The sequence below is a fragment of the Butyribacter sp. genome, assembly GCF_056818865.1.
The window spans coordinates 57,672-115,342 of the sequence record NZ_DBLYGC010000006.1 but is presented as its reverse complement, the minus strand read 5'-3'; the positions used below and the strand labels follow the sequence as shown (position 1 = coordinate 115,342).

Sequence of the window (57,671 nt, the reverse complement as noted above, 5' to 3'; positions counted from 1 at the left end):
GTCATCACATCAGGATTAAATCTGATAATCATATCTCTCGCCTGATACGGGTCTGCCGCCATGGCAACAACTTCTATATCAGGGTCTTCATCAAGAAATTCTGACAGCATTCTTCTAAACACCAGCGAATCATCAACCACCAGAACTTTTATCGCCATATCTTAATCCCCCATTCATTTTTAAACTTAGTAAACATCATTCTAAACTTTCCTGTATATAGACGGCTGTACATACCTGAAACCCGACTTTACTTTGTCTATACTCTCCGTGGTTCCGATAAACAAATACCCCCCGTTTTCCATATGGTCATATATATTTCTCAACAAAAATTTCTTTGTCTCATCCTCAAAATATATCATAACATTTCTCAGAAAAACCACCTGGAATTTTCCCTTAAAAGTTATGTTATCCATAAGGTTAAAATTCTTAAATACAATCTGTTTTCTGAGTTCGTTGCTTACTTTAAAACGCTCTGCATCTATTCTTTTAAAATATTGTCTTTTCCATCTTTCGGGCAGATTTTGAATCTGTTCCTCAAGATAAATTCCAGCACTCGCTTTTTTCAATACTTCCATCGAAATATCTGTCGCAAGAAGCTGAGTGTCCCACCCGGGCTCCATGCCAAAATAATCTCTTAAAACCATAGCTATAGTGTACGGTTCTTCACCGGTCGAAGCTGCTGCCGACCATACCCTCACATCTTTGGTTGCCGCTTTGGTCTGCCGTATCCACGGCAGTACATAACGATTCATATACTCAAAGTGCATAAATTCACGCATAAAAAATGTATGATTTGTCGTGAGTATATTTACCATATCCATTGCCTGTGTTCCATCCGGCGAATCAACAATTTCTTTGATAAATTCACCATAGCTTGCATAACCGTTTTTTAACAGATGATTTTCCAGTCTTCCCTCTATCAATACACGCTTATGCCCCAGTTCAATACCATAACGGTTACGCATATATGATACTATCCAGTTAAATTCTTTTTCTGTAAGTTTCATTTTTTCTTTCCATAGTGCATATAAAATTTTACAATGTCACAAGCACATAATCTGTTCTTCCGTCGTCTTCTATATTCATAACCAAATAAGTAGGTCTGAACCCATCCTGTCTTGGTCTTGAAATACTGCCCGGATTTAGTACAACTATATTTGATTTTGTATCTATTACAGGTTTATGTGAATGACCAAACATAACTATATCTGCGCCATTTTCTTTTGCTATGTCTTTCATTGTCGGTATTCCAAGCTCACCACCATATCTGTTTCCGTGTGTTATGAAGGCTTTATGTTCTCCTATCTCAATAAGCCTGGCTCCCTGAAGTTCATTGCCGTAATCGCAATTGCCTTTTACCATCTCAACAGGACACTCTACGAGACTTCTTATGGAATCGGGACTGCATTCCATGTCACCCAGATGAATCATCATATCCATAGTGCCCCTCATGTTTTTTACTGCCTGTATAAGATTTCTGTTGTTTCCATGAGAATCACTGACGATAAGTATTTTCACAGACATCTATAAAACATCCTCCAATTTTTTATACATTGCTTTAAGAGCTCTTCCCCTGTGACTTATCTCATTCTTCTGTTCAGGTGGAAGTTCAGCGGTTGTGCATCCCCTTTCAGGCAGATAAAAAATAGGGTCGTACCCAAAACCGTTTTCGCCTTTCTCCTCATAACCGATGCGTCCCTCGATAGTTCCTCTTGTTGTAAATGTCTCTCCGTCAGGCATAACACAGGCTATGACACACACAAATCTCGCACTTCTTTCTTCACCTTTGGCATCTTTGAGCAATTCTATAATATGATTGTTTTTGATTGTGTACGGTGTATCCTCTCCCATATATCTTGCCGAATAAACCCCGGGTGCCTTGTCAAGATAATCAACCTCAAGTCCCGAATCATCAGCAATCACAATATTTTTTGTAATGTCTGCTATTGTCTTTGCTTTTATAACTGCATTTTCCTCAAAAGTTTTGCCATCCTCAACAATCTCTATGTCCTGCAGCCCCTCATCTTTAAGCGATACAAATTCTATATCATCACGTTTGATAATTTCTCTTATCTCTTTCATTTTATTCTGATTGCCTGTTGCTACTATAATTTTTGTCATGCCTTTCTTTTCCTCCTGTCAATCTCTTTAAGTGAGCTTAATATTCCTCTGTAAACTCCATCTGCTATTTCATACTGTCCCTTTGCGGAACTTATATAATTCATATCTTTTCTGCTCGACATATATCCTGTTTCAACAATAACCGCCGGCATAGATGTATGACGCAGCACAAATAAATCTTCTCTTCTTATAATCTTTCTTGCCTTATTTGAGGTTGACTTTGATACACTGCCCAATAAAATGCATGAAAATCTGCGGTTTGTCATATATCTGCTGTCACCTTTTCTTTTGGCATAAAGCGTCTCTATACCAAAAGCCTTTGAATGTATGTTGTCTGATGCATTGCAATGTATACTTACAAACAAAGCCGCCTTTTTCCCATTCGCAATGGTAACACGCCTTTTTTTAGTAACATATCTGTCATAAAGTCTTGTATATATGACATTTATATCTGTCTGGTCAAGCATTCTCTTTAACTTTTTAACTATGGCAAGATTACAGTTTTTTTCTTTGAACCTTCCATTATTTGAGCTCGCCCCCTCATCTCTTCCACCGTGACCCGCATCTATAACTATCGTATATTTTCCAAATCCCTCTGCTTTGTAAGCAGCCTCATTAAATAATGCATTTTTCTTTGTACTGTCCTGCTTTTTCTTTTCTTCCTGTACAATACTTTCTTTCCCTATATCAGCATTAATATCATCGCTGCTTTGTGAAAGCTTTGCCGTATAAATACAACTCGTAATTATCAATAGTATAAGAAGAATACAGCTTTCGACAGTAATCTTGTATTTTCCATTATTGCTCATATACTTTAAAGTATATCTCATTATAAATATGCTTGCAAGAAAAAAGCCGATTTTACTTCTTTTAATGCTGATATAAATTTTTTTATGTATTTTATGTATGCTTTTTACATTGCTTGTATTTTTTCTACATATTATAATGTTGTCATCAAAATTTAATGGAGGATTTAAATGATAAAAAGAATTGATTTATCCGGATTATGGAACTTTGAACTTGACCCGGACAAAAAGGGAATTGAGGGAAGACTCTTTGACAGGCAGAAAAACGATACAATTAATCTTCCCGGAACTACATCCATAGCCCACAAAGGAAAATACAATGACAAAAAAGAAACCGGTTTTCTTACCGACCCATATCTTTTTGAAGGCTATGCATGGTACTCAAAAGATGTACATATAGACAAAGAAGACCTTGAAAAAAATATATTCCTTTTCCTCGAAAGGACAAGACTAACTAAAATATGGATCGATGATACTTTCGCAGGTGAATTTGACAGTCTTACAACACCACATAATTATGATATTACACGTTTTGTCCGCAATACGAATTTCAGAATAACCGTTCTTGTCTCAAACGTGGATTATCCTACAAAGGGCGGTCACCTCACATCACCGGACACACAGACAAACTGGAACGGAATAATCGGTGATATTTCACTCCGCATATTTGATGATTCATATATCGCAGATATTAAAACCTACCCTGATATAGATAAAAAATCAGTAAAAGTTGTCTTAAAAACAGTCAACAATACACAGACAGATAAAAAGTTTACTTTAGATGTCAATGCATTTCTTACTGACATAAACGGTGATACAGGTGTATCTGCACCACCGGCATCATTTGATATAACCTTTATCTCAGGAACAGGCAATGCTGAATTTGAATATTTTCTCGGAGACGATGCCGCTTTATGGAGTGAATATACCCCTGTTGTATACCGTCTTGAAATCGGTATAAACGGCACAGAAGAAAAATCAAGCACTACTTTTGGTCTTAGAAAATTTTCCACTACCGAGACTAAATTCCTTATAAACGGAGAGCCGACATTTCTGCGTGGAAAACACGACGGACTTGTATTCCCTATGACAGGTGCTGTCCCTGCTACAGTTGACGAATGGATCCGTGTTATGAAGATTTCAAAGTCATACGGCATGAACCATTACCGTTACCATACCTGCTGCCCGCCGGAAGCAGCATTTATTGCCGCTGACCTTCTCGGTATATATATGGAGCCACAGCTTCCGTTCTGGGGAACTCTTACTGCACCCGGTGACGAAAATCACAACGAAACAGAGCAGAATTATCTTATCGAAGAGGGATTCCGCATGTTAGATACTTTCGGAAACCACGCTTCATATTGTATGATGTCTCTCGGCAACGAACTTTGGGGAAGTAAAGAACGCATGGCAGAAATAATAACCGGATACCGGTGTATTGATGACCGCCATCTCTACACCCAAGGGTCAAACAATTTCCAGCATACTCCTGTGCTGCTCCCGGAAGATGACTTTTTTGTAGGCGTACGTTTCAGCAAGAACAGACTTATACGCGGCTCTTACGGTATGTGTGATGCTCCTCTCGGACATATTCAGTGGGACGAACCATCCACAATGCATAATTATGATGAAGATATTGTTCCAAGTGACACCAACGACGCAAACGCTGCAGGCGAGGGCGAAGAGATAGAGATACAATACGGAACCGGAGTTAAAAAAGTCAAAGCTGCAAGTGCCGACGGCCCGCTTATCCCACATATTCCTGTTGTGACACATGAAATCGGCCAGTATGCAGTATATCCTAATTTTAGAGAGATAGACAAATACAAAGGTGTACTTAAAGCACGTAACTTTGAAGTATTCCGTGACAATCTCGAAAAGAAGGGCATGCTCAATCAGGCTGACGACTTCTTCTACACAAGTGGAATGCTTTCTGTACAGTGTTATAAGGAGGAACTTGAAGCAGCTGCAAGAAGTAATCTCGTAGCCGGTTATCAGATTCTTGACCTTCAGGATTTTCCGGGTCAGGGAACAGCTCTTGTCGGAATACTCGATGCCTTCATGGACAGCAAGGGGCACGTTACACCTGAGGAATGGGCAGGTTTTTGCTCAGATGCCATACTCTTAGCACAGTTTAAAAAGTATGTATACACGTCAGGCGAAGAATTTACGGCTGATATGGCTATCAGATACTACAATCCTGAAAAACTTGTTGATAAAAAACTCCACTGGGAGCTTATTGCAAGAGACGTAAATACATCGGATGCAACCGGATTTGCCGTAAACGGTGAGACTACAGTAGTAAAATCAGGTGACGTGGTTATCCCTGACGGCACAAGAGAACTCGCTGAACTCGGAAGTATCTCATTTACTTTCCCTGAAAGCACAAAAACCGTCATATATGACCTTGTACTTACTGTCAATGGTACAGCTTACAAAAACAAATATGAGCTTTACTGTTATCCTGCAAACGATGATGTCATTTCACTTGAAAATATAGCCAGTCTTGGCGAAGGTGACAATCAGGTATTTATAACAAATGTATTTTCAAGTGCAAAATCACTTCTAAATCAGGGCAAAAAAGTATTATTTATGCCGAATGAAGTCACTGAAAGCCTTGAAGGTTTTTACTGCACTGATTTCTGGTGCTATCCAATGTTCAGGGATATTTGTGAATGGATGAAAAAGCCTGTTGCTGTCGGAACAATGGGACTTCTTATAGATACAAAACATCCTGCTTTAAAAGATTTCCCGACACACAAATATGCAACACCTCAGTGGTACCAGATTGTATCACACAGCAGATGTGCAATTCTCGATGATGTGACAGATAAAGATTACAGACCTATCGTACAGATGGTTGACAACTTTGAAAGAAATCATAAACTCGGTATTCTTTTTGAAGGAAAAGCCGGAAATGGAAAACTCATGGTATGTACTTCAAAACTCGGAGAAATTTCTGAAAGAACAGAAGTAAAACAATTTGTAAAATCACTTGTCACTTACCTTACATCAGATGAGTTTGCTCCTGAAAACGAACTGGATATAGCTAAAATTGAAAAGATTTTTTAAAGCCCGGAAAATTGATTTTATTAAAAGCCCACTCGAACGCAACAAACTCGGATGGAACAAATAAATGTGAAACAGCCACAGATTATCACGATTTTAACGTATTCTCTGTGGCTGTTTTTTATATTTGGGATTTTGCCTTGCATCATATAAATATTTACTTCACAAACCTGTTCAGACATCCTGCTACCTCAAATCTGCGGGGTTTGCTCATGTTAGGAACACTTCCCCTGCTTGTAAGTGCAGAAACTCCCTCTGTTTCTATGAGATTTTGAACATCATCGATAAGCGTCTTTATCGAAATCTCTTTTCCCCCATACTTTCTTATCAGATATTCAAGTGTTTTTGAAATAGCAAGCATCTGTTCGGCATCCGTTATCTGTTCAAGATACCTGAGGTCTACATTTGTTTTATTATACAAAAACCCATCAGTTCCCATGACTTTGATTTTTGTCCTGTCATCCGCTTTTGGAAGTTTTACTCTCCTATTCTCATCAATTTTTATCTTTGTATCATCAGCTTTTATTTTTAACGGATATTCTGCTGCCATCTTTTTAGCTCTCTCAGTAATTTCTTTAGGGACGTATTTTTCCATCTGGATTACAGTGTCTGCAACATGGAAAAAGGCTCCACAACTTCCTGCTACAAGAATTGTCGATACACCTTTCTCACGATAAAGCGGAACCGCTCTCTTTATAAAAGGCACTATCGGCTCATCATCCGCCGATATGACACGCTCCATAAGTTCATCACGTATCATAAAGTTTGTTGCACTTGTATCTTCATCTATAAGAAGTAATTTACTTCCTGCTTCTAAAGCTTCAATTGTATTTGCAGCCTGTGAGGTTGAGCCGCTCGCATCAAGTGTTGAAAATTTTTCTGTATCCTTGCCGTTGGGCAGGTTTCTTATAAACAAACTTATATCCTCATTCGCAACACTTCTTCCATCCTCGGCACGAAGTTTCACTCCCGTTTCATCAGTTACCACATATTCTCTGCCATCTCCCACAATATGTGAATATACCGCTTTCTCAAGTGTCTGAAGAAGTGTCGATTTGCCATGATAGCCACCACCCACTATAAGCGTAATTCCTTTTTTTATTCCCATTCCTGTTATTTTTCCCTTATGTGGAAGTTCGAATGTCACACTCATCGATTCCGGTGACTTAAACAAAACAGCATTCTTCATAGGTTTCTCTGAAATGCCGCTTTCTCTTGGAAGTATTGAACCATCTGCTACAAACGCTGCAAGATTATTTTCTTTAGTTAATTCTCTCAGGACTCTCTGGTCGTCAACAAGTTCTATCTGGTCTTTCAACTTTTCTTTGTCCGCAAAAAGTTTAAATATTCCTGAGTTCTCAACTGCTTTTGGCAATAACCCAAACAATATTTTTTCCAGTTCTCCCGCATCAATAGAACGTCCTCTTGCCGGAAAGCCTACTACAAATCTAAATAAAACATCACCTGTCTTTTCATCAACATGGCACGCACTTCTTTCCATTATCTCCTGTCCCGGCTGGCTTGCCGATACCATTCCACTTTTTCCTGAACCTTTTGCCTTAAAACTGATTTTTGAAACTTCCCTGCTGAATTTTCTTAAAATAAAATCTTCTAATGCAATTCTTCTGTGATAAACATCATAATAGTTTTTCGGAAAATCTGCCGTCTTTCCCTTAATTCTGACACTCAAAGCAGACGGTGACGCAAACGGGTCTCCCTGTACATGTTCTATATTTAATGTATACTTAACAAAATCATAACTTCCTTTTAAATCTTTATAAGCAGGATACCCTTTATGGTCAATTCTTTTTAATTCATTTTTTAATTTATTCATCCGATTTTCCCTCTTTTTCCTTTTTTCACTATTTTCATATTTTTTACCAATACCTCTGCCCCCTATAACATCCGTTGGGCAAAACAGCTGCTGTCCTAAGGCTTCATTATATATTTTTATATTGCTTCAAAATATGGTTATACATTGTTCTTACTGCCGGTGCCATAAAACCCGGATTCATTGTTGCAATCCCTATAATGCGGTATGCATCAGGTTCTATTTGATAATAGTCAACTTCATACGGAATATCTCTCATAACAAGTTCCGGCATAATACAAATTCCAAATCCATTCGACACAAGTGCTACGGTTGAAAGGTCATCCACAACATGATAATTCGACTGCACATTTAATGAATTTTCCTTTAAAAAATTTTGAATATCTGCATCCGTTGACTCCCTCTGCGTTACAAACTGATGATTTCTAAGCTCTGCAATATGCATTATCTCATTTGTGTCTTTGGCAAAAAATCCCTTAGGCACAACACATACAAGTGGGTCTTTGTAAAGCGGCTCTATCGGAATATCACCCGCACTTGACATAGACAAAAATCCTATATCTACTACACCATTCTTGAGCCAATATGTTACATCATCATATGTCCCCTGAAATACTTCAATCGTAATATCAGGATATTCCTTCTCAAAAGAATTCATAATATCAGGTAACCAGCTTGTACATACACTTGAAAAACAGCCTACTTTTACTTTTCCTTTTTTTAATCCGTTAAACTCTGCAATAGCCTGCCATAAACTTTCATCACTGTTTAAAACAGCATTTACATAAGGCAGCAGATTTTCTCCGTAGTTTGTAAGTGTTACGCCCGCTTTGCTTCTGTTTAATACACTGAATCCCAATTCATTTTCCATCGATGAGATAGCGTGACTTATTGCTGACGGTGTAAGGCCTAATATATCGGCAGCCTTTCTGAAACTGCCGTGGTCTGCAACTGTCTTAAACACCTGATAAGTTAGTAGTGTCATATTTTTGTTCCTTTCATACCATGTCTTTTTTACTATAGTTCTTATAACAATAACTTTGCTTCTCTCAATACAAGCGCATGATTCTTTCCCCATATTGATGCAAACTGCGAAGTTGGAAGTGGGCAGCCGATAACACCTATTTCTAAAGTTATTGAAGGCGATTTGATTTTTTCCATTATATAATCTCTCATACTGCCGACACTAGGGCTGCCTGAACCATAGCTGTCTCCGCTTGTATATCCTGTTATGCTCCTTGCAAGTCTGTACATCTTAAGGGTATTTTTCTTAACATTTCCTTTTCCGCCTGAACCAAATACTATGGAACCCATAGCATGATAATTTACTACACCTTTTAATGTTTTTGTTTTCTTTAATTCTTTTAATAATTTAGATATTGCTTTTGTCTCAGGTTCACTTGCAGCAGATGGTCCCGAAAATCCTTCACTTCCTCTTTTTCCACCATAATTAGCTCTGAAATGTGAATTAGAATTTCTGTTAAGGTCTACACCTCTTGCATTTGCTTTCCATGTAGATGTATGAGATGCTCCCGGCATTTTGTATAAAGCCTTGCGGAGTTTTTTATCTCTTATCTTTGAAATACCAAATTGTGAAATTGTAACACCATCCGGATTTGCCATCGGAATATAATGTATTGCCATTTTATTTAAAACACCTTTTACATTTACTCCGCTTACTTTTCCGTTATAATTTTTAAGATAATGCTCTATCTGAGCCATGCAAAGCTGTGCCGTCATATATTCTCTCGCATGAATATTACTTATAACTACCATTGTTTTCTTTGCATTTGGATTTCCAATAATTACATCATAAATATTTCTTTTATCATTTGATTTTCCTATAACTTTTACATTCACATAATTTGAATATGAGTTTTTAAGTAATTTAATATCTTTGCTCATTTCATTAAAACTGTATTTCTGATGTCTTGTATTAACAAAATCCGCAATCCTGAAATTTCCTGCATCAGAACTTGTAGTATATGTATTTTCCGGACTTGTACTGACAGCCTTAACATAATATTTATATTTTTTTCCTTTAGCAACACTCTTATCAACAAAACTTAATTTATCGGTTTTTGAAAGAACACTGTATTTGCCATTATTTATCTTCCTGTATACAACGTACCTGTCTGCACCGACAGCTTTGCTCCAGTTTAACTTTACTTTTTTACTGCTCAATCTTGTAAATCTGATGCTGTTTTTTTCCGGAATACATACGCTTAATTTGCTTGTCTTTGCCATCGGCTGACCGTCTTTGTCAAACGCCGCAACACAAAATGTGTATTTTGTACCTCTGTTTACCTGCATGTTCGTCTGAGTCTCTGATACATCTTTACTCTCATATTCCGTACTGTTATCTTTCGCATAAAATACCGTATAGTAAGCAGCGTCTTCATATGCATCCCATTTCAAATCAATATTTTTGTCACCGCTTTGTTTTACGGATAAAGAGATACTATCCAAATCCGGATTGTCAATCACCGAACCGGATGAAACCCTTGCCTGATTTTTTTTATCCACGTTTACATTTATCTCTACTGCCAATGCTTTCTTTGCATGTCCGTCCACCGCATATGATGAACACCCTACTGCCATCGATGCTGCAATAAGCAATGCTGTTATCTTTCTTTTACTCTTGTTCATTTTTATCCTCTTTTCTGTGCACGTTATTTATTTTTATCTTACCTATTCATCTGTCCCTATCAATACCTTTTTGCCCTCAAATGCAAATCCATAATGCCGGATATTTTCTTTTTTTACTCCTGCATTTATCAATTCCGTGTCATATTTCTTTTCCTCTATCTGTGCTAATGCTGATGACACTGTTTCTTCGAGTGTTTTTTCTTTATTACTGTTCATAACTTTAAACTCCAATATCATTGCCGGCAGATTACCTGTCTTTACATTTCGTGGTATCATCATTACATCGTATCTTCCAAAACCGCTTTCTTTATTTGATTTTATTATATAATCATCTCTTTTTTCAACCATAAGCCCAAGTACAAAACCATGGTAAAAGTTCTCAGGTCTTACTCTTGAGTTCTCTCTCCCTGCTACATCAAAACTACTGAAAGTCTCTAATGCAATATCATTCATATATTGGTTCATTGCATCAACATCACCCAATATTAACGCTTTCAAAAAATCTTTTTTTTCTGAATACACTTCAGAAAACCACTCTTTTATCATTGCTCTGAACATACTCTTAGTTTCATTGTTTGTAATTGCAAGCTTGTATATTTCGACTATTTCATCAGATATATAAACATCTATTGATACTGCTTTCAAATACCCACTTGCAAGTAACAGGCTCCATATCGAATTTTCATTTTTTTCAAGCTGGTTATATATTATCTGTTCGTCTATCTTTTTTTCTATAGTTTTGCCATCAATCAGCTTTTCCATTGTTTCTTTTATGCCTGCTGAACCTGTTTTTATAAGTTTACTTATAAGGTCATTTGAGCTTGTGTCTGCCCAATAATTTTTTAATTCCTTATATTTTAAGAAATTAATTATTGACCATGGATTATAAATATCTTTTATTCCACCAAACACAAAGCCATCATACCATTCTTTTACATCACACTTTTTATCAGATAAACCATATTCATCAAGTGCATGAAAAACCTCTTCTTCCGTAAAACCAAACGCTGTAGCATAATCTTTTGAACTTGTAGTAATGACCACCAGATTATTCAAGTCTGAAAACATACTTTCTTTAGACACCCTCGTTATTCCTGTCATCATTGCTCTCTCAAGATACATATTTGACTTAAATGTCGCATTAAAAAAGCTTCTTGTAAATGAGACAAGTTCCTCCCAATATCCGTTTACATATGCTTCCTGCATCGGTGTATCATATTCGTCAAGAAGAATAATAACATTTTTTCCATAATATCTGCTAAGATAATTTGACAGACTTGCTATTGCCTCCTGTGCAGTCACATCGTCCATGCCATATGTTATATTTTTAAGATTAGTTTTTTCTTCCTCCGCTAATCCATCCCAATCTTTCAAAAAAATATATTTCTGGATTTCATCGCATATAATTCTCTTAATTCCTGCTACGGCGTCTTCATACGTATTCTGTTTTATCTTTGCAAAGCTCAGAAAAATAACAGGATATGTTCCCTGAATTTCACGATATTTTTCTTCCTTCCAAATGTCTAATCCTTCAAACAAATCTCCCCTGTCCTTGTACTCATTTGAAAAAAAACATTTAAGCATATCCATGTTTAGCGTTTTGCCAAAACGGCGTGGTCTTGTTATCAGTGTTACATCATCCTGATTTTCCCACCATTCTTTTATAAACATTGTTTTGTCTATATAAAAACCGTCATTTTCTATTATCCTGTCATACCTTTGTTTTCCGATTCCTATAACTTTTGGCATTTATATTATCTCCTCCTCATTTAATTACCGACACTTTACTCTATTCATCAGTACCTATCAATACCTTTTTGCCCTCAAATGCAAATCCATAATGCCTGATATTTTCTTTTTTTACTCCTGCATTTATCAATTCCGTGTCATATTTCTTTTCCTCTATCTGTGCTAATGCTGATGACACTGTTTCTTCGAGTGTTTTTTCTTCGTCATTCTCATGAACCTTAAATTCCAATACAATCGCTTTTTCGCTTTTATCCAATGGAATTATCATAACATCATATCTGCCAAAACCACTTTCGCGATTTGATTTTACTTCATATCTGTCACTCAGCTCCACAATAAGTCCTAAAACAAAACCATGATAAAAACGTTCCGGTTCCAATGTTTCTGATGGATTTTTTCCAGTATCAAAATAACTGAATGTTGCCAACGCTACTTTGTTCATATAATAATTCATTCCTTTTAAATCATTATTTAAAAGTGATTTAATAAAATCATTATATCTAGCATCCGGATTTTCAAACCATCCTGCAAACATATTTGCAAACATACTTACTGTTTCCAGATTTGTTATGCTAATATGATACCACGGTTTTAAAAGCAAACCTTTGTATTCTATATCATCAATTTTAAGATAACCACTTGCTACAAGAAGACTCCATATTGCATTTTTACTTTTATCAAGCTGATTAAAAACTATCTGGTCATCAAATGTAACTTCTATACTTTCTCTTTTTAACAATAATTCCATCAATTCCTTAATTTCCGGAACTGATTTTTTTATCAAATGATTTATCAGTGAATTTGAACTCGTATCTGCCCAATAGGTATCTATTTTTTTATTTTCCAAGAAATTTATTATTGACCACGGATTATAAATGTCTCTTTGACTACCAAACGTAAAACCATCATACCATTCTTTTACTATTTGTTTCTTATCCGACAAATTAAAATCATCTAATGCCAAAAAGACTTCCTCTTCTGAAAAACCAAATGTATCTGAATATTCATCACTTTCAACTGTTATCACTTTTAAATTATTTAAATCAGAAAAAATACTTTCTTTAGATACCCTCGTTATACCTGTTATGACTGCCCTCTCCAAATACAAATTAGATTTAAATGTCGCATTGAAAAAGCTTCTTGTAAATGAAACAAGTTCCTCCAAATATCCGTTTACATATGCTTCCTGCATCGGTGTGTCATATTCGTCAAGAAGAATAATAACATTTTTTCCATAATATCTGCTAAGATAATTTGACAGACTTGCTATTGCCTCCTGTGCAGTTACATCATCCATGCCATATGTTATGTTTTTAAGATTATTTTTTTCTGCATCCGCTAAGCCATCCCAATCTTTGAGAAAAATATATTTTTGAATTTCATCGCATATAATTCTCTTAATTCCTGCTATGGCATCTTTATACGTATTCTGTTTTATCTTAGCAAAACTCAGAAATATAACCGGATATGTTCCCTGAATTTCACGATATTTTTCTTCCTTCCAAATGTCTAATCCTTCAAACAAGTCTCCCCTGTCCTTGTACTCATTTGAAAAAAAACATTTAAGCATATCCATGTTTAGCGTCTTACCAAATCGGCGCGGTCTTGTTATCAGTGTTACATCATCCTGATTTTCCCACCATTCTTTTATAAACATTGTTTTGTCTATATAAAATAAATTGTTTTCTATTATCCTGTCATACCTTTGTTTTCCGATTCCTATAACTTTTGGCATCTGCACACCTCCATTAAATTTCCCCCACAACTACTTTGCACTTTTTCTTACAAAAACTAATTCCGTAAATCATAATGTCATGTCTATCGTCATTTTTCAAATACTCATCATATCTTCTATCTCTAATCTGAGCGATTGCTTTTTCACAAGCTTTATCCATACCTGAAAATGTTTTTGCATGCTTAAGTTCAACAATAATACCTGCATCAATGTCCTCTGTCTCAACTATAATGTCCGCAAAGCCATCCCCGGCTTCAACATTTGATTTTACAAGCCAGTCGGAGTTTCCCGCCAAAAGTCCTACCAAAAATGTATGGTAAGAACTTTCCTTTTCCTCGTCCCTTGCTTTTGTGTCAAAAACACTGATGGAATTGCTAAGTGTTTTGTTCAGATAATTCTCAACCGCCTTTGTATCACCCGTATCAAATGCTTTCCAAAACTTTTTTAACTGCTCTGTGTTGCTCATCACTGTTTTCTTAAACCATTCCTGTATCTGGAGTTTGTAAACCTCTCTTACTTCCTTATTTGGTATGACAAGTTTATATTCACCTCTTTCAGTCATTCCTGACTGTGTCAAATATCCGGTTGTAAATAATACGCTCCACAAATTGTCGATACTATTATCTATCTCATCATATGTTAATTCAAGACTAATCGATTTCTCAATTGTTTCCCCTGAAACCAGACGCTCAATTTCATCCCTTGTCGTTTTATTTGCTTTATCAATAAATCGTTTGACAAGTCCGTTTCCACTTGTATTTATCCAATATGACTGCGGTTTTGCATTTGGCTCCCCACAAAGTCTGTCCACATGATTTATAACATCCCACGGGCAATACACATCAACATCCCCAAAATGATATCCATCATACCACTCTTTTGTCTCTGACATATGTTCTTCCATGCCATATGATTTTAAAAGCTTTTGTACTTCCGCATCAGTAAAACCAAACTGCTCATCAAAACGCGTATCAGTAATTGAAAGCACTTTAAAATTATTTAGTCCAGTAAAAATACTTTCTTTTGAAACACGTAGACATCCTGTCAAAACAGCAAATTTCAAAAAATCGTTAGTTTTAAGCGCATCACCAAACACCGCTCGTATAAGTGATACCATTTCCATATAATAGCCATTTTGAAAAGCCTTATCTAAGGGCACATCATATTCATCTATAATTATTATAGTCTTTTTGCCATAATGTTTGTAAAGAAATTCAGATAACGTTTTTAATGATGACGCAAGAATATCTGTATCCATTGAATATCTGCCATTATCTAAACGAATAAGTGCCTTATATCTTTCCTTTTCATTGACAGTTAATTTATCACTGTCTTCTAAGAAATAAAATCTTTCCGCTTCCCTGCCAATAATTTCAACAAATCTATATAATGCTGTTTCAAATGTAATCCCCTCAACATTTTTAAGTGAAATAAATATAACCGGAAATTTTCCCATATATTCTTCGCAAATCTTTTTATTCTTTTTTATATATAGTCCGTCAAATAATGATTCATCCGTTCCAATTTCAAAAAAATAACGCAGCATACTCATATTTAAAGTTTTTCCAAATCGTCTTGGTCTGGTGAAAAGATTTACTTCTCCCCAACTGTCAAGAAGCTGCTCCAACAATTTTGTCTTATCAATATAGTAAAACTTATCATGTCTTATTTTTTTAAAATCATCCACTCCAACCGGCAGTTTTAAATTTTTTCCCATCATTTATTCCTCCATAAATCCCTATATATAAATTCCCACAACATACAAAGTTAATGTTTTATATAAGACAAAAATTTCTATGCTTTTACACATTATATTAACACATAAAATCTAGTCATATTTTAACATTTCATAAAGGTTGGGTCAAAAGGTATTTTGCCCCAATTCCATAACCACTTTACACTACTCTTTAAAACACAGACAGGAGTATGTCACCATTTCAACATACTCCTGCCATGATTTATATATTTAATTTAACGCCTTACCATACTACAAAATGCAGCCATCGTATAAAAACCTGCTTTTATTTTTTCATACTATCTTGCACACTTATATTGAAGGTCTTCCCATCTCCTGTCTACCTCTGCCTGGAACTGGGCTATCAAATCTTCATTTCCTTTTTTGAAAAGATGTTTAAATCTTCCCTGCTCTCTCAAGAAGTCTTCTATAGGAAGTTTTTTCTTTGGTTCATACGAAAGTATCCACTTGCCGTGGTCTACTTCAAAGAGTGGCCAATAGCATGTTTCTACGGCAAGTTTACAGATTTTCATTATCTCTGATGCATCATATCTCCATCCTCTTGGACATGGTGTCATGATATTGAGGAAACTTGCTCCCTCCGTATAGATTGCTTTTTCCGCTTTTCTGTGAATATCTTTAAAATCCTGTAATAATGTTGTCTGTGCAACATACGGAACATCATGGTCTGCGATAATGCTTGCCAGATCTTTACGATTCTGCATTTTACCGTTTGACTGCTTTCCTACAGGTGTTGTTGTTGTATCTGCATACATTGGTGTTGCTGACGAACGCTGGATACCTGTGTTCATATATGCACCGTTATCGTAACATACATATACCATATCGTGTCCTCTCTCCATTGCTCCGGAGAGTGACTGGAATCCAATATCATATGTTCCGCCGTCACCGCCAAATGTGATAAATTTAAATGTTTCGTCCTTAGGAAGTTTTCCTCTCTTTTTGAGTGCCTTGTACGCTGTCTCAACACCGCTGAGTGTTGCTCCTGCATTTTCAAACGCATTGTGTATATAACTGTCTTCCCATGCCGTATATGGATACATGAATGAAGATACCTCAAGACATCCTGTTGCATTTCCTATAACTGCATGATCTCCTTCATGAAGTCCACGAAGTACGGCACGAACTGCTATTGTCGCACCACATCCTGCACACATACGATGTCCCGGTGCAAGACGCTCTGGTTTATTCATCATTGTTTTTAAACTGTAATCGCTCATTATGGCCTCCTATTATTTGCGTAATCCGATATATTGATACTGCTCTACTTTCTTTCCGTTCTCTACTGCTTCTTCAAGTTCTGCAAATATATCATATACTTCATTTACCGTGAAATCCCTTCCTGCAAGACCATAAATATAATTTACGGCTTCAATCATTACCTTACTTCTGTAAAGTCCTGCTGTTACTTCACTTCCAAGAGGTCCACCGTTTCCGTTGTAACTTTCACAGCGGTCCATAATTGCTACTGCCTTACATCCTTTAAGTACCTCGGCAATCTCTTCTGCCGGGAACGGACGGAATACTCTGAGTTTTAATACTCCGACTTTCTTTCCCTGCTCACGAAGATGGTCAACTGCCTCTTTTGCTGTTCCTGCTGCGGAACCCATTATAAGCATAATATAATCGGCATCTTCTGTTTTATATTCTTCAAAAAGACCATACTCTCTGCCTGAAATTTCTTTGAATTTCTTTGCGACCTCGAGAATAACTTCTTTTGCATTCTCCAATGCTGTCTCCTGATTTTTCTTTGCTTCCATAGCATAATTTGTCACTGAATAAGGACCTACTGCTATAGGCTTACCCGGATTTAAAAGAAATTCCTCAGGCTCATATTCTCCAACAAACTCTTTTACAAGTTTGTCTTCCATCAGTTCAATATTTTCAACTGCATGGCTTGTGATAAAACCATCCTGACAAATCATTATAGGCAGATGTACCCTTTTATCTTCTGCAATAGGATATGCCTGAATAAAATTGTCGTATGCTTCCTGATTGTTTTCTGCATATATCTGAATCCATCCTGTATCTCTTGCACCCATACCGTCTGAATGGTCACAGTTAATATTTATAGGACCTGAAAGTGTACGGTTTACAAGTGTAAGTGCAAGCGGAAGTCTATTTGATGCCGCAAGAAGAAGTTCTTCCCACATAAGTGCAAGTCCTGCTGATGATGTTGCAGTAAGACTTCTTGCTCCTGCTGCCTCTGCTCCTATTGCCGCACTCATTGATGAATGTTCACTCTCTACAGGAATAAACTCTGTATCCATCTCTCCGTTTGCAATATATGTAGATACCATCTGTGGTATTTCTGTTGAAGGTGTAATCGGAAATGCCGGCATAACATCCGGGTTTACCTGACGAATAGCATATGATACTGCCTCGTTTCCTGACATACGTTCTTTAATAGCCATTATTCCACTCCCTCCTTCATCTCAATTGCTCCAAACGGACAGACTTTTACACAAATTCCACAGCCCTTGCAATGGTCATAATCAAAGTCAAGTCTTTTTCCGTCAACTACCGGAATACTTACATCCGGACAGACAGGTGCACAGAGTAAGCACTGTTTACATAAATCTTCCTTAAATATAGGTGTATTTGTTCTCCACTCTCCGGTATTAAAAAGCTTAGAAGTTCCTCCGGCAAATACCATAAGACCTTCTGTCAGCTCATCGACAGGAGTTGTCTCATTTATCTTTGTTATATCGGTTCTCATTTTTTTCTCCAATCATTTTATATATAATAATGAAATAATTATGCCTTTTGAAAAGTTGTGCCCTGCACTTTTAATGCAGAGCACCGTACGAAAAATCAGTTTGGCTACTGTTTTTCAAGCGCCACCTCACGTGGCTTAGGACAACTTATTTTTGGCATTTATTTCTTGTCAGCTTTTAATCTAATCTAACATTATTTTTGATATTGTGGTCACAGATTGCTCTATTGCTATCTGCTTTTGACCCTTGCATCATTTTTTTTACACTATGCACTCATGCTCATGTCTTTATCAATATCTTCTGCAAGTGTATCGAATGTCATTTCAAGTGCTTCCATATTACCGTCAATAACTTCCGGTTTCTTAGCAAATTTATGCTGATATGAAGCTCTCATTTCTCTGATAAATGTATCTCTTGGCATAACATTGCTTACTGCTACAACTGCTGCAAGCATTGGTGAGTTAGGAAAATTCTTTCCAAGTGTCTTTACTGAGATATGTCTGGCATCTACAGTATAAACTCTTCCCTCATATCCCTTGAGTTTATCTTTAATTTCATCTCTTGACTTTGGTGTATTGATAACAATTGCACCGTCTTTTTTAAGACCTGCTGTGACATCTACAGAATCAAGAAGTGTCTCATCAACAACAACCACATAATCCGGTGTGTATATATTTGAATGAATACGGATTTTATCTTCACTAATTCGATTGTAGGCTGTAATAGGTGCTCCCATACGCTCAGGACCATACTCAGGAAATCCCTGAACATACTGTCCTGTCTTAAATGCAACATCTGCAAGAAGTAAAGCTGCTGTCTTTGCTCCCTGACCACCACGACCATGCCATCTTATTTCGATTCCGTTATTCATGTTAATCCTCCATTTTTTCTTTAGATGAATTTGTTTCACCTTAATAATGTTTTTTTCTCAACTGCAAGTACCATTATAACCCCATAAAAAAAAAAGTAAATACCTTCCATTCAATTTTTTTCATTTTATTGATGAAAGATATTCACTTAAAATATTTTTAGTTTTTTATATTTTAAAACAATACGCCTGCACTGCCATGAATTTTTGGATAATCCGCTATAACTTTTTGTTCTGTTACAAATCTTCTTTTAAAATCATCTCATATATAACCTTTGCGACACCATCCTCGTCATTAGAAACAGTTATATAATCCGCAGCCGCTTTTACCTCTTCCTGCGCATTCGCCATTGCAACACCGACACCTGCATATTTTATCATTGATATGTCATTAAATCCGTCACCACAGGCTATCATATTTTCTCTTGAACTGCCAATAATTTCACAAAGATGTTCTAAAGAAGCCGCCTTGTCAATTCCATTTGGTGTAATCTCAATAAAAAACGGCTCCGAACGCGAAACATTTATCCTGTCGCCAAATTTTTCTATAAATGCCTGCTCTTTCTCAGGAGCAACTTCCGGTTCTGCCGTACCCAGACACTTGTTAAGTGGAAAATCTATATACTCTGCAATATTCTTTTTATATGAAACAGGCAGATGGTTTATCCTTGCCTCAAGGTCGATATACTTGTCAGGTCTGTCCGCCGCTATTATTCCTGTTTTATCATAGGAAATAAAGCCGATATTTAATTCCTCCGCCAATTTAAAAAGTTCAGGAACAATATCTTTTGGAAGTGTCTGCTGATAAATCACCTCTCCACTGCCACAATCGGTAATCTGCCCCCCATTAAATGACGCAATAAAGCCGCCAAATTTTTCAAGTTTAAGCTTCTTTGCAATAGGCAGAGCCCCTGGCGTCGGTCTTCCCGTCGCAATCACAACCTTATGTCCATGTTCCTGCATCCTGAAAACAGCCTCCAGCGTCTTATCCGTAATTTCCTTCTGCGAATTTGTTAACGTTCCGTCTAAATCAAGAACAAGAACCTTTTTATCTTTTCCTATTTTGTTACTCATTATTTATTACTCCTTTACGCAAATTGACTATTATAAAGATTATAATAAAATCCCTTTCTCTCAAGCAGTTCATCATGATTTCCCTGCTCTATTATATTTCCATCTTTCATAACAAGGATAATATCCGCATTCTGTATTGTTGAAAGCCTGTGTGCAACTATGAAGCTTGTTCTTCCCTCCATAAGCTTTCCGAATGCATTCTGAATTTTTATCTCAGTTCTGGTATCTATAGAAGATGTTGCCTCGTCAAGTATAAGCATAGGCGGTTTCAAAAGCATTACTCTTGTTATACAAAGAAGCTGTTTCTGACCCTGTGACAAAGTATCTCTGTCTTCTTTTATTACAGTATCATATCCGTTTGGAAGTCTCTTAATAAAACTGTGCGCATGCGTTGCCTTTGCCGCCTCTATCACTTCCTCTTTTGTTGCATCAGGTTTTCCCATAACAATATTTTCAAATATTGTACCGTCTTTAAGCCATGTCTCCTGAAGCACCATTCCTATATTTTTTCTAAGACTCGCTCTTGTAAGATGTCTTATGTCTGTTCCGTCTACTTTTATACTTCCCTGATTTACATCATAAAATCTCATCAAAAGATTGATAAGTGTTGTCTTTCCGCATCCTGTAGGGCCTACTATCGCAACTCTCTGTCCCGGTTTTACATTAAGATTAAAGTCTGTGATAAGTTTCTTTTCCTCAACATATGAGAAATACACGCTTGAAAGTTCCACTTCTCCTTTTACGTCTGAGAGTTCCACGGCGTCACTGTCTTCCGGTATCTGCGGTTCTTCATCAATAAGTTCAAGAACTCTCGCCGCACATGCAATGGCATTCTGAAGTTCTGTTACAACGCCCGAAATCTCATTGAACGGTTTCGTATACTGATTTGCATAACCTAAAAAGCATGAAAGCATTCCAACTGAAAGGTATCCGTTCAATGCAAAAAACGCTCCTGTTACTCCTACTCCGGCATATACGATATTGTTTACAAATCTTGTCGCAGGATTTGTTATTGAAGAAAAGAATGTTGCCTGAAGCGAATATTTCTGAAGTCTCTTATTTATATCATCAAATTTTTCAAGTGCCTCTTTTTCGTGTCCGTATGCCTGGACAACTTTCTGGTTTCCAACCATTTCATCAATAAGTGCCGTCTGTTCACCCCTTGTCGCTGACTGCAGCTTAAACATTGTATATGTCCTTTTAGCAATGAAGCTTGCCACAAAAAACGATAACGGTGTCACTATTACAACAACAAGTGTTATACAGACATTGAGACTTAACATAAATACGAGTGTACCAAGTATCGTAAGTACTCCTGTAAAAGCCTGTGTAAATCCCATTAAAAGTCCATCTGCGAACTGGTCGGCATCGGCAATTACCCTGCTCACCACATCACCCGACGGATGTCCGTCTATATATTTTAACGGAAGTATCTGTATTTTCTCAAATGCATCTTTTCTAATATCCCTTACGACATTGTAAGTAATTTTATTATTGCAGATATTCATAAGCCACTGTGCAAGTGCGGTAAACGCTATTATTACAATCATCTTTTTTAAGATAACCATAAGACCTGCAAATTTGACAGAACTTTTTCCAAGCATCAGGTCAACCGCATCACCTGTAAGTATTGGAAGATAAAGCGTAAGTACAACGGTAACTGCTGCCAATATAAGCGAAAAAGCTATATACATATTATACTTTTTTGTATATTTTAATACACGTTTTATTGTTTCCCACTGTGTCCTTTTCTTTTCCATTATGCTGTCACCTCCCCTTCTGCTTTCTTATCCTTAAACTGTGACATATATATTTCATTATAGACTTCACACGTTTTTAAAAGTTCATCATGCGTTCCCTTGCCGACTATCTTTCCATCATCCAGTACAAGTATCATATCCGCATGCTGAATTGATGATGTTCTCTGAGATACAATAAATGTTGTCGGCCTATATCCGAGCTGTTTAAGGGATTTTCTAAGTTTTGCGTCAGTTGCAAAATCAAGTGCAGATGCACTGTCATCCAATATAAGAACCTTCGGCTTTCTTACCAATGCCCTTGCAATCGTAAATCTCTGTTTCTGACCTCCTGAAAGATTTCGTCCATTCTGCTCAAGCATATAGTCAAGACCACCTTCTTTGCCTGCAACTACTTCTGCTGCCTGTGCATTTTCAAGAGCAAAATTTATCTCTTCATCAGATGCCTGGTCGTTGCCCCACTTCATATTGTCTCTTATGCTTCCCTTAAACAATACAGCTTTCTGCATTACTATTCCGACAAGATTTCTTACCTCTCTCACTTTGTAATCTTTTACATTCTTTCCGTCAATATTTACACTTCCAGAAGTTGCGTCATAAAATCTCGGTATAAGATTTACAAGCGAAGATTTTCCTGAACCTGTTCCTCCAATGATACCGATTGTAGCACCTGCCGGTGCCGTAAATGATATATTTGAAAGTGATTTGTCACCTGCTTCTTTATATGTCAAATCTACATTGTCAAAGACAACCTCTGCACCTTGGAAATCATTTTCATGCTCACTTACCGGTGCATTCTCTGTATCTTTTAGACTATTTCCAGTTTCTCCTGTCTGAACATTCTCTGCATCTCTGAGTCCATCTTCAATTTCGCCCGTCTGTGCATCATCCGTGATAGATGGCTTCATCTCAAATACACTCTGGATACGCTTTCCGCATGCAACAGCCTTTGTCGAAACTACAATAGTGTTCGCAAGTTTTATAAGCTCAACAAGAATCTGCGACATATAATTTACAAGTGCTATAACCATTCCCTGTGTAAGCCTGCCGCCATCGACCCTTATAGCTCCAACATAGAGAAGCACTACAAGAGCTGCATTCAAAAGAACATATGTCATCGGATTTGTGAGCGCCGCTATTTTTCCGACAAGAAGCTGCATATTTGTAAGTGTCTGATTTTCATTATTAAAATCAACCTTTTCTGCTTCTTCCTTATCAAAAGCTCTTATTACACGCACACCTGTAAGATTCTGTCTTGTTCTTCCAAGAATCTTGTCAAGACATGCCTGAACTTTTCTGTAAAGCGGCATGCTTATAACCATTATTCCAAGAACAACAATTGCAAGAAGCGGAATAACGACAGCAAATACTATAGCCGCCTTCACATCAACCGTAAATGCCATAACCGCCGCCCCAAATACAATAAACGGCGAGCGTAAAAACAGTCTTAACGCCAGATTGACACCTGACTGCATCTGATTTATGTCACTTGTCATTCTTGTAATCAGCGTTGAGATACCAACCGTATCCATCTCCGTAAAAGAAAGTGACTCGATATGTTTAAAAAGTCCGTGTCTCAAGTTTGTTGCAAAGCCAACAGCAGCTTTTGCCGCAAAATACTGTGCCGTAATAGAACTTAAAAGTCCAACAGCAGCTAAAATCACAAGAATCCCACCATATACAAGAATAAAATGTGAATCATTTTTTGCAATTCCATCATCTATTATCTTTGCCATGACAATTGGTACCGTAAGATCAAAACAAGCCTCTAACAGTTTGAATAAAGGACCAAGCACACACTCTTTTTGGTAGTCCTTTATATACTTCGATAGTACTTTCATGTTGTCCTCCATTTTTTTAATTTATTCTAAAACATTTTCTGTTTTATATGTCACATAACCCTCATAATAGTAGCTGTTATCTATTCCTTTCATATAAACATCTCTGTCATTTATTTTATCCGTAAGTGCATTTTTTAATATATATTTTATTTCGATGTCTTTTATAGGACTTCTCTCCATCGCAAGAAGATAATCGTCTTTGTCAACTTTACTCCAGTCAACAACCTGCCCAATCTCAGATTTTAATATATTATCCAGCCATATCCTGGTGCTTCGTCCATTTCCCTCCCTGAACGGATGCGCTATATTCATCTCAACATACTTTTCAATTATTTCATCAAAACTGTTCTGAGGCATTTTTTCAATATTTCTTAATGCTTCATTCAGATACATAATCGGAACAAATCTAAAATTGCCTTTTGCAAGATTTACATCCCTTATTTTTCCCGCAAAATCATAAATGTCCTCAAACAAATATTTATGAATAGAAACCAATGCTTCAAAAGAGCCCGGTTTCAATTCGTCAAAGAAATCTGATTCAAACATCATTGCCGCTTTCTTTTTGCTTATTTTTTCTTCCTGTCTGGCAAGTTCTGCTGAATCAATGATACCTAATTTATTGTTTAATGCCATAAAAAGCCACCTTTCACTTAAATAGATAAAACACAATATTATAGGGAACTTTTTTCAAATTAACAAAGTTCCCCATACGTGTGTTATATTTTGTACTAATGTCAATGATACATTACACTAGATTTTCTCGGTGGCTTTGGCCCCATATATTGATAAAAATATGTTTTCATCATTCCGTTATATATCTTACGGTTTTTATCCGCTTTTTTGCCGATATATTTTTCCGCCTGCTCATACGCAGTGATAAGATACATCGACCATGAGTCAAGACTTCTGTAAACATTTCCTATTTCTTTATAAAGCGCCGGCATCTCGTCAGGCTCGTCAAGTCTCCTGCCATACGGAGGATTTGTTATGATAAATCCGTATTTTTTGCGATGGCTTGTCTGACTTAACGGTCTCCTCTGAAAATGTACAAGATGGTCAACTTCCGCATTTCTCGCATTTTCCATAGCTGCTTTTATTGCACCGTCACTTATATCATATCCCTGTATGTCCATCTCAATATCTCTGATAATCATATCCTCAGCTTCGTTGATGGCATCATACCATTCCTTTTTAGGTATAATATGCGTCCAATCTTCTGAGATAAACGAGCGGTTCATTCCCGGTGCTATATTCGCCCCTATCATTGCCGCCTCTATCGGAAAAGTACCGCTGCCGCAAAACGGGTCAAGAAAGATTCGGTCTTTATTCCAAGGTGTGAGCATTATAAGTGCTGCCGCAAGAGTTTCCGTGATAGGTGCTTTCACCGTCGCAAGACGATAACCTCTTTTGTGAAGTGAATCACCTGACGTATCAAGTCCAACTACCACCTCATCTTTCATAAGGGTAACTCTCACCGGAAATGAAGCCCCGTCTTCCTGGAACCAGCTCACATTATATTTTGATTTGAGTCTGTCAACCATAGCCTTTTTCATAATCGACTGAATATCTGACGGACTGAACAGCTTACTTTTTATTGATGTTGCCTTTGTGACCCAGAACCTGCCGTTCTCAGGAATGTAATCTTCCCAAGGCAGTGCTTTTGTTCCCTCAAAAAGCTCATCGAATGTCGTAGCCTTGAAACTGCCTATTTTAAGCAAAATTCTTTCTGTCGTCCTCAAAAAGATATTGGCACGACAAATTGCATCCGAATCACCTGTGAAAGTCACTTTCCCATCTTCAACTTTCACTATTTCATAGCCGAGACGTATTATTTCCTTTTTTAAAACTGCCTCCAGTCCGAAATGGCATGGTGCGATAAATTCATATTTTCCCATGATTTTGATTTTCTCCCTTTATTAAAAAATATCATCATCCGAAATTGAATAAAGATAATCAACAATCTGCTTTATCGACTCAACTGTTTCTCTCTGATAAACTGTTTCTTTTTCCAATTCATGAGATACATTATTTACTTCAAATGAAGTGTCAAGCAATTGATTAAAAATATTTTCAACTCCCTGAAATGCTTCTTCCTTCTTTTCTTCCTCCCCTGACTTAAGTACCGCAAGAAGTTCTCTCGCATCACTTAACAATGTTACAATACGGTCTGTTATATTGATTGAATCGAATGACATCTGTTCCAGATTCATCATTGTATTTTCCATTCTCTCCAAGACAACTTCCGTAGTATTTTCGGTCTCTTTTAACCCCATCTATATTACCTCCAACAATTCATATATGCTCTTAACTCCTACAAGCTTCATCCCTTTTAATTGCTCGCTGTCAATATTTAAACTGTCACAATTTACTTTTGGCATAATGCACCTGTCAAATCCAAGCTTAGCAGCCTCAATAACTCTCTGCTCTGCCTGATTTACGGCTCTGACCTCACCTACAAGTCCTACCTCACCAAAACATATCGTTTTGCTGTCGATAGCAATATTTTTATAACTCGAAAGCACCGCCAGAACGATACCCATGTCTAGTGCCGGTTCGTTTATCCTCATGCCGCCGGCAACATTTATGTATGCATCACAATCGCCAAGATGCAATCCTATTCTTTTTTCTATAACTGCCATTAGAAGATTTACTCTGTTATAATCAGTACCCGCTGATGTTCTTCTCGGCATATTAAAATTGGTACGGCATACAAGTGCCTGTACCTCAACAAGTATCGGTCTGGTTCCCTCTATCGAACATGCCACGACCGAACCGGCTTCATTTTCGGGCTTACCCTGAAGCATATATTCTGAGGGATTCGCTACCTCCCTGAGACCGTCTGAGCGCATCTCAAAAACGCCAATCTCATTTGTGGAACCGAATCTGTTCTTTACACCTCTTAGAAATCTAAATGATGCACCGCCGTCTCCCTCAAAATAAAGTACGGTATCTACCATGTGTTCAAGCACTCTCGGTCCTGCCACAACGCCTTCCTTTGTCACATGACCGACTATAAAGACAGATATATGAAGCCCCTTTGCAATTCTCATAAGAATACTGGTTGCCTCTCTTACCTGGCTTACACTTCCCGGTGCTGAACCTACATCTTCCCTGTACATGGTCTGTATTGAATCTATAATCACAACATCCGGCATCATTTTACTGATGCTTTCCGATATAATATCCAAATCTGTTTCGCACAAAATAGACAAATCCTTTTTAAAACTTCCAAGTCTTTGTGCTCTCATCTTAATCTGTCTGAGAGATTCCTCTCCTGAGACATACAAAACATTTTTCCCCTCATTAGAAAGGTTCCGGCACATCTGAAGTAAAAGCGTTGACTTTCCTATACCCGGATCTCCACCAACAAGTATAAGCGAACCAACTACAATTCCTCCGCCTAATACCCTGTCCATCTCTGAAATTTGTGTACTTATTCTGTTTTCATCATCTGTGGTAACTTTAGACAGCAATGTCGGAACTGCTTCTTTTTTATTAGCAGAGACGGTACCGGAAGTCACTCCCGGTACCGCCTTTGCAACGGGTTCTTCAACAAATGAATCCCATTCGTGGCATGCCGGACACTGACCGAGCCACTTTGATGATTCATATCCACACTGCTTACAGAAAAAAACCGTTTTATTTTTAGATTTTGCCATATTTTTCCTCATTCTTACACAACTTCTTTGCACATGGCATGTTTGTGCAAAGCACAAATCTTATAAATGAAAATTCTGCTCTTCACATTTATTAAAGTTATTAATATTTAACAATCTGAATATCAGTTTTCTTTTCAGGCTCTATCTCTATACTGATACTTATCTTTCCTGCAAGATTTGTCTTCATTTTACCGATATTTGTTCCATCAACAAATACTTTATACTCTGTATCCGGCTCAAGTTCAACCGTTATAGAACAATCTTCCCATCCTTCTACCTGAAAGTTCATCTCATTCTCAGTAGTTTTCATCTCGGTAACAGTAGTTCCCGGTACTGACTCATAAACAAACATTCCGTTTTTTTCAAGCTTCGTGATTTCTTTAAAAGTTTTTACTTTGTATAAATCTCCCTCGTATTCAAAATCAGATAACTTCTGCTTAGTGTCAAACTCATAATTTCCAAAGCTTAATGTTCCGTCACTTTCTTTGCGAATCAATTCCTTTATAACAGCCATGATTTCTCCTCCTATGTTTTTTAATTTGACGAAGTATTTTTCTGCTGCCGGTTGTATTTTTTACTAAAAGCAGCCGAATTCTGCCCTCTTATTCAGTACTCATAAGTGGGACTTTTATTTATCTTTAGAATATCACATATTGTCACATTTTGCAAAAAATAAGTAAAATTTTTCTGCATTTTTCAGCAATTTTTTTACTGTTCTTTTTACTTTACAGCTATTGTAATTTTCTTCGCATCTTTATCGTAATCAACCACAACATCATCCCCTGCTTTTATCTCGTCTGAAAGAAGCTTATCTGCAAGAAGATCCTCTATCTGCGTCTGTATTGCTCTCCTTATCGGTCTTGCTCCATAGTTTTTGTCAAAACCGCTCTCTGCTATATGCTCTATTGCCGATTCGGAAACATCAAGTTTTATATGCATCTGCGCATTTGTTCTCTTGTCAAGGCTCTTCAAAAAGATTTTTACTATCTCTTTCAAATCATCCTTAGTAAGCATATGGAATACCAGAACTTCATCAATTCTGTTGATAAACTCCGGTTTAAAAATTCTCTTAACTTCTTCCATAACACTGTCTTTCATCTTATTGTAATCGGCTTCTTCACTTTCATCCGTTCCAAAGCCAAGATGTTTAGGTGCAACTATTCTCTGCGCACCGGCGTTGGATGTCATTATGATAATGGTATTCTTAAAGCTAATCTTTCTTCCCTGTGCATCTGTCACATGACCGTCCTCAAGAATCTGAAGCAGAATGTTAAATACATCAGGATGTGCCTTTTCAATCTCATCAAAAAGTATAACGGAATACGGATGTCTCCTTACCTTTTCACTGAGCTGGCCGCCCTCTTCATATCCGACATATCCCGGAGGTGAACCAATCATTTTTGAAACGCTGTGTTTCTCCATGTACTCGGACATATCAACTCTGATAATCTCATTTTCCTTGCCAAATACAGCTTCGGCAAGTGCCTTTGAAAGTTCTGTTTTTCCTACTCCTGTAGGTCCTAAAAATAGAAATGAACCTATAGGTCTGTCAGGGTCTTTAAGTCCTACCCTGCCTCTTCGTACTGCCTTTGAAACTGCCTCTACCGCTTCTTTTTGTCCAACTACTCTCTCATGTAAAATCTGTTCAAGCTTCTTAAGTCTTTCAGTTTCTGCCTCCTGAAGCTTCTGAACCGGAATTTTTGTCCAATCTGCGATAACTGCCGCAATGTCATTGTCATCAACACATATGCTCTGTTTCTTCCGCTCGTTTTCAATTTTTTTGTGTATGCTGTCAATCTTTTCAGCAGCTTCTGCCTGTCTCTTTTTTAATTCTCCTGCAAGCTTGTAATCTTCACTGCGTATGGCATCTTCCTTTTCTTTTTCCCACTTTAATATATTTTCCTCAAGTTCTCTGAGTTCAGGTGTAGCAAGATACTTGCTTAAACTTACTCTCGCACATGCCTCGTCAATCACATCGATGGCCTTATCGGGAAGAAATCTGTCATTGACATAACGCTCTGACATTTTGACTGCTGATACTACAGCACTGTCACTTATCTCTACACCGTGATGCTCCTCATATCGCTCTTTGAGTCCGTATAATATAGCAATTGTTTCCTCGGTGTCAGGTTCATTTACATCAACCGGCTGAAAACGACGCTCCAATGCCGCATCTTTTTCTATATATTTGCGGTACTCTTCTAAAGTTGTAGCACCTATAAGCTGCAACTCGCCTCTGGCAAGTGAAGGCTTTAATATGTTGGCAGCATCCAATGCGCCCTCTGCCCCACCTGCGCCAATGATTGTGTGTATCTCATCAATAAAAAGAAGAACATTTCCTGACTGTGTAACCTCTTTTATTGCCCTTTTTATTCTCTCTTCAAACTCACCTCTGTATTTTGAACCTGCAACCATACCTGAAAGGTCAAGTGTGAGAACTTTCTTATCCTTTATAATATCAGGTACATCACCAACGGCTATCTTTTGTGCAAGCCCTTCAACTACAGCTGTCTTACCTACTCCCGGTTCTCCAACAAGACATGGATTGTTCTTTGTCCTTCTGCTTAATATTTCTATAAGTCTTGTAATCTCACGGTCTCTTCCTATAACTGGGTCAAGTCTGCCCTCTTTAGCATACTCTGTGAGATTTCTGCTGTACTGGTCAAGAACAGGAGTCGCAGATTTTCCTCTTCTGCCCTTCTGCATCATATATTCATTTTTGGCACTGTTGACATCCTGACCTGTTGCCGTAAGTAAATCCACATAAAGCTTTTGAACATTTATTCCTCTTGTATTAAGCAGTCTTACCCCAAGACAGTCTGTCTCTTTCAATAATGCTATAAGCAGATGCTCTGTTCCTGCCTGGCTTGCGCCAAGTCTCTCGGCTTCACTTATGCTGTTCTCAATAATTTTCTTTGCTCTCGGTGTATACTGAGGTCTGTCTGCCACCGCTACATTTCCGTCAGCCTCAAGCATTTCCTCTATAAGAATGCTCAGTTTTTCTTCCTCAACGCCGTTTTCGCGCATTACTTCAGATGCAACACCCTTAGTCTTTACAAGAGCAATAAGCAGATGCTCTGTTCCAACATAATTGTGTCCGAATGATTTTGCAACATTTAACGAATTATCAAGTGCTTTTGACGCACTTTTCGTAAACTTGTTTCGCATATATTCAAAAATCCTCCATTTTATTTAATCTCTTTTCCAATAATGAGTGACATTGCTTTCCTCTTCTTCAAACAAATTCTCCTGAACCGGATTTTCATTTTCTTTTACATCTTCACTCTCAACTGTCTCTTTGTATGAAAATTCATGTTCTGCCACTTCTTTTTCTATCTCGGTCTGCCCGACTTTTTCAGGTACTTTCCCACTATTACCAAAATCATCATACATATCTATAATATTATTATTTTCACGATAATGCAAATAGATTGTGAGCATACCAATCAACATAAGCAGACATATTATTACCATTATTGCAACAACATACTTCATGGTTTTTATTTTAGTCTCATATATCGAGTCGGAACCTACGACTGTATTTCCCATCGAACCTTTATACCAGGATTTTACCTTATCATATTGCATAAAACTGTCGTTTTCTGTATCGTACAGATAAAACTGCGGCTCCTGCCTTCCTTTTTTACAATAAATCAATACATATGTATGATCAATATCATTTTCAGTTGCATATGCCGTTATAACATGACCGCTCAAAACAATCTCGGTTTTCCCGAATCCGGCAGGTATGATTTTTTCATCTTTTACTTCGGTAACTACATACTCATCATAGCAATGAATTGTCGTGACGCTGTTTTGGTATGTAGCTGTAACACTCTTATCTGTTTTCTTATCCGATATATCATCTGTCTTATTTTTATTATTGTTTTTCTTTGTTTTCTTCTTAGGCTTTGCAGTAGCTGCTGCCGTCGGAACTACAGTTGCCTGTGGACTTTCCACATCCGGAGTTTCAGGAGGTTGCCGCATGTCTTTCTTATCTCCGTCTTTTGGCGGCTGTGGCTTTGCAGTAGATTTAACGTCAGGCTTTTTTGCTGCCTTTGCAGTCTTTTTTACCATAATATTTAATGTATCGGATGATACCGACATCTTTGACGAATCCTCCGAACTGTAAACCGCACACGGCTGTTTAAGTTCTATCGAGGTAGAACCTGTCTTTCTTGCAACAAATTTCACCGAATACTTTAATGTATTTACTCCGCTTTCTCTTCCCGTGTCTGATATTTGGAATTTATCATCATTTCCGTTTGCAACACTTCCACCCGTAATATATTGAAGGACTCTGCTGTCATATGTAAAGTATCCTTCAAAACCACTCATTGTATCAGAAGAATTCACCGTAATAATCACATATACAATATCACCTTTTACAACCTGTTTTTCTGATGACTGAATTGATACTTCGGCACTTGATGCACTCGCATTATAGCTTTTTATGCTCCATAAAAGCACAAATGTAAAAAGCATACATGTATATTTTAATACCTTTTTTAAATAGAAATCACTTTGCAATTATCTTCCTCCCTTTACAAGGTACAACATCATTTTCTGGTAACGACAATTTTATATTTTCTGGTATTTCCGCTTTCAGATTTGACTTTTACATAAAATGTGTTTTCTCCAACTACCAGATTTTTAACTCCTGTTCCTGTCAGGGTTGAATACTTACTTACCTTTGTCGCACAAATTTTTACACTTGCAACGCTGTTGTTCACGGTAAGAGTATAAGTTTTTGTACCATTATCGCCAAGTACAAATTTGGAATCAAATGCATAACCTTTTATATAGAGTGTCTTTAAATAGTTATTTGGATTTTTTCCGCCTGAAGGCACATCACAAGGTTTATCCGGCATTTTTTCATACACGGGTATCGAAAATACCATCGGCATTTTTTTGTCTATTGCACCGTAAGCTGCTACTGTCTTAGTTGCTTCATTGTTAGGCGCCTCTATATTTCCCATATACTGATGATTATATCTGTTTTTTGAAGTTACATTAAATTTTTCAAGATATAATGTATTCTGTCCTATATTTATATAATTTTTTCCGATATACTGCGCACCGCCTACTATCGACTTGTATCTGTTATTCCATGGGCGAAGATATGTACTTCCTGTTTTTGCCCATTTTAGTCCGTTCGCAACGGCACCTCCCGCAACAACACTGTTATTTGCACCGATATTGTAGAAATTATATATACCCTTATATCCCGCTACCGTACCTGATACGGAATTACTCATTTTTGTAGAGCTTACAACAACTTCCTGTTTTACCCTTGATGCAAGATGGTACGGGCTGACTTTTGATTTTTTTGCTGCCGTCATAAATGTCTTTGAATATTTGACACTGACACTCTTTCCGTTGCTCGTATATTTATATTTCTTATTGTGCATCGGTGTATTATTTAAAATATTTTCAACACCGCTCTTTGTCTGACTGTCACTTTGATACTCAAGACTTTCAAACTGAAAAATCCCTCTCTCATCAAGGAAATTTCTCGGGTCCATATAATATTTGACTGCCTTTTTTGATGCCGTAACCCATGTACTTCCATCGTAAGGTATGTACTTGTCAGTTTTCCAGTTATATGCTTTTGACGCTGTAGACTTCCATGCATATGATTTATTTACACTAAGCAGATTTAATCCTACTTTCGATTCATTTTTTATGACATCCGACCATTTAAGCCCTGTCTTATACGGCTTAAAATGCCAATACGGATATTTTTCATGAAGATTGGCAAGCTCTGTTATATAATCATCCGGAAAGCCTGCTTTCTTCAAACTTTTTTTAAATTCTGCTGTCGTTTCAGGTTCACTTGACGGTGTCTGTGTCTCCTCCGGTTCTTTCGTCGGTTCTTCTGTTTTCTCCGGCTTTGTTGTCTTTGTAGGTGTCTCCGTCTGTGAAGGTGTTGCAGTTGCCTTTGAAACAGCGTTTTCATCTCGTACCAGCTGAAAATAAACACTGTCTGCTTGAACATAACCTTTATATGTAGTTTTTGCCGAGATAACCTTTATATAAAAATATTTTTTTTCATTAAAAAATTTCTGTGATGTTATGACAAACTGCGCTCCTTTTTGTATGAGCACTAATTTTCCCGATGAATTTAAAACAGCAGTCCTTTTTGAAGGATTCGCATATAAAGTCAGTGCCGTACTGCTTTTTGACATTCCCGGAAGTCCCGTTCCGTATGTAATATCCACCGAATCAGCTTCTATATATCCCTTATAAGTTGTGCCGTCATATTTAAATGAAGCATAATACCATCTTTTTTTCTCTGCATATTTTTCAGAATATACCCTTACTTTCCTTTTTACAGGTAGTTTTATCTTTTCTTTATCATGCTTTATATACACTTTCGCAGTATTCATGTTTTTTCTGACATATACTTCAGATACAATATATCCTGCTATGGAAGAATATGTTTTTCCTGTCTTGAATTTAAGATATTTCCTGTTTACATAACCGCTTAAATTCTTACTGTTCTGTTTAAATTTTATGTGGTACCAGCTGCCGTTTTTTCCCACGACCGTAACTCTCTGCCCGTCAGACAAAACAACTCCAGTGCCACCATATTTGAGTTTAGAATAATATGTTCCGGGACCTGTCCTGACGTTAAGATACCCTTTTACACTTACTACACCTATACCCTCTGCATGCAATTTTTCATGTCTTGCTGTCATGCCGAACATAAAAATAACAGAAAATATCATAATCACTGCAAATACATATTTTTTCTTCTTGAAAGACATTTAAACATTATCTCCTTTATTCACATTTTGGTATATTATGTATTAGGTTAAAAAGGTATTTTGCCCCTAACTGATGCCACAGACTGCTCCATTGCACCATATTATAATACATCAATGTGTCATTTCGTTGCTTATCAGTTCATAAATGTTTTCAGCTGCTCTGTATCAAATTTATAATGTGAACCACAGAACTGGCAGTTTACTTCAATCGGTTTACCGTCGTCTATCATCTCCTGCAAATCTTTCTTTCCGATACTTGCTATTGCTTTAGATACCCTCTCAACAGAACAGTTGCATTTATACTGTGTAGGTATTGTCTCAAGAATTTCTACATCCATGCCATCAAGCACATAACCTAAAATATCCTCAGGAGTCATGCCTTTGTCGAGCATATCTGTAACTGAATGAACCTCACCGAGTCGCGCCTCAAGTTTATCTATAACTTCATCATCCGTATCCGGCATAACCTGAATAATAAAACCACCCGCCTGACGCACATGATTGTCCTTATCCATAAGTACACCGAGACCAACCGAAGACGGTACCTGCTCAGATGTTGCAAAATAATATGTCAAATCTTCCGCTATCTCTCCTGATACAAGATGTGTCTGTCCGTTGTACGGTTCTCTGAGTCCAATGTCCTTTATAACATTTAAAAATCCCGGGCCAAGTGCACCTGAAACGTCAAGTTTTCCCTGTGCATTTGGAGGAAGTATTACATTTGGATTGTTTACATATCCCTTTACATCCGCATTTGAATCTGCTGTAACCGTAATTCCGCCTATAGGACCGCCACACTCAATCTGAAGTGTAAGCACATCCTTTTCACCCTTCATCATGCTTCCCATCATTGAAGCAGCAGTGAGCAGTCTGCCTATTGCAGCTGTTGCAACCGGACTTGTATTATGAATCTCTCTTGCCTTCTCAACAATATCCCTGCTTGTAACCGCAAATGCTCTAAGCTGATGGTCTGCAGCTGTTGCTCTAACTATATAATCTTTATATTCACTCATTGTTATTCTCCGTTTCTTTTCTGTTTTATTTTAGATTTTATTTTGTTTGCAAAATATTTTATTTTCAATTTTTTTCCGGTCTCTGTGCCACAAAATAAATTCTCTCACTGTCATCTTTTGCCGCATTTTCGGTAAAAGCATCATAGACCTCAAGACATGTAAGACCCGCCTTTTCAAGACAATCCTTTACTAATTTAATATCATATGCCCTCTGATGATGTATCTCTTCCGACCTCTCAAAAAGGTCATTTTCATCATCAATAAGACTGTATATCGTAAGAAGATATTCATTGATACCGGTATCTTTGTGGAATTCGTTTTCCCAGATAAAACTTGCATCCTCTCTGTTTTCCGCTATAGTCCTGCTGCCAAGTATATCATTATAAAAATGTCTTGTTTTCATATCAAAAATAAAAACACCGTTATAATCAAGGAATATTTTTATCTTCTCAAATACTTTAAGCAGCTCTTTCTCGTCCGTGATATAATTCATTCCGTCACAAACACATACCATAGCTGCGGCTGTTCCGTAAAGGTCAAGTTCACGCATATCCTGATTTAAAAACAGAATATTGTCATCCGTATATTTCTGTCTCGCCACATCCAGCATTTCATATGATATATCTATTCCAATCATGTCGTACCCGTCATCTGCAAGCAGCTTTGTCATCGTACCCGTACCACATGCAAGCTCCGTTACTATTCCCTTTTCCACTCCATACTTTATCAGCAGTTTATGAAGATAATCATGCCATTGCTCATATGGAATATTGTCCATAAACTCGTCATAAACATAGGCAAATTCTCCATATATTTCGTTCTGTTCCATAATTTCTCCATTTCCGCATATTTGCAAGCAAATCTGCTACTTGTCGGTGTTTGGCGGGTCAAACCACCAGATAGCAATTTGTATGTAAACATACATTGCTATCTGCTTTTGACCCTTGCATCATAAATAATGCTTCTATATGTTAGCATAACATGACATTATGTGCAAATCCGTATAAATCCATTTTATGATGCAATTTTCACAATCCGTGGCATTAGTTGTGTTCAAAATACATTTTGAACACAACATCATTTTATATAACTATATAATATAAAACAGAGATGTACACCATCTCTGTTTATATAAATCAATTTAATTCATCCAATGTCTTTTCGTACTCGGGCACAAACTTTTTACAGAAAATGTCAGCTTCATCACACCCAAAATTTTTTATTGCTTTATATGTTGACTCTTTTGCATGATTAAACTCCCTGTTTCCTGTCTTTTCTTCTTCTATGCACTTTATCAGTGCCGATATTTTATCTGCCGCCTTTACAAGTTTCATAACTGAAACATCATCCTTAGGCAGCAGATACTTTTCATACTCAGACACCATATCATCCGGAAGCCTGTCAAGAAGATTTCTCGCTGCCGTTTCCTCAATCTCCTTGTAAGCATCTTTTATGTCAGCATTGTAATACTTAACAGGTGTCGGCATATCTCCTGTAATAATCTCCGTACAATCATGATACAGCGCAAGCATTGCGATATGTTCCGCATCATAATCCTTATCAAGCATACAATTGCCGATAACCGCAAGTGCATGGGCAATCACGGCTGTTTCAAGAGAATGTTCACAGACATTTTCACGGAGTGAATTGCGCATCAAAGCCCATCTCTCAATGTATTTCATTCTCGATATCATAGCAAAAAATGAGTTATCACTCTTATTTTTATCACCCATACAACCGCCTCCTTATATAAATAAACTTATGACCCCGGCTAAAATACAAAACTACTTTTCAAGCATCTTCTTAATATACTGTCCCGTATAAGACTTTCTGCTCTTTGCAACCTTTTCGGGTGTTCCTTTTGCTATAACGGTTCCGCCTTTCGCACCACCCTCTGGTCCAAGGTCAATTATATAATCTGCTGTCTTAATGACATCAAGATTATGTTCTATAACTATAACCGTGTTTCCGTTTTCGGTAAGCCTTCTCAATATATCCACAAGCTTGTGTACATCTGCAAAATGAAGTCCCGTAGTAGGCTCATCAAGCACATACACTGTTTTTCCCGTGCTTCTCTTGCTAAGCTCAGTTGCAAGTTTAATTCGCTGTGCCTCTCCACCGGAAAGTGTAGTAGACGGCTGGCCAAGCTTTATATAAGAAAGTCCTACCTCATAAAGCGTCTCTATCTTTCTTCTTATAGCAGGTACTGCCTCAAAGAATGTAAGTGCTTCTTCTACTGTCATATCAAGCACATCATATATACTCTTTCCCTTATAATTTACATCAAGTGTCTCTCTGTTGTATCTCTTTCCTCCGCAAACTTCACACGGCACATACACATCCGGCAGGAAGTTCATCTCTATCTTGATAATTCCGTCACCGTGGCAGTTCTCACATCTTCCGCCTTTTACATTAAAACTAAAGCGTCCTTTCTTGTATCCTTTTGCTTTTGCATCAGGTGTAGCCGCAAACAAATCTCTTATCATATCAAACACACCTGTATATGTTGCAGGGTTTGAACGTGGTGTTCGTCCAATAGGAGACTGGTCTATATTTATAACTTTATCAAGCTGTTCAAGACCTTCTACCCCATCGCAGAGTCCCGGAATTGTCCTTGCTCTGTTCAGCTGTTTCGCCATTGATTTGTAAAGTATCTCATTGACAAGTGAACTCTTTCCTGAACCTGAAACACCGGTAACACAAGTCATTATTCCTGTTGGAAATTCAACATCAATATTTTTAAGATTGTTCTCTCTTGCACCTTTTACTTTAATCCAGCCTGTAGGCTCTTTTCTGACATCAGGAACAGGTATCTTTTTTCTGCCACTCAGATAGTCCCCTGTTATCGACTCCTTACACGCCATAATATCTTCCGCAGTTCCTGTGGCAATAACCTTTCCGCCATGTGAACCTGCTCCAGGGCCTATATCAACTATATAGTCCGCTGCAAACATAGTATCTTCATCATGCTCGACAACTATAAGTGTATTGCCGAGATTTTTTAATTTCATAAGTGCACCGAGAAGTTTGTCATTGTCCCGCTGGTGAAGTCCTATACTCGGCTCATCAAGAATATAGGCAACTCCTACAAGTCCCGAACCTATCTGTGTCGCAAGCCTGATTCGCTGTGCCTCACCACCGGAAAGACTTGCCGTATATCTCGAGAGTGAGAGATATTCAAGACCAACCTCAACAAGAAATCCAACTCTCGCTTTTATTTCTTTAAGCACAACCTTTCCGATGTTTAACTGATTCTGCGTAAGTTCAAGGTTATCAAGATAATTTTTAAGGTCTATTATGGAAAGTTCCGTAATCTGAGCAATATTTTTATCTCCAACCGTAACGGCAAGTGCCTCCGGACGAAGTCTCTTTCCTTTACATGCCTTACACGGAGTTATACGCATAAAACTTTCATATTCTTTCCTGGTGCTCTCAGATGCCGTTTCTCTGTATCTTCTCTCAACGTTTTTGATAATGCCTTCAAAAGTAACATCATAGACACCCACGCCACGCTGTCCTCTGTAATGTACCACAACACTTTTCCCATCAGTTCCGTGCATAAGCATATGTCTGATTTCTTTTGGCAGATCCTGATAAGGTGTATTAAGGTCAAATTTGTATTCCTCGGCAAGTGCATCAAGAACACATCTCGCATAGCTTGTCTTGTTTGTAACCGACTGCCATCCGTTTACAACAAGTGCCCCATCTGCAATACTTAAAGACGGATCAGGTATCATAAGTTCCTCGGCAAATTCCATCTTATATCCGATACCATGGCAGACTTCACACGCACCAAACGGATTGTTAAAAGAAAATGTTCTCGGCTCAATCTCGTCTATGCTTATGCCACAGTCCGCACACGAAAAACTCTGGCTGAACTTAAGCTGTTCTTTTCCCGGAATGTCAACAATAAGCAGTCCATCCGAAAGTCTCATAACATTTTCGATGGAATCGGTAAGTCTCTTTTCAATACCGTCCCTCACAACAAGTCTGTCAACCATAATTTCTATGTTATGTTTTTTGTTTTTTTCAAGCTTAATCTCCTCAGACAAATCATAAATATGACCGTCAACGACAACTCTTACATAACCGCTTTTTCTTGCACTTTCAAAGACCTTTACATGTTCTCCTTTTCTTCCTCTCACAACCGGCGCAAGAAGCTGCAGTCTCGTACCTGTCTCCAGTTTCATAATCTCATCACATATCTGGTCTACGGTCTGCCTTTTAATCTCCTTTCCGCACTTCGGGCAATGCGGAACTCCGACTCTGGCATATAAAAGTCTGAAATAATCATATATTTCAGTCACTGTACCGACAGTCGAACGTGGATTTCTGTTTGTGGACTTCTGGTCAATCGATATAGCCGGCGGCAGTCCCTCTATTCTTTCAACATTCGGCTTTTCCATAAGCCCAAGAAACTGTCTCGCATATGATGAAAGTGACTCCATATATCTTCTCTGCCCTTCGGCATAAATAGTATCAAAAGCAAGTGATGACTTTCCCGAACCGCTGAGTCCCGTGAGCACCACGAACTCATCTCTCGGAATATCTACATCTATATCTTTAAGATTGTGCTCTGCTGCTTTTCTAATCTTTATATATTTCTTAACTTCTTCATATTTTGCCATAAAAACCTCCGATGTTTTATCTTATCTATCTTTTTCATATCTTAACATCTATTATTCACTTTTTCAAGTACATATGTTCGCAATCCGTGGTATCATAATATTACCCAAATATATAGTTGCAGTTCTTACCTTTTTTTATTATAATAAATTACAATTATTTTAATATTATTTTGTCAGGAAAGGGCGTGAAACATGTTAAGTCGCGATACTCGTATCATTGCTGTATGCTGTGCGGCGATTGATACAAATTACAACAAACATTACATGCGGTATTTTACCGAATTTGCCGACAAATACAACTTCAAATTACTTTATTTCCGTGCTTTCAGTGACTTATACATGTCAGCCAGCGGCGGAAAACACGATATAGGTGAAAGCTGTATTTATAACCTTATAAATTATAATATTATTGATGGCATGATTATTTTATCAGAAACTATAAAATGTCCTTCTATCAGGGACAATATTATTTCACATGCAAAGCATAATAATATTCCTATAGTTTCCATAGACCACCCAATCGACGGATGCTACAACATAAACTACAACTACCGGGCTGCACTTGAAAAAATTTTATTGCATCTGTTGGAAGACCATCACTATACCAGAATCAATTTTATTGCCGGCATAAAAGGCAATCATTTTTCAGACGAACGTATTGATATTTACAAGAAAGTGCTGTCAGAGCACAACATTCCCATCGAGGAAGAACGCATAGGTTACGGTGGTTTTTGGAGTACACCTACCAAAAAGGTTATCAATGACTTTATAAACAGTGACCTTCCTATGCCACAGGCTATTGCCTGTGCAAATGATGTTATGGCTATCACCGCCTATCACTCACTTACGGAAGCCGGATATGACCTTCCGCACGATATTGCCATCACGGGATTTGACGGCATAATTCAGGCAGTTGACCATTTTCCGCCTATCACAACGGCACAGCACGACTATAAAAGTGCCGCAATAAAAGCATTTGACTTATTACAGGATATTTTTAACAACAGAGAAGTTCCTAAAGAAAACTATATAAATTCAAATGTGCTGATTGGCGGTTCATGTGGCTGTGTTCATACAAGTGCACGAAAATACAACAGTCTTGTATACAATCTGAATAATAAATTCGATGAGCAGATACATTTCAATCAAAATCAGATAAATATGTCAGCCGATTTAAACGATAACAATTCCTTTCAAGCTGTATTCGAGAAACTTATGCACTATGAAAAGAATTTTTTCAGTCATCGTTTCTGGCTTTGTATTGTCGACAATTTCCTCACGGAAGACGAAGAATTATCTGACATTCTCGACGAGAGAGTTTCAAAACGGTTTGGATATTCAAGCCATATGGATGTCGTTCTCTCAAAACATGATAAGGTCTGGCAGGGCATGACTGATTTTGAAACTTTAAATCTTCTTCCAAATCTTGAACAGGCTCTCGAAGAAGAAAATAACATCATGTTCGTTCCTCTGCATGCTCTCGACCATACAATAGGCTATGTCGCTCTTGTCTATGAACCTGATAAAATCAATATGGAACAGCTCTATCAGTTTGTTATGAATGTGAGCAATTCACTTGAGACAATGAAGGTTCACCAAAGACAGCAGAGCATTATATCAAGTCTTGAGAACAAATATATACACGACCCTCTTACAGGTCTTTTAAACAGACGCGGTTTTTACCAGAAAGTATTGCCGCTTTTCAATAAGTGTATAGCAGAACAAAAACATTTTATTGCTATATCAGTTGACCTGAATGGTTTAAAAAAGATAAACGACACCTATGGTCATTCAGACGGAGACATTGCTATTTCGGCAATAGGAAATATACTCATGCAATCCTGCACTCATGATGAAACATGTGCACGATTTGGCGGTGACGAATTTGTTATGGCTGGACCACTTGCCGATGGTCTTGATAATGATTATTTTTCAGATAAACTTCACCATAACATGAATATTTTCAATGAAGTACATAATTACCCATATAATATCAGTGCAAGTATCGGTGTTATCACAGGTATTCCAACACATGATATTTCTCTTGATGATTTCATAAAAGCTGCCGATGAAGAAATGTATAAAGATAAAGCTATTCATCATCAGCTAAGAAAAGATTAAAAAAAAGACTGTCGCTTTTGACAGTCTTTTTTTATTACTTATCGTTGTTTATTATGTCCTGATTACCCATAACTATATGCTGCTATTTACATACTCTCTTATGACATTGTCATCCTCCGGCATCTGACAGCCTACAATATAAATTCCATCATTTTCAGAACAACGTATAACCTTACCTTCAAGAATATTGTGTTTTGGCAAATCAAAATCTTCAATCTCAATTGTTATCTTTGCATCTTTGTTTTCTTTAAAGTATGAATCCTCAGTAAGCAATGCGAAACCATTAGCACTAATATTGTCAAGTCTTGCATCTATTACTTTTCCTGAACTCTGAATAGTAATCTTACATTTGTTATTTATGTCCATACGAGGATATTTTCTTCTGTTTTTTATCTTCGGTCTTGATGCTACAGTAATTTCAAATGTATTGTTATTTCTGTCCTTAACATTCTTTATGCTTGCTGTCTTCCACATATACAGGACATTTCCAACTGTTACCTGAAGTGTGCATAAAGTATCTTTAGATATATCCCTTGACTTAGAAAGCTTCACAACAACTTTATCACCATTTTGTTCCAATACATCACCGTGAAGTATATCTGTATCTTTTTCATTTTCAGAATTCAGTATGGAAACCTGAACTTTCATGCCCGGCTGTATATCTTCAATGCCCATGAATCCGCCTATGCCAAGTTCGCACATAAGAGCCTCAACAACTTTTTCAATATCGTTTATGTTCGTCATCGATTCTTCATATTTGCTCAGCATGCGTCCACTCATTTCATTTGAATAAGAAATGCAGTTTGTCATATCCGTAACAATCTGTGACACATTATCCATATTTTCAACAAGCTGATGATTTGAATTCTCCACTTCCTTAATGGCTGTATCAATCTCCTGAATATGATTTTCAATCTGCCTTGAGTCATCATTTATCTTTTCTACATTCTTTCCGGTTTTAGATACTTTCTTAAATGTTTCCTGAACCAGTTTTATTGTTTCTTCCATAGAATTTGTCATCTTATCCGATGTTTTCTGAAGTCTTATAAGCGCCTCTTCTATCTGTCCTGATGATGACTGTGTTTCCGTACTGAGTGAACTTATCTGCTGTGCAACAACACCAAAACCTCTTCCTGCTTCGCCTGCTCTTGCAGCTTCAATTGACGCATTTAATGCAAGGAGTGCTGTCTGCTCCGTGATTTCCTCTATCTTTCCGGTTTCAAGTTTAACTCTGTCAAATTCTTCTTTGAAGTTTTCAAGTATTTTACCTATCTCTGAAGATAAATCAGTCATGGCATGAGTAGTTTCCACAAGGCTTGTAAGGTCGTCTGAACTGTTCTTTGCATGCTCTCCCGATTCTGCCGTCAATACAACCATCTGCTCTATCATCTGTGCGACATGCTTTACCTGTGAACTTATGTCTGTAGTCATATCTACGGATGATGACGTTGTATCCTCAAGCCTGCCGTTATTATCAGTAAGTGTAGTCATTCCATCGACAACTACATTCGCACTGTGTGTATTTTCAACAGATATTTCTCTTACAACAGAAACACCGCTCATAATTGAATTGCTCGCTGTCTTAACTTTTTCTACAGTTGTAATAACTCGCTGCAAATCCGCCCTTATGCTGTTTGTCATGGCACCGTCCGACTCATTGAGATGGTGGATTGACATGACATAACAAATATAGCAGAGAATAATAGCTGATAATTCAAGCTGATAATTTTTCATGTCTGCCGCTGAATTGTAGCCGCACATAACATGATACACGGAACTTATTATTATAATAATCGAATTTACAACACCACAGTAAATCATAAATTTACGATTTTTGTAAAGTACCAAAAGGCTTGTAACCGGAAGTATGTACGTAAATGCTATCGGCGACTCTGTTGTACTGATAACAAACGTATAAAAAATACCGTAACCTATAACAAGGTTGTATTTATACATATCTGTTTCCCAACCCTTTACTCTGAGTAAAATTTCTCCTGAAATTATCGGTATCCAGCAAAGTGCCAGAAATGCAGCATAATACAACGGCGAGTTAAGTCCATTAGCTACATCAGAACCATAGTTGGCTGAAAGAAGAATGGCAAATACAAACCATATTCTTCTTGCCTTTCTGTTTGCTTTTTCTTTAAAAACATTTTCATCATAATTCATAAAACCTCACCTCCGTATATCTAAATCCGATATATTATAAAATTTTCAACCGAATTTTATTTCTCCTCGCAATGTCTGAAAAAATTTGACATTTTCCTGATTGTCTCAATACTTTCTTTAAGATTTGGTTCAAACACGCTGAATGCATGTGTCAGTTCAGGCTTTTTCTCAAAACAAATCAGCTTGTGATATTTATTATTTCTCTTAAGTGCTTTTGTAAAATTGATAGTATAATGTTTTAAGTTATCTTTTTTGCTTGTGACAAGAAAACATGGCGGCAATGCATTTATCAGCTCCGTATTTTCCGGATTCACATATTTTGCATAACTGCTTTTTTTATAATCTCTGCCGTAAAGATACTTTGGCAGGAACAGTCCGAGTTTATCAAATCTGTTTGTATAAAACATTCCGCTTATAAGGCCGAGTGCCTTTATATCTATCGATGCCGCCTTGACTTTAGCAGCCATCGCCAACGGTCTGCACTTTATCATTGCAGCGGTATATGTGAGCAGACATGCCCCACCGCTGTCACCTGCCGCAAAAATCCTTTCTTTATCTCCGTCATATTTTGGAATGTTTTTATCTATAAAATCAAATGCTCTCGACAAATCTTCACACTGGTCATAAAACATACATTCAGGCACAAGACGATATTCAACACTAAATACAACATATCCCAATTTGCACAAATTGGCACAGAAATATCTGTTAAACTCCTTACTGCCAAGAATCAGTCCGCCTCCATGAACATTTATGATAACCGGAAGCTTTTTGTCTCCTGATTTTTTAGGTCTGTATATATCCAGCCTGTGTGCTTTGTCCCCATCATCAAGATATGATATATCTTTAATCTCCGAAACATCATCCGGAAATATAAGTCTTTTTTCTCTCTCCTTCTGCTCCTTAAAAAAATCATTCCTCTGCTTGTAAAAAATATCCGTAATACTATGACTCATATGTATGCTCCCGCCTGTTTGTCTTAATTTATAGTTATAATTAAAGTGGGATATCACCCTGACACGATGACATCCCTACCCTAATAACATCTTTACCCTAACAGTGCTTTATCATTTGAAAATTCCTCACCGCTTACTTCCTCAAATTTCTGAAGAAGATCCTCAACAGTAAGTTTTTTCTTTTCTTCTCCCTTAATATCAAGTATAACTTGTCCCTCATTCATCATAATAAGACGGTTCCCATGTACAATTGCATCCCTCATATTATGTGTAACCATCATTGCCGTAAGATGGTTTTCAGCAATTATCTTGTCTGATAATGCAAGAACTTTCGCTGCCGTCTTAGGATCAAGTGCTGCCGTGTGCTCGTCAAGAAGCAGAAGCTTCGGCTTTTTGATTGTCGCCATGAGAAGAGTAAGTGCCTGTCTCTGCCCTCCTGACAACAGTCCAACTTTTGAAGTCATTCTGTCCTCAAGACCAAGGTCAAGTTTTGCAAGCATCTCTCTGTATTTTTTCTTTTCTGACTTTGTGACTCCCCATCTGAGCCCTCTCTTCTGACCCCTTCTTGCAGCAAGTGCAAGATTTTCAATAATCTCCATTGTCGCTGCCGTTCCATTCATAGGGTCCTGAAAAACTCTGCCAAGATACGGTGCTCTCTTGTGCTCTGAAAGTCCGGTCATATCGACACCGTCAATAACGATACTTCCAACATCTATCGGCCATACACCGGCGATAGCATTAAGCACGGTAGATTTTCCTGCTCCGTTACCACCTATAACAGTAACGAAATCACCATCTTCAAGTTTTAAATTCACACCATTTAAAGCCCTTTTCTCATTTATCGTACCCAGATTAAATGTTTTATGTACACTATTTAATTCTAACATTTTCCGGCACCTCCCTTTGCAGCTTTTCTATATGAATTTTTAGCTTTTCCTCTCAGATATGGAACTGCAAGGAATATTGCCACTACCATAGCAGAGAACATCTTCATATCAATTGTAGGAAGACCAAGCCACAATACAAACTGAATAACAATATAATAAATTATGCTTCCGACAGCAACAAATGCAAGTCTTCCGCTGAAATTAAGTTTCTTTCCGAAAATTGCCTCGCCAAGTACCTCTCCGATAATAACTGATGCAAGACCGATAACGATTGAGCCTCTTCCCATATTAACGTCAAAGTTTCCCTGATACTGAGAAAGAAGACCTCCCGCAAATCCTACAAGACCGTTAGAAAATACAAGTGCAATAACCTTTGCAACATTTGTGTTTATTCCCTGAGCTCTTGACATATTAGGATTGCATCCTGTCGCTCTGATTGTAAAACCGAGTTCTGTTCCAAAGAACCAATACATAAGAGCTATGACAACTGCCAGTATTATAACTACTGTAACTATTGCAGCCGGATTGTCACGTCCTGAAACTACAAGATTATACATATCTACATTTACTGCCTGATTTGCTTTTCCTTCTGAGATATTCAGATTTATGGAATACAGGGAAAGCTGTGTCAGAATACCCGCCAGTATGTCAGGTATTCCAAGAACCGTATGCAGTACGCCCGTAATAAGTCCCGCAAGCATACCTGCAACAAATGCAACTGCAACCGCCGCAACCGGATTCCATCCTTTCAAAATAAGCATAACCGTAACAACACCACCTGTTGCCATGGTTCCGTCAACCGTAAGATCGGCAAAGTCAAGTATCTTAAAAGTCAAAAACACTCCTATCGCCATAATTCCCCAGATAAGTCCCTGGGCTACAGAACCGGGTAATGCACGGACAAGTGCTGTAATGTCCTGCGCACATACCACTGGAATTAAACTGTACATTTTTCTCCTCCGTTCCGTCGGTTTATATTGTCCGACACTTTATATTCCGTTTGGATTCTTGTAATTCTTAACAAAAATCTAATAGATTTATTATATTATAATTATTATTATAAAAGCAATGAAAATGTATAGAATTTGTATTTTTATTTTTTATTTTTTTCATCATCTTCATTGTCTTTTTCTATTGTATCACCTGTTGCTATCGTTGTTCCCCTCTTCACACCGCCTATAGAGGCACCTCCTACATAATAATCCTTCTGCGGTTTCGGCGAAACAGTCTCCTGAACATCTGCACTGTATGCACTTTCAAGTCCCCATTTTCCGTGTCTTTCCACAATAAAATAATGGGCAATCATTGCAAATGCAATAATAATTACAACAGTAATAACCGTTTTTCTTCCTCTGCCATGCATCCACTCTCTGATTTTTCTCATATTTATCTTTATCCCATGCTTTCTATATCTTTAAGAATCATTCCTGACATCGGAGGACATTCAACATGAATGTTTCCATTCACAACAGGATAAACTTTCGCCTCGTCAGAATATCCGTCCCTGCTGCTTATCATAAGTCTTGCCATACGGGTCTCCTGAATAATTCCAAGTCTCCATACAGGTACATCCGCTTCTCTGACTTCATCGCTGCTGTTTATCATAACAACTATCTTGTCATTATCATCAAATCTTCCATATCCTATAAGTTTGTACTGACCTTTCAGAAATATAATAGAACCTGTCTTAAACACCTGATAATCTTTGTGTATTCTTATAAGCTGTCTGTGAAACTCTATAAGTTCCTGATCTTCTCTTCCCCAAGGATATGTTCTTCTGTTGTCAGGGTCAGTCCATCCGCACAATCCGGCTTCGTCACCATAATATATCGTAGGTGCACCCGGCCATGTCATCTGTATCATAACACCAAGTCTGAAAAGAGCCTTATCTACTCCCTCATCTGCTGCCTGTGGTCCCACACTTGCTGTTCTGCCGACACGATGATTTGTTCTTGTCATAAACCTTGAATGGTCATGATTTGAAAGTTCGTTCATGGCAACCTGAAGCGACTGGGTATTAAATCTTGTCATATAATTTCGCATAGAGCCAAAGAATGCATCTGCGTTGCCGAGAAGATCTTCCCTGTATTCATCACTGTGTTTTTCAACACCGGTTAAAAACCATGTGATCGGCTCCATAAACGCATCATAGTTCATAACCGTATCCCACTGATCACCTCTGAGCCAGTCTGTCGGGTCTCCGTAATGCTCTGCCAGAACGATTGCCTCAGGATTTGCCTCCTTGACATTTCTTCTGAACTCTCTCCAGAAATAATGATTGTACTCCTGTGACTGTCCAAGGTCGGCTGCCACATCAAGTCTCCAGCCGTCAACATTATAAGGAGGTGAAACCCATTTTCTTGCAACATGCATTATATAATCAAATAAAAGCGGTGAATCTTCATAATTTAATTTTGGAAGTGTATCGTGTCCCCACCATCCGTCATAGTGATAATTGTAAGGCCACATATCCTCATTGAATTTAAAAAATGTTCTGTATGGGCTCTCACCAGATACATAGGCACCCTTTTCATAACCCTTAGCACCTTCGTATATACACTCTCTGTCAAGCCATTTGTTGAATGAACCACAGTGATTGAAAACTCCGTCAAGAATAACTTTCATTCCCCTTTTGTGAACTTCCTCTACAAATTCCGCAAAAAACTTGTTGCTTGCCTCAAGATTTTCCTTGTCCGTAACTCTGCACACATATTTTGTCGCATATTTATTCGGATAAGTTCCGTCACATAAAAGCTGCCCCTGTTCATTCCTCTGTAATACTTCACCCTCATCTTTCACTATTTTACCAAAATGCGGGTCTATATAATCATAATCCTGAATATCGTATTTATGATTTGACGGTGATACAAAAATCGGATTGAAATAAATGGCATCAACACCTAATCCCTGCAAATAATCAAGTTTCTGCCATACTCCGGCTATGTCACCGCCGTAAAATTCCCTTACACCCATAGATGCCGGATATTTAAACCAGTCATCTACTTTGTCAGTTCCCTCACCGATATAGACATACTCATCCTTTTCTACATCATTTGTCTTGTCACCATTGTAAAAACGGTCAACATATATCTGGTAAAAAACAGCACCCTTAGCCCAATCCGGTGTATGAAACGATGGTGTTATCGTAAAATTATAATAAGGTTCTACTCCGCTGCACACTCCGACACTATTGTAATAACACACAATTCTGCCGCTTGTAACTTCAAAATAGTAATCTATCATTTTGTCAGAAAGTTCAATAGTGCTCTCATAGTAATCAAACATTCTATCATTATAGACTTTTTCCATATCTACACGTGTATCTCCGCAGACAACCAGAACTACCTTATCAATATTTTCCCTGCCGGTTCTAAACCTTATCTTAACACTCTCACCTGCCTCCGGCTCAGGCGGCATACGATACCTGTCAGTGCCGTCACTAAAAAGTGCCTGTGGGTTAAATATTGTTGTAAGATTGTCGATAAAAAGCTGTGTTTTCATAGCTTTTGTCATCTTCGCAAGCCTTACATTCATATCCATAATAATCCTCCACTCTTATAATGCAATCGCATAATATGATGATGAGTTCAAAAGTTATTTTGCCCCATCATAATTTTATAAAGAAAAATCATCCATTGTCTTTAAATATTCCAATAAGTTTTCTTTTGTATTTGCTTCCGGCTCATCTAAAACCTTATCAAGCATTTTTTTTAAAATTTCTCCCATATTCGGGCCGGGTTTCACTCCTGCCGCTATCAGATCAGCCCCAGTCAGTGCCAGTTCCTTTATTGATAAAGGCTGCGCATTCTGCGTAATATATTCAAATCTTTCAACTCCTGAATTTATCTTTGAAAGTTTTTCCTCTAACATCTTATCACTCTGTGACAACACATCTGCATATTCAACAAGAAAAAGCATATCCATAATATCCGCACCTATCTTTGATACAGCACGCCTGAATGCCTTACTGCTGTCCTCAATACGATAGTCATGAAACTTTACAAGCCTGCATACTTTTGATATTGACTCGTTGTCAAATGTAAGCCTTCTCATAATCTTTTTTGCCATCTTTTCGCTCTCCTGCGGATGACCGTAAAAGTGACCTGTTCCATCACCGTCAATCGTCATGACAACAGGCTTTGCAATATCATGTAACAGCATTGCCATACAAAGAATCGTGTGCTGTTTTTTGTTCATTTTCTTTGCAATTTTCTTCGCTGTAATCATTACTTCCTCAGGCACTTTATCATACATTTTTCTGTCTGAGGTCACTTCAAAGAAACAATTCATGATTTCAATACCATGTATACTGTGCTCTCCGACAGTATATACATGATGCGGATTCTTTTGCTCTGTCACCATCGCTTTGTCAAGTTCCGGCAGGAAATATCGTGTCATGCCCGTGCTGTATGCATCTCTTAATCTGCCCGCCTCTTTTGCCACAAGCAGTTTCGTAAGCTCAACCCTGATTCTTTCCGCACTTATATTTTCAAGTCTGTCTGCTCTTTGGACTATTGCATTTCTTGTCTCTTCCTCTATCTCAAATCCAAGCTGCCCGGCAAATCTCACTGCTCTTAACATTCTTAATGCATCCTCGTCAAACCTCTGTCCCGCATCACCGACACATCTTATTATACCATCTTTAAGGTCTTTAATACCCTCAAATTCGTCAACAAGACCTCTTTTATCGTTGTATGCCATGGCATTTATGGTAAAATCACGCCGTTCAAGGTCAAGTTTTAAGTTGTCGGTAAATTCCACCTTCTTCGGGTGCCTGTTGTCCTCATATTCCCCATCTATCCGGTATGTCGTCACTTCATAGCCGATGTGGTCAAGCATTACAGTAACCGTTCCATGCTGTATTCCGGTATCTATCGTTTTCTTAAAAAGCTGTTTAATCTCCAGCGGTTTGGCAGAAGTGGTGATATCCCAGTCCTGTGGTTTTCTTTCCAAAAGAGTGTCCCTGACGCATCCCCCAACTGCATATGCTTCATATCCTGCCTGTTCAAGTTTACTAATAATATATGAAACATTTTTCGGTAATATCATCTTCAATTTCATCTCACCTCACAAACATATATACTATAATACCTAAAAATGCCTGTTTTGACAAATTTTAAAATAAAAAAAATCAGGGTACGCATATTAAAACAAATTTAAACATACATCCCCTGATTACAATACACTGTATTTTAGTGATAAGTCACTTTATTTAATTTATTAAAAATTATAAGTATTTCTTCAACACGTCAACCTTATCAAGCTGCTCCCATGGAAGTTTTAAATCATTGCGTCCAAAATGACCATATGCTGCTGTCTGCTTATAAATCGGTCTTCTAAGGTCGAGCATCTTAATAATTCCTGCCGGACGGAGGTCAAAGTTTTCTCTGATTATCTCCACAAGCTTCTCATCAGAGATTTTGCCTGTTCCAAATGTGTCAACCATTACAGATGTAGGCTGTGCAACTCCGATAGCATACGAAAGCTGGATTTCGCATTTATCCGCAAGACCTGCTGCAACAATATTCTTAGCAACATAACGTGCTGCGTATGCTGCTGAACGGTCAACCTTTGTGCAGTCTTTTCCTGAGAATGCTCCACCGCCGTGACGTGCATATCCACCGTATGTGTCTACAATAATCTTACGTCCTGTAAGTCCGCTGTCACCGTTTGGTCCACCGATTACAAAACGCCCTGTAGGATTGATAAAATATTTTGTTCTCTCATTTGTAAGATCCTTTGGCACTACAGGGTCAATTACATATTTTCGGATATCTTCATGAATCTGTTCCTGTGAAACCTCAGCGGCATGCTGTGATGATATAACTACTGCATTTACATGAACAGGCTTTCCGTTCTCATCATATTCAACAGTAACCTGACTTTTTCCATCTGCACGAAGATACGGAAGTGTTCCATTCTTACGCACTTCTGTGAGTTTCTTTGTGAGTTTGTGAGCAAGTGAAATCGGATAAGGCATATACTCTTCCGTCTCATTTGTGGCATAACCAAACATCATACCCTGGTCACCTGCACCAATTGCCTCAAGTTCCTCATCCGTCATCTGATTTTCTTTTGCTTCAAGTGCCTTGTCAACACCCATTGCAATATCTTCTGACTGTGAATCGAGAAGTACATTCACTTTACATGTATCACAATTAAATCCCTTCTCATCAGAATCATATCCGATTTCTCTGATTGTCTCTCTTGCAATCTTCTCATAGTCAACTTTTGCTTTTGTAGTAATCTCACCCATGATAAGCACGTAGTCAGTTGTAATTGCTGTCTCACAAGCAACACGGCTCATAGGGTCCTGATCCATAAGTGCGTCAAGAATTGCATCCGAAATGTTGTCGCTTATTTTGTCAGGATGTCCTTCAGTTACCGATTCAGATGTAAATAATCTTTTCTCCATCGTATCCTCTTTTCTGCACTGCTTTGCGCTTTCAGTCGATATCAGGCAGTGCTAAGATATCAACTGTACTCTTAATCTGAGGAACAAGACAAATCTTCCTTACGAAAAAAAGCCCATCGACACAACTCGATGGACTTGATATATCTCAACTCCTCTTATTGTTCGATTTCTCGCTTAGATTGGCACCTTCCTATATGGGGTTGCCGTGGTTTCACAGAGCCTTCACTCTCCGCCACTCGGAATAAGAGTATTATATTTTTTCAAAAACATCTATATGATACAACATATATCATATATCGTCAACAACTATTCTGTATTTTTTGCTTCTTTTTAAAATTGTACATATTTCAATGGATTATTTGTATTTCTTTTGTACATTTTTTTGCTTTTTTACTCATAATATGGTATACTCACTCATAAAATCAGTTAATTTATTTAGGAGGTAATTATGCGTAAAGGACTATTTTCAAAAAACGGATTATGTAAGATAATTGTCACAAGTGCTGTTTTTGCTTTAGCTGCTGTAACAGTTCCAAGTCATATCAGTTCTCTGTCAGTAGTTCATGCAGATAGCGAAACCGCTAACCGTTCTGTTTCAATTCAGGAAATAGACACAAACAACTCTACAGATGACAGCGAGTCTGATTCAACAGAAAATGGCACACAAAATGATAATTCTGATTCAAACGCCGCAACAGACACAACCAACACAAAAGCAACAGGAAACGATAAAAATACCGAAAAAAATTCTTCCACAAAAAAGAAAAAAGATTCTGCGAAAAACAGCTCAAAAAAGACGGCTAAACAGACTAAAACAACTGTCAGAAAGCCAGATGCCAAAGGCAAAAAGGAAAAACAACATAAAGAGCCAAAACATTTTAAACCTATTATTGGAAAAACGGTGACTGTCACAATGGAACATATGCAAAAAAAGCTAAACAAAATCTCTTCTGATATTAAAAAAACAAAACATAAGGAATATCGTACTAAAAGAGTATTAAGTTCAAAAAAAAGACAGCTTTCATCAATAAATAAATTAAAGACAGGTGCCAAAGAACAAAAAAATTGTATTACGGTGTCAAATGTTTTTGAGCCTTCACAGTCACTCAAAACATATGCAAAACAATATGATTCATCTTTAAGTATCTATCTGACACAGGAAGTCTCATCATCAGATACTGTAAAAACAACTTCCGGATCTTCAATACTTCCTGATTTTAAAAAGATGTCTTCTTTGATGGATACCGAATCAATAAAGCACACTATAACTCATTCCAAAAAATATATTAAGTCTGATATAGTTAAAAATAAGGCAAAAATTAAAAACATACATAAAAAAATCAAAAGTCAGACAAAAGAGCAAAAAACAGCTGCAAAATATGTTACCGTTTCAATAAATACAAAAAACATATTTGAACCGTCAAATATCAGCACAAAAACTTTAAAAAAGGCTCTCGAGGGTACAAATCTTGAAACTCTCGCTCCTGCCTTTGTAAAAGCCGAAAAAAAATATGGAATAAACGCCATTGCAATGACTTCAATCGCTGCTTTAGAGTCAGGCTGGGGCAAAAGCAAACGTGCAGTAAAAGACAATAACCTCACCGGACTTGGCGTATACAGCGATACAGCAAAAGGAATAAATGCAGACACAAAAGAAAAAAACATCCTTATGACTGCCGAAAGACTGTCAACTCATTACAGCAGACCGGGACAGATGTTTTATCACGGAACAGGTTTTGATGGCGTAAACAAAAAATATTCAGCTTCAAAAACATGGGGCTGGAAATGTGAAAATATTGCTTTCCGCATTATGAACAAGATAGCAAACCCGGGACTTGAGTCACTTAGTACAATGTAAATTAAATCTTTGATATATTAATCAGCTTAAAAACGATATGGAAACGTTTTACAAAAGCACTTAAAAAACAAGGAGATGTGTATGAAAAAATTCAAGAAACTTATATGGGCTGCTCTTGCAATTGAAATCATTGTCCTTATAGTTATTGTTATCAATTCAGATGTTGATAATATGACACTTTCAAAAGGCAGGATAGACAATTTTAATACCGGCTGGACTATCACAAGAGAAGATGGTTCTTCATCAAAAATAAAGTCACTTCCCTATAGTGAGAAATCAAAAGCAGGCGAAAAAATCGTATTAAGTAATACCATCCCGAAAAAGTACAGCGGCATGACAATGTCATTTTTATCTGCTGACAAACAGATTCGTGTTACTATCAATGGCAAACCGGTCTATGAATTTGGTATGAATGACTCCAGACCGTTTGGTAAAACTCCCGGAAGTGTAACCAACTTCATCGATATTCCCGAACATCTGTCAGAGGGAAAAATTGAGATTGAAATGGTGTCTCCATATGATAATTATGCCTCAAATATTACAGGTATAACTATATCCAAAAGAGATACTTCCATATTAAATTTATTAAAGTCAAATCTCGGAAATTTTGCCATGTGCATAATTATACTTGCGTGCGGCATAACGCTTTTTATGCTTGCTTTTATACAGGCATTTTCAAGACAGACAAAAGATGGCATAAGCTATCTCGGTTTTATGTGCATATTCGGTACAATCTATTTTTCCATTGAGACAAAATCGTTAAGTGTATTTTATGGAAATCAGACACTTTATTCAAATCTTGTCTTTCTTGTACTTATGCTCTGGCCTGTATTTATGCAGATGTATTACATAAACAACCTTGAAGAAAAATACCAAAAAATATTTTATGTACTTTTCTTCCTGACACTCACAAATGTGGCATGCCAGATTACTTTGCAGATTCTTGGAATATTTGATTTCATGAACATGGCATTCATATCCCATATTCTTATATTCATGTCAGGAATGGCAATACTTTTCTCACTCATATGTACAGTCCGCAAGTCAAAGGATAAACTTCTTATTATAGAATTTTTTGGAATGTTATTTTTCATTGGCGGCAGTGCCATTGACCTCATTCGTACATACACAATTCATATCGGAGACTTCGGAAAATTCAGCCGCTTTGGAATGACTGTTTTCTCTCTCCTGATGGTATTTGTGCATATACTAAAGGTTATACGCGGCTACAGTGCAAGCATAGCCGAAAATGCACGCCATATGGAAATGGAAGTACAAATGATTGAAGAGAAAAATCAGGAACTCATGATTGCAAATGAAGAAGCAGAGAAGGCTAAAGCTGATGCGATAGCCGCCGCCAATGCAAAAAGTGTCTTTCTTGCAAATATGTCTCATGAGATTAGAACTCCTATAAATGCCATTCTCGGAATGGATACCATGATACTTCGTGAATGCAATGATAACGAAATTCTTGAATATGCCGTCAATATCCAGTCTGCAAGCCAGACACTTTTGTCACTTATAAATGATATTCTTGATTTCTCTAAAATAGAAACCGGAAAGCTTGAACTTGTTGCGGGTGACTATGCACTGTCTTCTCTCATAAATGATGTGTACCATATGCTTATCAGCAAAGCAAAAGAAAAGGGACTTGCATTAAATGTTGAGAGTGACAAAAATCTTCCTGCAAAATTGTACGGTGACGAGGTGCGCATCCGCCAGATAATTGTCAATATATTGAATAATGCCATAAAATACACCCAAAAAGGTTCTGTAACATTGACAGTCGAAATGTCAGATATGAAGCTGTCAGATATGCCTGACCATTCAAATGACAGCAAATCGGAAAATATAACAGACAAAAATACTATTATAACTTTCCGCATAGCTGATACAGGAATCGGAATCAAAAAAGAAAACATATCACATCTCTTTGATTCATTTTCACGATTCGATGAAGAAAAAAACAAATATATCGAGGGGACAGGTCTTGGTCTTGCAATAACAAAACAGCTTGTTGATCTTATGAACGGAGAAATTGTTGTCACAAGTGAATACGGCAAAGGCTCAGTCTTTACCGTGAGTATTCCTCAGAAAATTGTTTCCGACTTAAAAATAGGCGATATTTCAGAAAAATACAATGAGCCAGCAAATAAAAAGAAGAAAAAATCAACATTTACGGCACCTGATGCAAACGTGCTTGTAGTTGATGATGTAAAAATGAATATAAATGTATTCAAGGCATTACTTAAACGCACGGAAATCAATGTCGATTCTGCAATGTCAGGCTTAGAAGCTCTTGACATGATTAAAGAAAAGAAATACGACATAATCTTTTTAGACCACATGATGCCTGATATGGACGGTATTGAAACCTATCAAAATATGAAAATGCTTGAAGATAATCCTAATAAGGACACAACTGTTGTCATGCTCACAGCCAATGCAATAATGGGTGCTAAGGAAGAATATCTCGGCATAGGATTCAGTGACTATCTAAGCAAACCCGTACAGGCGCCAAAGCTTGAAGCAATGATACTTAAATATCTGCCTGAAGAACTGGTACAACGAACAACTAATAATTGATATGAATAATAGGAGGAGTAAAATGAAAGGAAATGGTACATTATGTCAAAAACTTTATACTGACTGGGGAAAGAATATAGATACTGATAATGTTTTAAGCGAATATCCAAGACCACTTTTAAAACGTGACAGCTATATAAATTTAAACGGAATATGGCAATACGCTTTCACTCCCGTCAATAAAAAACCTAATAAATTTGATGGTGACATTCTTGTACCATTTTCACCGGAAGCTCCTCTTTCAGGCGTAAACAGACAGCTTAAACCGAACGAATATCTGTGGTACGAAAAAACTGTTATGTATGACAGCAAAAAGCTTTCAGAAACACGCCTTATACTTCACTTTGGAGCCGTTGACCAGATATGTACTGTCTATATAAACAGTATAAAAGTCTGTTCACACACCGGCGGCTATCTTCCATTTGATGCTGACATAACAAATATTTTAAAAAATAATGCCAAAGAAAAATCTTTCACACTTACTGTATGTGTAAAAGATTTTTCAGATAGATCATATCACGCAAGGGGAAAACAGTCACTAAATCCAAAGGGAATGTTATATACGGCACAAAGCGGTATATGGCAGACGGTATGGCTTGAGTATGTTCCAAAAAACTATATAAGAAAAATAATCAC

General features: G+C 37.5%; 43 protein-coding genes and 1 riboswitch (2 of these 44 cut by a window edge). Of the genes, 5 read left to right on the top strand and 38 right to left on the bottom strand.

The features are described from left to right. The 5 genes in view from ACZLXV_RS04375 to ACZLXV_RS04355 are tightly spaced (at most 42 nt apart) and all read right to left on the bottom strand, a layout consistent with a single transcriptional unit that may run on beyond the window. A protein-coding gene (locus ACZLXV_RS04375) for a protein-glutamate methylesterase/protein-glutamine glutaminase (protein ID WP_482382610.1) crosses the window boundary here: on the bottom strand, nt 1-158 show its beginning. The gene continues 868 nt to the left of window position 1, outside the view; the window shows 158 of its 1,026 coding nt (coding positions 1-158); the start codon lies at nt 156-158; the stop codon falls past the left edge of the window. A 42-nt stretch (nt 159-200) separates the two neighbouring features. Then, on the bottom strand, nt 201-1,007 hold the full coding sequence (locus ACZLXV_RS04370; protein ID WP_482382609.1) for a CheR family methyltransferase: 807 nt from the start codon (nt 1,005-1,007) through the stop codon (nt 201-203). Nucleotides 1,008-1,035: 28 nt separating this feature from the next. Then, a complete protein-coding gene (locus ACZLXV_RS04365; protein ID WP_482382608.1) occupies nt 1,036-1,524 on the bottom strand; it encodes a metallophosphoesterase in 489 nt (162 codons plus the stop codon). After that, nucleotides 1,525-2,121 carry an XTP/dITP diphosphatase gene (locus tag ACZLXV_RS04360; protein WP_482382607.1) on the bottom strand — a complete coding sequence of 199 codons (597 nt, stop codon included), beginning with the start codon at nt 2,119-2,121 and terminating at the stop codon, nt 1,525-1,527. It abuts the gene before it with no gap. After that, nucleotides 2,118-2,951 (bottom strand): N-acetylmuramoyl-L-alanine amidase family protein, encoded by an 834-nt coding sequence (locus ACZLXV_RS04355; RefSeq protein ID WP_482382606.1) that lies wholly within the window; start codon nt 2,949-2,951, stop codon nt 2,118-2,120. The genes ACZLXV_RS04360 and ACZLXV_RS04355 overlap by 4 nt, the downstream gene beginning before the upstream one ends. A gap of 147 nt (nt 2,952-3,098) precedes the next feature. Here ACZLXV_RS04355 and ACZLXV_RS04350 point away from each other — a divergent pair, with 147 nt between their 5' ends. Further along, complete coding sequence (locus ACZLXV_RS04350) at nt 3,099-5,999, top strand: DUF8487 domain-containing protein (RefSeq protein WP_482382605.1); 2,901 nt, start codon at nt 3,099-3,101, stop codon at nt 5,997-5,999. A 154-nt stretch (nt 6,000-6,153) separates the two neighbouring features. Here the strand turns inward: ACZLXV_RS04350 and ACZLXV_RS04345 are convergent, their stop codons facing one another. The 25 genes from ACZLXV_RS04345 to uvrA form a co-directional block, all read right to left on the bottom strand. Further along, complete coding sequence (locus ACZLXV_RS04345) at nt 6,154-7,830, bottom strand: ABC-ATPase domain-containing protein (RefSeq protein WP_482382604.1); 1,677 nt, start codon at nt 7,828-7,830, stop codon at nt 6,154-6,156. Between the two features lie 106 nt (nt 7,831-7,936). Then, a complete protein-coding gene (locus tag ACZLXV_RS04340) occupies nt 7,937-8,812 on the bottom strand; it encodes a LysR family transcriptional regulator (protein ID WP_022225512.1) in 876 nt (291 codons plus the stop codon). A gap of 41 nt (nt 8,813-8,853) precedes the next feature. Further along, nucleotides 8,854-10,476 (bottom strand): M14 family zinc carboxypeptidase, encoded by a 1,623-nt coding sequence (locus ACZLXV_RS04335; RefSeq protein ID WP_482382603.1) that lies wholly within the window; start codon nt 10,474-10,476, stop codon nt 8,854-8,856. Nucleotides 10,477-10,518: 42 nt separating this feature from the next. Beyond that, on the bottom strand, nt 10,519-12,225 hold the full coding sequence (locus tag ACZLXV_RS04330) for an AAA family ATPase (RefSeq protein ID WP_022225510.1): 1,707 nt from the start codon (nt 12,223-12,225) through the stop codon (nt 10,519-10,521). Between the two features lie 40 nt (nt 12,226-12,265). Then, nucleotides 12,266-13,960 (bottom strand): AAA family ATPase, encoded by a 1,695-nt coding sequence (locus ACZLXV_RS04325; RefSeq protein WP_482382602.1) that lies wholly within the window; start codon nt 13,958-13,960, stop codon nt 12,266-12,268. A 13-nt stretch (nt 13,961-13,973) separates the two neighbouring features. Next, nucleotides 13,974-15,677: an AAA family ATPase gene (locus ACZLXV_RS04320; RefSeq protein WP_482382618.1), complete on the bottom strand. Its 1,704-nt coding sequence runs from the start codon at nt 15,675-15,677 to the stop codon at nt 13,974-13,976. A 317-nt stretch (nt 15,678-15,994) separates the two neighbouring features. Continuing rightward, entirely contained in the window at nt 15,995-16,936 is a 942-nt protein-coding gene (locus ACZLXV_RS04315) for a thiamine pyrophosphate-dependent enzyme (RefSeq protein WP_022225507.1), read from the bottom strand. Nucleotides 16,937-16,948: 12 nt separating this feature from the next. After that, entirely contained in the window at nt 16,949-18,130 is a 1,182-nt protein-coding gene (gene porA, locus ACZLXV_RS04310) for a pyruvate ferredoxin oxidoreductase (RefSeq protein WP_482382601.1), read from the bottom strand. Then, a complete protein-coding gene (locus tag ACZLXV_RS04305) occupies nt 18,130-18,435 on the bottom strand; it encodes a 4Fe-4S binding protein (RefSeq protein ID WP_482382600.1) in 306 nt (101 codons plus the stop codon). The genes porA and ACZLXV_RS04305 overlap by 1 nt, the downstream gene beginning before the upstream one ends. Before the next feature lie 263 nt (nt 18,436-18,698). Then, nucleotides 18,699-19,304, bottom strand: coding sequence for a 2-oxoacid:acceptor oxidoreductase subunit gamma family protein (locus ACZLXV_RS04300; RefSeq protein WP_022225504.1), 606 nt, complete (start codon nt 19,302-19,304; stop codon nt 18,699-18,701). A gap of 234 nt (nt 19,305-19,538) precedes the next feature. Then, on the bottom strand, nt 19,539-20,375 hold the full coding sequence (locus ACZLXV_RS04295) for a Cof-type HAD-IIB family hydrolase (protein WP_022225503.1): 837 nt from the start codon (nt 20,373-20,375) through the stop codon (nt 19,539-19,541). Nucleotides 20,376-20,389: 14 nt separating this feature from the next. Next, entirely contained in the window at nt 20,390-22,135 is a 1,746-nt protein-coding gene (locus tag ACZLXV_RS04290) for an ABC transporter ATP-binding protein (protein WP_482382599.1), read from the bottom strand. Then, nucleotides 22,135-23,973 carry an ABC transporter ATP-binding protein gene (locus ACZLXV_RS04285; RefSeq protein WP_482382598.1) on the bottom strand — a complete coding sequence of 613 codons (1,839 nt, stop codon included), beginning with the start codon at nt 23,971-23,973 and terminating at the stop codon, nt 22,135-22,137. Before ACZLXV_RS04285 ends, ACZLXV_RS04290 begins: the two co-directional genes overlap by 1 nt. A 21-nt stretch (nt 23,974-23,994) precedes the next feature. Further along, complete coding sequence (gene fic / locus ACZLXV_RS04280; protein WP_482382597.1) at nt 23,995-24,606, bottom strand: protein adenylyltransferase Fic; 612 nt, start codon at nt 24,604-24,606, stop codon at nt 23,995-23,997. Between the two features lie 101 nt (nt 24,607-24,707). Continuing rightward, nucleotides 24,708-25,868 carry a THUMP domain-containing class I SAM-dependent RNA methyltransferase gene (locus ACZLXV_RS04275; protein ID WP_482382596.1) on the bottom strand — a complete coding sequence of 387 codons (1,161 nt, stop codon included), beginning with the start codon at nt 25,866-25,868 and terminating at the stop codon, nt 24,708-24,710. A 21-nt stretch (nt 25,869-25,889) separates the two neighbouring features. After that, nucleotides 25,890-26,246 carry a hypothetical protein gene (locus ACZLXV_RS04270; protein ID WP_022225498.1) on the bottom strand — a complete coding sequence of 119 codons (357 nt, stop codon included), beginning with the start codon at nt 26,244-26,246 and terminating at the stop codon, nt 25,890-25,892. Beyond that, nucleotides 26,247-27,632, bottom strand: coding sequence for a DNA repair protein RadA (gene radA, locus ACZLXV_RS04265; RefSeq protein ID WP_367335572.1), 1,386 nt, complete (start codon nt 27,630-27,632; stop codon nt 26,247-26,249). Nucleotides 27,633-27,732: 100 nt separating this feature from the next. Beyond that, nucleotides 27,733-28,146 carry a hypothetical protein gene (locus ACZLXV_RS04260; RefSeq protein ID WP_022225496.1) on the bottom strand — a complete coding sequence of 138 codons (414 nt, stop codon included), beginning with the start codon at nt 28,144-28,146 and terminating at the stop codon, nt 27,733-27,735. Between the two features lie 206 nt (nt 28,147-28,352). Further along, nucleotides 28,353-30,800 (bottom strand): ATP-dependent Clp protease ATP-binding subunit, encoded by a 2,448-nt coding sequence (locus ACZLXV_RS04255; RefSeq protein WP_482382595.1) that lies wholly within the window; start codon nt 30,798-30,800, stop codon nt 28,353-28,355. A 24-nt stretch (nt 30,801-30,824) separates the two neighbouring features. Further along, complete coding sequence (locus tag ACZLXV_RS04250) at nt 30,825-32,162, bottom strand: cohesin domain-containing protein (protein ID WP_482382594.1); 1,338 nt, start codon at nt 32,160-32,162, stop codon at nt 30,825-30,827. 29 nt (nt 32,163-32,191) lie between these two features. Beyond that, nucleotides 32,192-34,402: an SH3 domain-containing protein gene (locus ACZLXV_RS04245; RefSeq protein ID WP_482382593.1), complete on the bottom strand. Its 2,211-nt coding sequence runs from the start codon at nt 34,400-34,402 to the stop codon at nt 32,192-32,194. Between the two features lie 134 nt (nt 34,403-34,536). After that, a complete protein-coding gene (hslO, locus tag ACZLXV_RS04240) occupies nt 34,537-35,415 on the bottom strand; it encodes an Hsp33 family molecular chaperone HslO (protein ID WP_482382592.1) in 879 nt (292 codons plus the stop codon). Between the two features lie 64 nt (nt 35,416-35,479). After that, entirely contained in the window at nt 35,480-36,244 is a 765-nt protein-coding gene (locus ACZLXV_RS04235) for a class I SAM-dependent DNA methyltransferase (RefSeq protein ID WP_482382591.1), read from the bottom strand. Nucleotides 36,245-36,551: 307 nt separating this feature from the next. Then, complete coding sequence (yfbR, locus tag ACZLXV_RS04230; RefSeq protein ID WP_482382590.1) at nt 36,552-37,148, bottom strand: 5'-deoxynucleotidase; 597 nt, start codon at nt 37,146-37,148, stop codon at nt 36,552-36,554. 51 nt (nt 37,149-37,199) lie between these two features. After that, on the bottom strand, nt 37,200-40,043 hold the full coding sequence (gene uvrA / locus ACZLXV_RS04225; protein ID WP_482382589.1) for an excinuclease ABC subunit UvrA: 2,844 nt from the start codon (nt 40,041-40,043) through the stop codon (nt 37,200-37,202). 192 nt (nt 40,044-40,235) lie between these two features. Here uvrA and ACZLXV_RS04220 point away from each other — a divergent pair, with 192 nt between their 5' ends. Beyond that, complete coding sequence (locus tag ACZLXV_RS04220) at nt 40,236-42,164, top strand: GGDEF domain-containing protein (RefSeq protein ID WP_482382588.1); 1,929 nt, start codon at nt 40,236-40,238, stop codon at nt 42,162-42,164. Between the two features lie 72 nt (nt 42,165-42,236). Here the strand turns inward: ACZLXV_RS04220 and ACZLXV_RS04215 are convergent, their stop codons facing one another. From ACZLXV_RS04215 to metK, 8 genes are all read right to left on the bottom strand, one after another. Then, the gene (locus ACZLXV_RS04215; RefSeq protein WP_482382587.1) at nt 42,237-44,333 is read right to left on the bottom strand and encodes a methyl-accepting chemotaxis protein; all 2,097 of its coding nucleotides are present in this window, start codon (nt 44,331-44,333) and stop codon (nt 42,237-42,239) included. Between the two features lie 56 nt (nt 44,334-44,389). After that, the gene (locus tag ACZLXV_RS04210; protein WP_482382586.1) at nt 44,390-45,289 is read right to left on the bottom strand and encodes an alpha/beta hydrolase; all 900 of its coding nucleotides are present in this window, start codon (nt 45,287-45,289) and stop codon (nt 44,390-44,392) included. A gap of 92 nt (nt 45,290-45,381) precedes the next feature. Next, entirely contained in the window at nt 45,382-46,176 is a 795-nt protein-coding gene (locus ACZLXV_RS04205) for an ABC transporter ATP-binding protein (RefSeq protein WP_482382585.1), read from the bottom strand. After that, nucleotides 46,170-47,126, bottom strand: coding sequence for an ABC transporter permease (locus ACZLXV_RS04200; protein WP_482382584.1), 957 nt, complete (start codon nt 47,124-47,126; stop codon nt 46,170-46,172). The genes ACZLXV_RS04205 and ACZLXV_RS04200 overlap by 7 nt, the downstream gene beginning before the upstream one ends. A 143-nt stretch (nt 47,127-47,269) precedes the next feature. Continuing rightward, nucleotides 47,270-47,560, bottom strand: a complete 291-nt coding sequence (locus ACZLXV_RS04195) for a hypothetical protein (protein ID WP_482382583.1) — start codon at nt 47,558-47,560, stop codon at nt 47,270-47,272. Between the two features lie 8 nt (nt 47,561-47,568). Next, on the bottom strand, nt 47,569-49,716 hold the full coding sequence (locus ACZLXV_RS04190) for a glycoside hydrolase family 13 protein (protein WP_482382582.1): 2,148 nt from the start codon (nt 49,714-49,716) through the stop codon (nt 47,569-47,571). Between the two features lie 75 nt (nt 49,717-49,791). Next, on the bottom strand, nt 49,792-51,231 hold the full coding sequence (locus ACZLXV_RS04185) for a CCA tRNA nucleotidyltransferase (protein ID WP_482382617.1): 1,440 nt from the start codon (nt 51,229-51,231) through the stop codon (nt 49,792-49,794). A gap of 172 nt (nt 51,232-51,403) precedes the next feature. Beyond that, on the bottom strand, nt 51,404-52,591 hold the full coding sequence (gene metK / locus ACZLXV_RS04180) for a methionine adenosyltransferase (protein ID WP_482382581.1): 1,188 nt from the start codon (nt 52,589-52,591) through the stop codon (nt 51,404-51,406). Between the two features lie 152 nt (nt 52,592-52,743). Beyond that, nucleotides 52,744-52,839, bottom strand: a riboswitch (SAM riboswitch). Between the two features lie 200 nt (nt 52,840-53,039). On the opposite strand from metK, the gene ACZLXV_RS04175 reads away from it, so the two are divergent. From ACZLXV_RS04175 to ACZLXV_RS04165, 3 genes are all read left to right on the top strand, one after another. Then, nucleotides 53,040-54,449: a glucosaminidase domain-containing protein gene (locus ACZLXV_RS04175; protein ID WP_482382580.1), complete on the top strand. Its 1,410-nt coding sequence runs from the start codon at nt 53,040-53,042 to the stop codon at nt 54,447-54,449. Nucleotides 54,450-54,530: 81 nt separating this feature from the next. After that, nucleotides 54,531-57,035 carry an ATP-binding protein gene (locus tag ACZLXV_RS04170; protein ID WP_022225478.1) on the top strand — a complete coding sequence of 835 codons (2,505 nt, stop codon included), beginning with the start codon at nt 54,531-54,533 and terminating at the stop codon, nt 57,033-57,035. Between the two features lie 22 nt (nt 57,036-57,057). Continuing rightward, nucleotides 57,058-57,671: the 5' end (the start) of a glycoside hydrolase family 2 protein gene (locus ACZLXV_RS04165; RefSeq protein WP_482382579.1), read on the top strand. 1,273 nt of this gene lie beyond the right edge of the window; the window shows 614 of its 1,887 coding nt (coding positions 1-614); it begins with the start codon at nt 57,058-57,060; the stop codon falls past the right edge of the window.

What these genes read in the sequence shown, in the direction of transcription:
- ACZLXV_RS04215 (WP_482382587.1), bottom strand. Translation starts at nt 44,333, where the DNA reads ATGAATTATGATGAAAATGTTTTTAAAGAAAAAGCAAACAGAAAGGCA.
- ACZLXV_RS04305 (WP_482382600.1), bottom strand. Translation starts at nt 18,435, where the DNA reads ATGAGAACCGATATAACAAAGATAAATGAGACAACTCCTGTCGATGAG.
- ACZLXV_RS04175 (WP_482382580.1), top strand. Translation starts at nt 53,040, where the DNA reads ATGCGTAAAGGACTATTTTCAAAAAACGGATTATGTAAGATAATTGTC.
- hslO (WP_482382592.1), bottom strand. Translation starts at nt 35,415, where the DNA reads ATGAGTGAATATAAAGATTATATAGTTAGAGCAACAGCTGCAGACCAT.
- ACZLXV_RS04340 (WP_022225512.1), bottom strand. Translation starts at nt 8,812, where the DNA reads ATGACACTACTAACTTATCAGGTGTTTAAGACAGTTGCAGACCACGGC.
- uvrA (WP_482382589.1), bottom strand. Translation starts at nt 40,043, where the DNA reads ATGGCAAAATATGAAGAAGTTAAGAAATATATAAAGATTAGAAAAGCA.
- ACZLXV_RS04320 (WP_482382618.1), bottom strand. Translation starts at nt 15,677, where the DNA reads ATGGGAAAAAATTTAAAACTGCCGGTTGGAGTGGATGATTTTAAAAAA.
- ACZLXV_RS04170 (WP_022225478.1), top strand. Translation starts at nt 54,531, where the DNA reads ATGAAAAAATTCAAGAAACTTATATGGGCTGCTCTTGCAATTGAAATC.
- ACZLXV_RS04285 (WP_482382598.1), bottom strand. Translation starts at nt 23,973, where the DNA reads ATGAAAGTACTATCGAAGTATATAAAGGACTACCAAAAAGAGTGTGTG.
- ACZLXV_RS04220 (WP_482382588.1), top strand. Translation starts at nt 40,236, where the DNA reads ATGTTAAGTCGCGATACTCGTATCATTGCTGTATGCTGTGCGGCGATT.
- ACZLXV_RS04360 (WP_482382607.1), bottom strand. Translation starts at nt 2,121, where the DNA reads ATGACAAAAATTATAGTAGCAACAGGCAATCAGAATAAAATGAAAGAG.
- ACZLXV_RS04370 (WP_482382609.1), bottom strand. Translation starts at nt 1,007, where the DNA reads ATGAAACTTACAGAAAAAGAATTTAACTGGATAGTATCATATATGCGT.
- ACZLXV_RS04300 (WP_022225504.1), bottom strand. Translation starts at nt 19,304, where the DNA reads ATGAATAACGGAATCGAAATAAGATGGCATGGTCGTGGTGGTCAGGGA.
- fic (WP_482382597.1), bottom strand. Translation starts at nt 24,606, where the DNA reads ATGGCATTAAACAATAAATTAGGTATCATTGATTCAGCAGAACTTGCC.
- ACZLXV_RS04330 (WP_022225510.1), bottom strand. Translation starts at nt 12,225, where the DNA reads ATGCCAAAAGTTATAGGAATCGGAAAACAAAGGTATGACAGGATAATA.
- ACZLXV_RS04325 (WP_482382602.1), bottom strand. Translation starts at nt 13,960, where the DNA reads ATGCCAAAAGTTATAGGAATCGGAAAACAAAGGTATGACAGGATAATA.
- ACZLXV_RS04270 (WP_022225498.1), bottom strand. Translation starts at nt 26,246, where the DNA reads ATGGGGTTAAAAGAGACCGAAAATACTACGGAAGTTGTCTTGGAGAGA.
- ACZLXV_RS04255 (WP_482382595.1), bottom strand. Translation starts at nt 30,800, where the DNA reads ATGCGAAACAAGTTTACGAAAAGTGCGTCAAAAGCACTTGATAATTCG.
- metK (WP_482382581.1), bottom strand. Translation starts at nt 52,591, where the DNA reads ATGGAGAAAAGATTATTTACATCTGAATCGGTAACTGAAGGACATCCT.
- ACZLXV_RS04210 (WP_482382586.1), bottom strand. Translation starts at nt 45,289, where the DNA reads ATGAGTCATAGTATTACGGATATTTTTTACAAGCAGAGGAATGATTTT.
- ACZLXV_RS04205 (WP_482382585.1), bottom strand. Translation starts at nt 46,176, where the DNA reads ATGTTAGAATTAAATAGTGTACATAAAACATTTAATCTGGGTACGATA.
- ACZLXV_RS04335 (WP_482382603.1), bottom strand. Translation starts at nt 10,476, where the DNA reads ATGAACAAGAGTAAAAGAAAGATAACAGCATTGCTTATTGCAGCATCG.
- ACZLXV_RS04200 (WP_482382584.1), bottom strand. Translation starts at nt 47,126, where the DNA reads ATGTACAGTTTAATTCCAGTGGTATGTGCGCAGGACATTACAGCACTT.
- ACZLXV_RS04365 (WP_482382608.1), bottom strand. Translation starts at nt 1,524, where the DNA reads ATGTCTGTGAAAATACTTATCGTCAGTGATTCTCATGGAAACAACAGA.
- ACZLXV_RS04235 (WP_482382591.1), bottom strand. Translation starts at nt 36,244, where the DNA reads ATGGAACAGAACGAAATATATGGAGAATTTGCCTATGTTTATGACGAG.
- ACZLXV_RS04345 (WP_482382604.1), bottom strand. Translation starts at nt 7,830, where the DNA reads ATGAATAAATTAAAAAATGAATTAAAAAGAATTGACCATAAAGGGTAT.
- ACZLXV_RS04350 (WP_482382605.1), top strand. Translation starts at nt 3,099, where the DNA reads ATGATAAAAAGAATTGATTTATCCGGATTATGGAACTTTGAACTTGAC.
- ACZLXV_RS04355 (WP_482382606.1), bottom strand. Translation starts at nt 2,951, where the DNA reads ATGAGATATACTTTAAAGTATATGAGCAATAATGGAAAATACAAGATT.
- radA (WP_367335572.1), bottom strand. Translation starts at nt 27,632, where the DNA reads ATGGCAAAATCTAAAAATAAAACGGTTTTTTTCTGTAAGCAGTGTGGA.
- ACZLXV_RS04295 (WP_022225503.1), bottom strand. Translation starts at nt 20,375, where the DNA reads ATGAGTAACAAAATAGGAAAAGATAAAAAGGTTCTTGTTCTTGATTTA.
- ACZLXV_RS04290 (WP_482382599.1), bottom strand. Translation starts at nt 22,135, where the DNA reads ATGGAAAAGAAAAGGACACAGTGGGAAACAATAAAACGTGTATTAAAA.
- ACZLXV_RS04315 (WP_022225507.1), bottom strand. Translation starts at nt 16,936, where the DNA reads ATGAGCGATTACAGTTTAAAAACAATGATGAATAAACCAGAGCGTCTT.
- ACZLXV_RS04195 (WP_482382583.1), bottom strand. Translation starts at nt 47,560, where the DNA reads ATGAGAAAAATCAGAGAGTGGATGCATGGCAGAGGAAGAAAAACGGTT.
- ACZLXV_RS04275 (WP_482382596.1), bottom strand. Translation starts at nt 25,868, where the DNA reads ATGGGAAAATATGAATTTATCGCACCATGCCATTTCGGACTGGAGGCA.
- ACZLXV_RS04190 (WP_482382582.1), bottom strand. Translation starts at nt 49,716, where the DNA reads ATGGATATGAATGTAAGGCTTGCGAAGATGACAAAAGCTATGAAAACA.
- porA (WP_482382601.1), bottom strand. Translation starts at nt 18,130, where the DNA reads ATGGCTATTAAAGAACGTATGTCAGGAAACGAGGCAGTATCATATGCT.
- yfbR (WP_482382590.1), bottom strand. Translation starts at nt 37,148, where the DNA reads ATGGGTGATAAAAATAAGAGTGATAACTCATTTTTTGCTATGATATCG.
- ACZLXV_RS04245 (WP_482382593.1), bottom strand. Translation starts at nt 34,402, where the DNA reads ATGTCTTTCAAGAAGAAAAAATATGTATTTGCAGTGATTATGATATTT.
- ACZLXV_RS04260 (WP_022225496.1), bottom strand. Translation starts at nt 28,146, where the DNA reads ATGGCTGTTATAAAGGAATTGATTCGCAAAGAAAGTGACGGAACATTA.